This is a genomic window from Dyadobacter sp. HNCC25DJ187, assembly GCF_056895255.1.
Window position 1 is genome coordinate 403,701 of record NZ_JBXHAT010000003.1, and the last position, 57,295, is coordinate 460,995.

General features: G+C 42.5%; 60 protein-coding genes (2 of these 60 only partly in view). 37 read left to right on the top strand and 23 right to left on the bottom strand.

What is annotated here, in order from left to right; genetic code table 11:
• The 3 genes from AC1XUE_RS22890 to AC1XUE_RS22900 all read right to left on the bottom strand — a co-directional run.
• Window positions 1-1,389, bottom strand: partial view of a TonB-dependent siderophore receptor gene (locus AC1XUE_RS22890; protein WP_483358335.1) — the 5' portion only. It extends 1,086 nt beyond the left edge of the window; only the first 1,389 of its 2,475 coding nucleotides appear in the window; its start codon is at window positions 1,387-1,389; its stop codon lies off the left edge, out of view.
• A 251-nt stretch (window positions 1,390-1,640) separates the two neighbouring features.
• The gene (locus AC1XUE_RS22895; RefSeq protein ID WP_483358336.1) at window positions 1,641-2,453 is read right to left on the bottom strand and encodes a sugar phosphate isomerase/epimerase family protein; all 813 of its coding nucleotides are present in this window, start codon (window positions 2,451-2,453) and stop codon (window positions 1,641-1,643) included.
• A gap of 270 nt (window positions 2,454-2,723) precedes the next feature.
• Complete coding sequence (locus AC1XUE_RS22900) at window positions 2,724-3,158, bottom strand: META domain-containing protein (RefSeq protein WP_483358337.1); 435 nt, start codon at window positions 3,156-3,158, stop codon at window positions 2,724-2,726.
• Window positions 3,159-3,481: 323 nt separating this feature from the next.
• On the opposite strand from AC1XUE_RS22900, the gene AC1XUE_RS22905 reads away from it, so the two are divergent.
• Window positions 3,482-4,342: a helix-turn-helix transcriptional regulator gene (locus AC1XUE_RS22905; protein ID WP_483358338.1), complete on the top strand. Its 861-nt coding sequence runs from the start codon at window positions 3,482-3,484 to the stop codon at window positions 4,340-4,342.
• A 159-nt stretch (window positions 4,343-4,501) separates the two neighbouring features.
• Here the strand turns inward: AC1XUE_RS22905 and AC1XUE_RS22910 are convergent, their stop codons facing one another.
• The 4 genes from AC1XUE_RS22910 to uxuA are packed head-to-tail and all read right to left on the bottom strand — an operon-like array spanning window position 4,502 to window position 8,911.
• Complete coding sequence (locus AC1XUE_RS22910) at window positions 4,502-5,938, bottom strand: Gfo/Idh/MocA family oxidoreductase (RefSeq protein WP_483358339.1); 1,437 nt, start codon at window positions 5,936-5,938, stop codon at window positions 4,502-4,504.
• Window positions 5,939-5,987: 49 nt separating this feature from the next.
• Window positions 5,988-6,848, bottom strand: a complete 861-nt coding sequence (locus tag AC1XUE_RS22915) for a ThuA domain-containing protein (protein WP_483358340.1) — start codon at window positions 6,846-6,848, stop codon at window positions 5,988-5,990.
• 46 nt (window positions 6,849-6,894) lie between these two features.
• Window positions 6,895-7,692 (bottom strand): SDR family NAD(P)-dependent oxidoreductase, encoded by a 798-nt coding sequence (locus AC1XUE_RS22920; RefSeq protein ID WP_483358341.1) that lies wholly within the window; start codon window positions 7,690-7,692, stop codon window positions 6,895-6,897.
• Between the two features lie 19 nt (window positions 7,693-7,711).
• Window positions 7,712-8,911 carry a mannonate dehydratase gene (gene uxuA, locus AC1XUE_RS22925; protein WP_483358342.1) on the bottom strand — a complete coding sequence of 400 codons (1,200 nt, stop codon included), beginning with the start codon at window positions 8,909-8,911 and terminating at the stop codon, window positions 7,712-7,714.
• A gap of 212 nt (window positions 8,912-9,123) precedes the next feature.
• Here uxuA and AC1XUE_RS22930 point away from each other — a divergent pair, with 212 nt between their 5' ends.
• Window positions 9,124-10,161, top strand: a complete 1,038-nt coding sequence (locus tag AC1XUE_RS22930; RefSeq protein WP_483358343.1) for a LacI family DNA-binding transcriptional regulator — start codon at window positions 9,124-9,126, stop codon at window positions 10,159-10,161.
• A gap of 16 nt (window positions 10,162-10,177) precedes the next feature.
• Here the strand turns inward: AC1XUE_RS22930 and AC1XUE_RS22935 are convergent, their stop codons facing one another.
• The 4 genes from AC1XUE_RS22935 to AC1XUE_RS22950 form a co-directional block, all read right to left on the bottom strand.
• Window positions 10,178-11,650, bottom strand: a complete 1,473-nt coding sequence (locus AC1XUE_RS22935) for a DUF3748 domain-containing protein (RefSeq protein WP_483358344.1) — start codon at window positions 11,648-11,650, stop codon at window positions 10,178-10,180.
• Entirely contained in the window at window positions 11,587-13,815 is a 2,229-nt protein-coding gene (locus AC1XUE_RS22940; protein ID WP_483358345.1) for a hypothetical protein, read from the bottom strand. The genes AC1XUE_RS22935 and AC1XUE_RS22940 overlap by 64 nt, the downstream gene beginning before the upstream one ends.
• Window positions 13,816-13,862: 47 nt before the next feature.
• Window positions 13,863-15,026 carry a sialidase family protein gene (locus AC1XUE_RS22945; RefSeq protein WP_483358346.1) on the bottom strand — a complete coding sequence of 388 codons (1,164 nt, stop codon included), beginning with the start codon at window positions 15,024-15,026 and terminating at the stop codon, window positions 13,863-13,865.
• A 65-nt stretch (window positions 15,027-15,091) separates the two neighbouring features.
• Window positions 15,092-16,996, bottom strand: coding sequence for a PfkB family carbohydrate kinase (locus AC1XUE_RS22950; protein ID WP_483358347.1), 1,905 nt, complete (start codon window positions 16,994-16,996; stop codon window positions 15,092-15,094).
• 547 nt (window positions 16,997-17,543) lie between these two features.
• Here AC1XUE_RS22950 and AC1XUE_RS22955 point away from each other — a divergent pair.
• A complete protein-coding gene (locus tag AC1XUE_RS22955) occupies window positions 17,544-18,083 on the top strand; it encodes an RNA polymerase sigma factor (protein ID WP_483358348.1) in 540 nt (179 codons plus the stop codon).
• 93 nt (window positions 18,084-18,176) lie between these two features.
• Here the strand turns inward: AC1XUE_RS22955 and lgt are convergent, their stop codons facing one another.
• Window positions 18,177-19,001 (bottom strand): prolipoprotein diacylglyceryl transferase, encoded by an 825-nt coding sequence (lgt, locus tag AC1XUE_RS22960; protein WP_483358349.1) that lies wholly within the window; start codon window positions 18,999-19,001, stop codon window positions 18,177-18,179.
• 198 nt (window positions 19,002-19,199) lie between these two features.
• On the opposite strand from lgt, the gene yidD reads away from it, so the two are divergent.
• Entirely contained in the window at window positions 19,200-19,409 is a 210-nt protein-coding gene (gene yidD, locus AC1XUE_RS22965; RefSeq protein ID WP_483358350.1) for a membrane protein insertion efficiency factor YidD, read from the top strand.
• Window positions 19,410-19,412: 3 nt separating this feature from the next.
• Here yidD and AC1XUE_RS22970 read toward each other — a convergent pair whose 3' ends face one another.
• Complete coding sequence (locus AC1XUE_RS22970; protein WP_483358351.1) at window positions 19,413-20,366, bottom strand: AAA family ATPase; 954 nt, start codon at window positions 20,364-20,366, stop codon at window positions 19,413-19,415.
• A 49-nt stretch (window positions 20,367-20,415) separates the two neighbouring features.
• A complete protein-coding gene (prmC, locus tag AC1XUE_RS22975) occupies window positions 20,416-21,279 on the bottom strand; it encodes a peptide chain release factor N(5)-glutamine methyltransferase (RefSeq protein WP_483358352.1) in 864 nt (287 codons plus the stop codon).
• Between the two features lie 93 nt (window positions 21,280-21,372).
• Here prmC and ribD point away from each other — a divergent pair, with 93 nt between their 5' ends.
• Entirely contained in the window at window positions 21,373-22,440 is a 1,068-nt protein-coding gene (gene ribD / locus AC1XUE_RS22980; protein ID WP_483358353.1) for a bifunctional diaminohydroxyphosphoribosylaminopyrimidine deaminase/5-amino-6-(5-phosphoribosylamino)uracil reductase RibD, read from the top strand.
• On the opposite strand, the gene AC1XUE_RS22985 is transcribed toward ribD, so the two are convergent.
• Window positions 22,437-23,207: a shikimate dehydrogenase family protein gene (locus AC1XUE_RS22985; protein WP_483358354.1), complete on the bottom strand. Its 771-nt coding sequence runs from the start codon at window positions 23,205-23,207 to the stop codon at window positions 22,437-22,439. The genes ribD and AC1XUE_RS22985 overlap by 4 nt on opposite strands.
• Window positions 23,208-23,478: 271 nt before the next feature.
• Here AC1XUE_RS22985 and AC1XUE_RS22990 point away from each other — a divergent pair, with 271 nt between their 5' ends.
• The 7 genes from AC1XUE_RS22990 (at window position 23,479) to AC1XUE_RS23020 (ending at window position 31,566) form a co-directional block, all read left to right on the top strand.
• A complete protein-coding gene (locus AC1XUE_RS22990) occupies window positions 23,479-23,826 on the top strand; it encodes a DUF1016 N-terminal domain-containing protein (protein WP_483358355.1) in 348 nt (115 codons plus the stop codon).
• Between the two features lie 10 nt (window positions 23,827-23,836).
• Complete coding sequence (locus AC1XUE_RS22995) at window positions 23,837-23,980, top strand: hypothetical protein (protein WP_483358356.1); 144 nt, start codon at window positions 23,837-23,839, stop codon at window positions 23,978-23,980.
• 118 nt (window positions 23,981-24,098) lie between these two features.
• Window positions 24,099-25,082, top strand: a complete 984-nt coding sequence (locus AC1XUE_RS23000; RefSeq protein WP_483358357.1) for a nucleoside hydrolase — start codon at window positions 24,099-24,101, stop codon at window positions 25,080-25,082.
• 246 nt (window positions 25,083-25,328) lie between these two features.
• Window positions 25,329-27,926, top strand: a complete 2,598-nt coding sequence (locus tag AC1XUE_RS23005; protein ID WP_483358358.1) for a family 20 glycosylhydrolase — start codon at window positions 25,329-25,331, stop codon at window positions 27,924-27,926.
• Window positions 27,927-28,018: 92 nt separating this feature from the next.
• Window positions 28,019-28,852, top strand: coding sequence for an ROK family protein (locus AC1XUE_RS23010; RefSeq protein WP_483358359.1), 834 nt, complete (start codon window positions 28,019-28,021; stop codon window positions 28,850-28,852).
• Window positions 28,853-28,966: 114 nt separating this feature from the next.
• Window positions 28,967-30,226: an MFS transporter gene (locus tag AC1XUE_RS23015; protein WP_483358360.1), complete on the top strand. Its 1,260-nt coding sequence runs from the start codon at window positions 28,967-28,969 to the stop codon at window positions 30,224-30,226.
• A gap of 176 nt (window positions 30,227-30,402) precedes the next feature.
• Entirely contained in the window at window positions 30,403-31,566 is a 1,164-nt protein-coding gene (locus tag AC1XUE_RS23020) for a XylR family transcriptional regulator (RefSeq protein WP_483358361.1), read from the top strand.
• Window positions 31,567-31,687: 121 nt separating this feature from the next.
• On the opposite strand, the gene AC1XUE_RS23025 is transcribed toward AC1XUE_RS23020, so the two are convergent.
• Window positions 31,688-33,730 carry a M13 family metallopeptidase gene (locus AC1XUE_RS23025; RefSeq protein ID WP_483358362.1) on the bottom strand — a complete coding sequence of 681 codons (2,043 nt, stop codon included), beginning with the start codon at window positions 33,728-33,730 and terminating at the stop codon, window positions 31,688-31,690.
• An 88-nt stretch (window positions 33,731-33,818) separates the two neighbouring features.
• On the opposite strand from AC1XUE_RS23025, the gene AC1XUE_RS23030 reads away from it, so the two are divergent.
• Window positions 33,819-35,459, top strand: coding sequence for a M28 family metallopeptidase (locus tag AC1XUE_RS23030; RefSeq protein ID WP_483358363.1), 1,641 nt, complete (start codon window positions 33,819-33,821; stop codon window positions 35,457-35,459).
• Window positions 35,460-35,538: 79 nt separating this feature from the next.
• Here AC1XUE_RS23030 and AC1XUE_RS23035 read toward each other — a convergent pair whose 3' ends face one another.
• From AC1XUE_RS23035 to AC1XUE_RS23065, 7 genes are all read right to left on the bottom strand, one after another.
• Window positions 35,539-37,029, bottom strand: a complete 1,491-nt coding sequence (locus AC1XUE_RS23035; protein WP_483358364.1) for a peptide MFS transporter — start codon at window positions 37,027-37,029, stop codon at window positions 35,539-35,541.
• 181 nt (window positions 37,030-37,210) lie between these two features.
• Window positions 37,211-38,119, bottom strand: coding sequence for a hypothetical protein (locus tag AC1XUE_RS23040; RefSeq protein WP_483358365.1), 909 nt, complete (start codon window positions 38,117-38,119; stop codon window positions 37,211-37,213).
• A 143-nt stretch (window positions 38,120-38,262) separates the two neighbouring features.
• Window positions 38,263-39,045: a TPM domain-containing protein gene (locus AC1XUE_RS23045; protein WP_483358366.1), complete on the bottom strand. Its 783-nt coding sequence runs from the start codon at window positions 39,043-39,045 to the stop codon at window positions 38,263-38,265.
• Window positions 39,046-39,054: 9 nt separating this feature from the next.
• On the bottom strand, window positions 39,055-39,492 hold the full coding sequence (locus AC1XUE_RS23050; protein WP_483358367.1) for a TPM domain-containing protein: 438 nt from the start codon (window positions 39,490-39,492) through the stop codon (window positions 39,055-39,057).
• Window positions 39,493-39,592: 100 nt separating this feature from the next.
• Window positions 39,593-40,174 carry a LemA family protein gene (locus tag AC1XUE_RS23055; protein WP_483358368.1) on the bottom strand — a complete coding sequence of 194 codons (582 nt, stop codon included), beginning with the start codon at window positions 40,172-40,174 and terminating at the stop codon, window positions 39,593-39,595.
• A gap of 127 nt (window positions 40,175-40,301) precedes the next feature.
• On the bottom strand, window positions 40,302-41,492 hold the full coding sequence (locus AC1XUE_RS23060) for a deoxyribodipyrimidine photo-lyase (protein ID WP_483358369.1): 1,191 nt from the start codon (window positions 41,490-41,492) through the stop codon (window positions 40,302-40,304).
• A gap of 174 nt (window positions 41,493-41,666) precedes the next feature.
• Window positions 41,667-43,694, bottom strand: coding sequence for a CHU_0125 family OmpA-like outer membrane integrity protein (locus tag AC1XUE_RS23065; RefSeq protein WP_483358370.1), 2,028 nt, complete (start codon window positions 43,692-43,694; stop codon window positions 41,667-41,669).
• A gap of 435 nt (window positions 43,695-44,129) precedes the next feature.
• Between AC1XUE_RS23065 and rpsL the strand changes: the two genes are divergently transcribed.
• The 24 genes from rpsL to rplO all read left to right on the top strand — a co-directional run.
• Window positions 44,130-44,543: a 30S ribosomal protein S12 gene (rpsL, locus tag AC1XUE_RS23070; protein ID WP_015813784.1), complete on the top strand. Its 414-nt coding sequence runs from the start codon at window positions 44,130-44,132 to the stop codon at window positions 44,541-44,543.
• 118 nt (window positions 44,544-44,661) lie between these two features.
• Entirely contained in the window at window positions 44,662-45,129 is a 468-nt protein-coding gene (rpsG, locus tag AC1XUE_RS23075) for a 30S ribosomal protein S7 (protein WP_115830799.1), read from the top strand.
• Between the two features lie 219 nt (window positions 45,130-45,348).
• Window positions 45,349-47,469 (top strand): elongation factor G, encoded by a 2,121-nt coding sequence (fusA, locus tag AC1XUE_RS23080; RefSeq protein ID WP_483358371.1) that lies wholly within the window; start codon window positions 45,349-45,351, stop codon window positions 47,467-47,469.
• A 140-nt stretch (window positions 47,470-47,609) separates the two neighbouring features.
• Window positions 47,610-47,915, top strand: coding sequence for a 30S ribosomal protein S10 (rpsJ, locus tag AC1XUE_RS23085; protein ID WP_015813787.1), 306 nt, complete (start codon window positions 47,610-47,612; stop codon window positions 47,913-47,915).
• Window positions 47,916-48,194: 279 nt separating this feature from the next.
• Window positions 48,195-48,815: a 50S ribosomal protein L3 gene (gene rplC, locus AC1XUE_RS23090; RefSeq protein ID WP_483358372.1), complete on the top strand. Its 621-nt coding sequence runs from the start codon at window positions 48,195-48,197 to the stop codon at window positions 48,813-48,815.
• A gap of 5 nt (window positions 48,816-48,820) precedes the next feature.
• Window positions 48,821-49,450 (top strand): 50S ribosomal protein L4, encoded by a 630-nt coding sequence (gene rplD / locus AC1XUE_RS23095; RefSeq protein WP_483358373.1) that lies wholly within the window; start codon window positions 48,821-48,823, stop codon window positions 49,448-49,450.
• Window positions 49,451-49,452: 2 nt separating this feature from the next.
• The gene (gene rplW, locus AC1XUE_RS23100) at window positions 49,453-49,740 is read left to right on the top strand and encodes a 50S ribosomal protein L23 (protein WP_025764313.1); all 288 of its coding nucleotides are present in this window, start codon (window positions 49,453-49,455) and stop codon (window positions 49,738-49,740) included.
• A 40-nt stretch (window positions 49,741-49,780) separates the two neighbouring features.
• Entirely contained in the window at window positions 49,781-50,605 is an 825-nt protein-coding gene (gene rplB, locus AC1XUE_RS23105; protein WP_483358374.1) for a 50S ribosomal protein L2, read from the top strand.
• Window positions 50,606-50,614: 9 nt separating this feature from the next.
• The gene (rpsS, locus tag AC1XUE_RS23110; protein ID WP_115830811.1) at window positions 50,615-50,893 is read left to right on the top strand and encodes a 30S ribosomal protein S19; all 279 of its coding nucleotides are present in this window, start codon (window positions 50,615-50,617) and stop codon (window positions 50,891-50,893) included.
• Between the two features lie 57 nt (window positions 50,894-50,950).
• The gene (gene rplV / locus AC1XUE_RS23115; protein ID WP_483358375.1) at window positions 50,951-51,340 is read left to right on the top strand and encodes a 50S ribosomal protein L22; all 390 of its coding nucleotides are present in this window, start codon (window positions 50,951-50,953) and stop codon (window positions 51,338-51,340) included.
• A gap of 19 nt (window positions 51,341-51,359) precedes the next feature.
• Complete coding sequence (gene rpsC, locus AC1XUE_RS23120) at window positions 51,360-52,184, top strand: 30S ribosomal protein S3 (RefSeq protein WP_483358376.1); 825 nt, start codon at window positions 51,360-51,362, stop codon at window positions 52,182-52,184.
• A gap of 46 nt (window positions 52,185-52,230) precedes the next feature.
• Complete coding sequence (gene rplP / locus AC1XUE_RS23125; RefSeq protein ID WP_115830817.1) at window positions 52,231-52,656, top strand: 50S ribosomal protein L16; 426 nt, start codon at window positions 52,231-52,233, stop codon at window positions 52,654-52,656.
• A gap of 43 nt (window positions 52,657-52,699) precedes the next feature.
• Window positions 52,700-52,894, top strand: a complete 195-nt coding sequence (gene rpmC / locus AC1XUE_RS23130; RefSeq protein WP_115830819.1) for a 50S ribosomal protein L29 — start codon at window positions 52,700-52,702, stop codon at window positions 52,892-52,894.
• Window positions 52,895-52,909: 15 nt separating this feature from the next.
• Entirely contained in the window at window positions 52,910-53,173 is a 264-nt protein-coding gene (gene rpsQ / locus AC1XUE_RS23135) for a 30S ribosomal protein S17 (protein WP_483358377.1), read from the top strand.
• Between the two features lie 3 nt (window positions 53,174-53,176).
• Window positions 53,177-53,545, top strand: coding sequence for a 50S ribosomal protein L14 (rplN, locus tag AC1XUE_RS23140; RefSeq protein WP_026631237.1), 369 nt, complete (start codon window positions 53,177-53,179; stop codon window positions 53,543-53,545).
• A gap of 48 nt (window positions 53,546-53,593) precedes the next feature.
• Window positions 53,594-53,935 carry a 50S ribosomal protein L24 gene (gene rplX / locus AC1XUE_RS23145; protein ID WP_115830823.1) on the top strand — a complete coding sequence of 114 codons (342 nt, stop codon included), beginning with the start codon at window positions 53,594-53,596 and terminating at the stop codon, window positions 53,933-53,935.
• Window positions 53,936-54,010: 75 nt separating this feature from the next.
• Entirely contained in the window at window positions 54,011-54,571 is a 561-nt protein-coding gene (gene rplE, locus AC1XUE_RS23150; protein ID WP_115830825.1) for a 50S ribosomal protein L5, read from the top strand.
• Between the two features lie 28 nt (window positions 54,572-54,599).
• Window positions 54,600-54,869 carry a 30S ribosomal protein S14 gene (gene rpsN / locus AC1XUE_RS23155; protein ID WP_115830826.1) on the top strand — a complete coding sequence of 90 codons (270 nt, stop codon included), beginning with the start codon at window positions 54,600-54,602 and terminating at the stop codon, window positions 54,867-54,869.
• Window positions 54,870-54,946: 77 nt separating this feature from the next.
• Window positions 54,947-55,345, top strand: a complete 399-nt coding sequence (gene rpsH, locus AC1XUE_RS23160) for a 30S ribosomal protein S8 (protein WP_138480894.1) — start codon at window positions 54,947-54,949, stop codon at window positions 55,343-55,345.
• 21 nt (window positions 55,346-55,366) lie between these two features.
• Window positions 55,367-55,924 carry a 50S ribosomal protein L6 gene (gene rplF, locus AC1XUE_RS23165; protein ID WP_483358378.1) on the top strand — a complete coding sequence of 186 codons (558 nt, stop codon included), beginning with the start codon at window positions 55,367-55,369 and terminating at the stop codon, window positions 55,922-55,924.
• Window positions 55,925-55,969: 45 nt separating this feature from the next.
• Window positions 55,970-56,323 carry a 50S ribosomal protein L18 gene (gene rplR / locus AC1XUE_RS23170; protein ID WP_483358379.1) on the top strand — a complete coding sequence of 118 codons (354 nt, stop codon included), beginning with the start codon at window positions 55,970-55,972 and terminating at the stop codon, window positions 56,321-56,323.
• Between the two features lie 14 nt (window positions 56,324-56,337).
• On the top strand, window positions 56,338-56,853 hold the full coding sequence (gene rpsE / locus AC1XUE_RS23175) for a 30S ribosomal protein S5 (RefSeq protein ID WP_483358380.1): 516 nt from the start codon (window positions 56,338-56,340) through the stop codon (window positions 56,851-56,853).
• 32 nt (window positions 56,854-56,885) lie between these two features.
• Window positions 56,886-57,065: a 50S ribosomal protein L30 gene (gene rpmD, locus AC1XUE_RS23180; RefSeq protein WP_115830835.1), complete on the top strand. Its 180-nt coding sequence runs from the start codon at window positions 56,886-56,888 to the stop codon at window positions 57,063-57,065.
• Between the two features lie 14 nt (window positions 57,066-57,079).
• Window positions 57,080-57,295, top strand: the 5' end (the start) of a protein-coding gene (rplO, locus tag AC1XUE_RS23185; RefSeq protein ID WP_483358381.1) for a 50S ribosomal protein L15. The gene runs 231 nt beyond the window's last position; the window shows 216 of its 447 coding nt (coding positions 1-216); the start codon lies at window positions 57,080-57,082; the stop codon falls past the right edge of the window.

Consider the following 57,295-nt stretch of genomic DNA (forward strand, 5'->3'; position numbering starts at 1 on the left):
ATAGCCACTTGCAGTTTGCTGTCCTGATCCTTTCGGAGTATAGGATTGTATATAGTCGTAACCTGCCACCAGTTGATGTTCAGCCTTTCCGGTATTGAAATTGTGGTTGGCAAAAAGCGTAATATTATCCATAAACGATTTTGTTTTACGGATAAATACCTGTCTTGCTACAAGATTGGGAATGGCAGTGCCGGCGGAGTCGATCCCATTTACATTGCTACTGCGGTGTTCGAGCAAATCTTCGTTGTAGCCGGTTCTGAGATAGGCAACATTTAAGGACGTGTTTTGAGTAAACTGGTGGTTCAGGGATGTTGTGATCAGGTATGTCTCTTCATTCAGATAATCGTTCGCAGCATTCAGAGAGGTTTTGATGGAGCTGGAATAAAGATCATTCCCAATTACGGACTGACCGCGATCCAGTCTGCTTTTGGAATTATTGTACACCAGGTCAAAGTTGATACGTGTCTTTTGGGTGGGAAGGAATGAGACAGAAGGAGCGATAATCACATTTTTATCAAACTGCATATTCCTGAAACCCTGTGCATTCACATACCCGAGATTGAGTCTGTAAAGAAGCGTTTTTTCTTCATTCATCGGACCCGTAAAATCGGCAAGGGCACGTACTGTATTAAAACTCCCTGTCGTAAACGTCAATGATTTGCGGGGCGTCATCAATGGTTTTTTAGTCACTCTGTTGATGGTTCCGCCTGGAGATGTATTACCATATAATGCGGATGCGGCCCCTTTAACGACCTCTACCCTCTCCAGGTAATTCACCGGTGGCTGTTTCCAGAATCCCGAAAACGTACGTAAACCATTAAATAACTGCGTTGTGCTACCACCGTTCATACGAAAGCCGCGAATGGTAAGGTCATCATAAAAAGTAAACTGATTCACACCACTCATGTTTTTGACAGCGTCGCCCATGAGGAATGTTCCCTGATCATGCATCACCTCTTTGGTAATGTAAGAAATGGCCTGAGGTACTTCGCGAATGGGTGTTGCAGTACGGCTACCGATAAACGACAGGTCGTTCTTATAACTCGATCCTGAATTTCCTATTACGTCTACGGTTTGCAGGAGCCGGGCATCTTCATGCACTTCAAGCTGTATGGTAACGGTTTCTCCGTCTTTTACCTGCACCTGCTTTTCTATTTTCCTGAAACCTATTCCTGTTCCTATGATATGATAGCTACCCGCTTCCAGGTCCGAAAATTCAAATTCTCCTGTCGACGAGGTAACAGTACCTTTTCCTGTCTCTTTTAGGATGAGGTTGATCAGCTCTACCGGTTCGTTGGATGGTGATGTTATTTTTCCTTTCACAATTGCTGTTTGTGCGAATGCACCAGATAGCATCACTGCCAAAAGGAGTGTAAAAAGTAATCTCATATAAATATTTGTATTGGAGAAGTTGGTGTTAATGGCGCAAAAGTAGGCTTATTTAGACCAATACCAAATTAATTATTGATTAACTTTTTACGTTTGTGAGTCTCTTTTGGTTACAAAATTTATTTGTAAAGGATTGTATATGAGATTATTGTGAAATAGTTGAAAAAATCAATGAGTAAGGCAGGTACAGCCAAAAGCCACTGCCATTCATATAGAACAGCAGTGGCTTATCAGTTGCGGCTACTTTAAATTCAGATATTTGCCTTGATAAAAGAAAGACCATCTCGCATCAACTGCTCTTCTGAGTCGAACATTTTGCGCCAGATATTGGCAACCGGAAGTTTAGGGCTGAATGCCTCTATGCTGATCCAGCCGTCATAATTGATGTCCTTGATCGCCTTAAAAATGCCTTCCCAGTCTACATTACCTTTTCCGGGAGTTGAGCGATCGTTCTCAGATAATTGGATAAACGATATACGGTCTCCTGCTTTACGGATGGTATCACCGATATTTTTTTCTTCAATATTGGCATGGAATGTATCGAACATCATTTTGCAGTTAGGATGATTTACTTCATCCACAAACCTGATCAGTTCGTCTCCGCAGCTGGTCAGGTATAACTCAAATCGATTGAGATATTCCAACCCCAATGTAATGTCCAGGGATTCAGCGTAATCGGCTACTTCACGTATGCCTTCAATACCCCATTGCCATTCCTGCTGGGTAGCCGGCTGGCCCGTGAAAACGCCTAAAGCGGAATGATAAGGTCCCATTAGCTTGGTAGCGCCCAATACAAGAGAGCAATCAAGTGCACGCTTCAGGTGCTCAACTGTGTGACGCCTCATGGCAGGATCTGCACTGATAAGGTGTTCTTCAGGTCCGCAGATAGTGTCTGTTTCGCAGGCAAGGCCTAACTCATCCAGCTTTTTGCGGAATCCGAACCAGTGTTCGGGATTTGTATTAAAGATGGGTACTTCTACTCCATCAAAACCAATTTCCTTGATAAGTTCCAGTGTAGGAAACAGGCTTTCGTCAATTTGATTCCCCCAAAGGAGAAGATTCATGCTATATTTCATCAAAACTAATTTTGAACGGTAATGCTTGGCTTGCCGCTGTAGACAATAGGATTTAGTGATTTGTCAGCGTGTAGAAACGGACAATTTAACTTTGTACAATTTTACAGAGATATAATACCAATCAGTTTACCGCATTTGATTAGTATTGATTAAATTTTGATTGATCTCTATAAGGCCGGGCTTGTTAAGGGTATATCAACCCATAAAAAAACCGGGTCAGTACACTGAACCGGTTTTTCTTATTCTATTTTGGACGTACTATCTCGCTCTGCTGAATATCAACTGACTATCGTTGTTATAAAAAAGTACCAATCGGTTATTTGATTTCAAATCATACAAGTTTACCTGAGGTAAAGCGTTAACGAATAAATTCCCCCACGATGTCTCTTTCCTTTCGGTACCATCACCTCCCAAATGAATGGCATTCAACTGCGCTGTTTCGTAGAAGCCGGTAAGGTAATTTGTAGAAGAAGTAGCTTCAAGTTCACCCTTGTCTTTAAATGTTACGCTTACATCATACATACCGTTTTTAACTGCTGGGCGGTATATCGTGTCATTATTTTCTACAACACTTTCGAGTTGCCATTTACCTGTGAGTTCTTTTTCGCTGACGATAGTAGTTGCAGTTTTTCCACAACTCATAAGTGTTACAGCAGGGATCAATAATGTCAACAGTTTGAAGATTTTCGTCATGATGATAATGGTTCTTATAACTGATATAAAGGATTGTGCTTCTAACCTGATTATATAGGTTTAGCCCTGATTTTTCTGAGCATACTTATTGTAAAAATTATGCCAGTTTTACTCGAAAATCGCTGGTAGAGTAGAATATTAACGATAATAATTCGATTTTCTTCTACCTAACTTGCAATTCAGAATTAATATAAACCTCGTGGGACTGCTATACGTTCCCGCTTTATCTGGCATTTTACTCGTTTAAATCAATCGATTATACTGTTTTTTGATCTATATTTGTAATAAATAGCTGTAAATGATCAAAATAAAGGTGTTGTGATATGAAAGCTCCCATTCATAAAAATATAGAAAGCCAGGTAAGGACAGTTACTGTTCAGGAATTGAAAGAATCTCATTTTGATCCCAACTGGCATTTTCATCCACACTATCAGCTTTTCACTGTGATGGAGGGAACAGGTAAACGATTGATCGGTGATTCCATTCATACTTTTGAGCCCGGTGATACTGTATTCCTGGGACCTGATATTCCTCATCTTTGGAGAAGTGACTCCGATTATTTCAATGCAGACTCAGGTCTGAACACCCATGGTATAGTACTGTATTTTCAGGATGATTTTTTAGGAAAGGATTTTCTGGACCGACCAGAAATGCTTGCGCTTAAACAGCTGATGATTGATTCGAAAAGAGGAATTTCATATAAGGGAGCTTTGCGTGATCATGTACGGTCTGAGTTAGTCGGGATGCTACATGAAGAGGGTTTTCAGAGTGTGCTGCGTTTAATGACCTTGCTGAATAAATTGTCGCATGAAGAAGGTGGAACACCTATTGCGAGTTATGGATACGTTAATACTTACAAGATATCTGAAACGGAGCGTATGCAAAAGGTGCATAGTTACGTTCTTCAGCATTTTGCGCAGGAAATCAGGTTGGGCGATGTGGCGTCACTTGCAGGAATGAGCGAAGCCGCTTTTTGCAGGTATTTTAAAGCGCGTTCCAATAAAACCTTTATTGACTTCGTGAATGAGATCAGAATAGGACATGCTTGTAAGTTATTGCTGGAAGATCAATGGACTATCGCTCAAATCGCCTATGACAGTGGTTTTGACTCCTTATCCAATTTCAACAGGAATTTCAAAAGATATATAGGGCATACGCCGCGGGAATATAAGGGCAACTACTGATTATCCAGGAGAAAGCTTTTTATTTTAATTCATCTCAATTGGGTGGATGAAAACAGTATTAGCCAGAACTACTGCAATAATAGAGAGAGCATCATCTCAAAAAATAAACAACCTTCATGGAGGCCCACAAAGGTTGTTTCAATCCAGTTGATATCAGGGTCAACCTTTTACTTTATTCGTTCCGTATTTTCCTCTTTGAGGTCTTGATAAGGTCGCACTGGCTTCTTTATCACCGATAAAATCTTCTTTCTTTGGATCCCATTTTAGTTTTCTGCCCAATTTCATGGCTGTGTGAGCCAGAAGACATGCTGTGCAGGAGCGTTGTGCAATTTCTGCATGACTGATCGTTTGCTTGCCACTTTGAATGCTTTCGATCCAGTTTTGGTGTTGCTCCGGACTTTCATACAGGTGAATCTCTTTTTCGCCTATCACCGAACCCAAGATTTTTGGGTCACTGGCATAAAAAGCCTTGTTTTCTTTGGCAGTTGCGGCTGCTCCCGGGTCGGATGCCGTCACGCCTACATTACCGCGTGAAACAAATATCCATCCGTCAGTTCCTTCAAATTTTACTCCGTTCGGGTTAGTTCCGCCAATTTCCATCTCCACGCCGTTGGCATACTTGGCATTCACAAGGAAATCACCATGTACATCCCACAGTCCTGAACCTTTAGCCGGGAATGTAGCAGATCCTTCTATTTCGATCGGACCTGTTAGTTCTGTATCCATTCCCCAATGCGCAATATCAATATGGTGTGAGCCCCAGCCGGTGATCATACCAGCACCAAACTGTTCCAGCCGAAGCCATCCCGGACGTTCGTTAAACATATCAGTCTGTGAATGCACGCGATCCAGTGTGTAATACACTTCAGGAGTAGATCCCAGCCACATGTCATAGTTGAGGTTAGCAGGAACTGGCATTTGTGCCGGATTTCCACCGGCAGGGTCGCCAGGCAGGCCAACATATACTTTTTTCAGTTTACCGATACGTCCGTTTCTTACCAGTTCACAAGTCCGTTTGAATTGTGGCCATGGATTCATGGAACGTTGCTGGCTACCTAATTGGAATATCACTTTTTTCTTAATCACCATATCAGCCATCTGCCGACCCTCACGTATGGTGAGAGAAGTGGGCTTTTGCATATAAATATGTTTGCCGGCCGCCGCTGCTTCCATTGCCGGCTGGGCATGCCAGTGGTCAGGTGTACTGATGATGACTGCATCTATATCTTTCCTTCCCAGAATTTCATGGTAGTCTTCATAGGTTTTTACCTCCAGGTATTTGTCTTTTCCTGTACGCTCAGCATATTTCTTTTCGATCCATGCTTTGCCCTTTTCAAGCCGGACTTTGTCAAGATCTGCTACAGCAATCACATGGGCTGCTTCGTTCTTAATCACTTCCGGCAAGTCGTGTGAGGCTCCGATCCTTCCGAATCCGATCTGTCCGATCTGAATTTTATTGCTCGGTGCATTCTTCCCGAATACGCTTGCCGGCACAATAGTGGGGAACATACTTGCAGCAATGATACCCGCGGTACCCGTAGCTGCTTTTTTCAGGAAGTCTCTTCTGTTCTGATTGTTTTGTTCTGAGTTGTTCATGAGATCCGGGTTAAGTGCCAGCAATGCCGACTGTAGTCATCGACATTACTTATTTGTCCAATATCTGATTATGAGTAGATTTAGGCTCGTCAGTCGGGGATTTTGCATAAGCCTTACTGTAATTTCGGGGTTTCTGAGGCCCGATCGCCCATTCAATTCCTCCCAGAATATGTTTTCTGAGATCATCCTTTTCATAGTCCGTTTTTTCATGACCCAGAGAAGTATAGAACGCGCGACCTCCGTCGTATTCATGCCACCATACCGATGGGAATACACTTCCAAAAGTATCGAGTGCTTTCCCGGCCGGTTTTTCAATCGTAGTGTGATCATTTACAGCCAGCACATTCAGATTTACACTCATTTCTTTCAGAAAGTAGAATTCATCTTTTTCTCTTTTCCATTGTAACGGCAAATGCGCTAATGAAGGGTTTCTCTTATCAAGCACATTAACGGCAAATGCTTGTCCGGGTTCGTGCCAGAAGAACGTTCCTCCCAGTAATCCTTTAAACCATTTCCAGCTACGCTCAGTACCACATGCAGAATGTAATCCCACAAAGTTTCCGCCCGCCTGAATGTACCGCATCAGTGCCACGCGTTGAGCGTCGGTATCAAATACATTGTTATTGGTATTCGAAAAAATCAGCGCGTCATATTGTTTAAGATTATCATCTGTAAATAGTGCAGGATTATCACTTACATCCACCTTGAAACCATGTGTTTGACCCAACGCCTGGATTGCTGTAACAGAGTTTGCAATATTGTCATGTACATATCCCTGCCCATTTTTGGTATAGACCAAGACTTTGACCTTATTCCACCTGATCTTCTGGGCGGTTGCACTGCCGGCAGTAAAAAGTGTACAGATGAAGGTCAGGAATATAAATTGGCCAATCAGAACGGATTTTTTCATGAATTAACATTTCAAGGTTAGGAATATACTTTAGCTAAACCGGTAACTAAAAACCGATAGAATTGCCTCCGTCTACTGGCAAAGAAACTCCGGTAATAAACTTAGAAGCCGGAGAAGCAAGAAAAACGGCAGCCCAGCCAATATCATCCGGCTTTCCCCAGGTCGCCATCGGAGTACGATCCATGGCTTTGTCTCGGCGAGCTGGATCTCCGTTCATAGCGGTCAACATCATGGGTGTTTCTATGAAGCCCGGAGCAATTGCATTAACACGAACATTGTACGGAGAGAACTCCGTTGTGAGCGCTTTCACCATGCCTCCGATCGCAGATTTCGAGGCAGTGTAGGCCACCACTCTGTCGATTCCGTACAGTGCAGCCATGGACGTAATCATGATGACAGATCCACGTTTCCTTTCCACCATACGTTTCCCTACTTCACGTGTCATAGAGAACACAGCATGAAGGTTGGTCTGAATCACGCGGTCGAAATCCTCGTCTGTGACTTCAACAGCGTATTTTTTCATGTTGATACCGGCATTATTTACCAATATGTCAATGGGTCCATGCGCTTCTTCAATAGCTGCTACCAGGTTTGGAATGGTAGACAACTTTGTGATATCATTAACGAAATAGCTTACCTGGTCTCCAAGAATTCCAGCCGTTTCTTTCAATACATCTTCTCTTCTGCCAGTGATCACTACCTTTGCGCCGGCAGCTACCATGCATTGCGCAATATAAAAACCGATTCCACTTCCTCCCCCTGTAACTACTGCAAGTTGCCCTTCCAGAGAAAATGTTTGATGAAGAAGGTTTGGGTTTGCAGTCAGTTCGTTTTTAATCGTCATAGAAATATCTTTTAAATGCTTATAAATTAAAGGAGCGCCTTATCCCCAGCTCAAGACCCCGTAATTCAGCAAGCGCTTTGAGCCGGCCAATACCGGAATAACCGGGGTAGGTTCGTTTGTGAAGATCGTCCAGCATCTGAAAGCCATGATCGGGACGCATGGGTAATTGTGCCGCTTTTTTGCCTGACTTCCTCCGTTTTTCTTCTTCTTCTAAAAGTGCTTTTACGACTTCGTACATATCCACATCGCCGTTCAAATGCGGTGCTTCGTGAAAGTTTCTTGTACCCATTTCCCTTTTGGTAGTTCTGAGGTGTACAAAATGAATGCGGTCTCCGAACCGACGGATCATTCCGGCCAGGTCATTGTCCGGAAGTACACCGAGTGATCCGGTGCAAAAGGTGATGCCATTGGCTGTCACATCACTTGCCTGCATCAGTTCGGCCAGATCCGCTTCCGTACTTACAACACGGGGTAAGCCTAATAGTGATCGGGGAGGATCATCAGGATGAATACAAAGATTGACACCCAGTTCCTGAGCGTATGGAGCCACTTGCTGTATGAAGTAATAGAGATTCTGGCGAAGTATCTGGTCGTCTATATCGCGATAGGCATTCAGTAAATCTTGAAAGACAGCCAGGTCGAAAGCCTCTTCTGAGCCAGGCAATCCCAGCAAAACAGTATTGGTAAGCATACTTATTTCGTCAGCCATCATAGCTTCAAACTTCAACTGTGCTGATGCCCTGATCTCAGGTTCATAATCCTGTTCAGCATTTGGCCTTTTCAGAATGAACAGATCGAAAATGGCGAAATCTTCCCATACGAAACGTAATGTTTTATGTCCTTCGGAAAGGGTATAATCCAGCTGAGTTCTGGACCAGTCCAACACCGGCATGAAATTGTAGCATACTGTTGTGATACCTGCTTCTGCCAGGTTTTTCAAAGAAGCTTTGTAGTTTTCTATATAGCGATCCCGGGACGAAAGTCCTTTCTTTATGTCCTCATGCACTGGTAAGCTTTCCACAACCAACCAATGCAGGGGAGTCACTTTATTATTGTCATTCTCAATGATGCTGATTCTTTCCTGAATTGCCTCGGTTCCCCATACCTCACCAACGGGTATCTGATGTAATGCGCTTACAATACCGCTACATCCAGCCTGACGTATATCAGCAAGGGAAACCGGATCATTCGGGCCAAACCAACGCATGGTATGAATCATGTCAGACGATACTATTTAGTTTAATAATATAAAAATATTTGTTTTATTTTGCATTGTAACCGATTGCATAAACCTACATTTCTTATCTTCTTTGGATAAACAAGACATTGCAGTAAGAAATCGGGATATATACATGGACGCAATCGGTTGCAATATCCCTTACATTTGCCTTTGAATTTTTTATAAAAACCAAATACCTACCCGAATTACCCATGGAAAAGGAAGTAACTATTTATGATATCGCCAAAATCCTTAATTTATCTCCGGCAACCGTGAGCAGGGCCTTGAATGATCATCCGGCGATTAATAGTAAAACCAAGCTTTCCATTGCTAATAAAGCTGCCGAACTAGGTTATCGCTCCAATACATTCGCAAGTAATTTGCGACGGAAAAGTACGAGTACACTGGGTGTGATCGTGCCCCGGTTGGATAGTAGTTTTATGTCTGCTGTGCTTGCAGGCATGGAGGAGGTGGCGAATAAGGCAGGTTATAATTTGCTGATTAGTCAATCGCTGGAATCCTATAAGAAAGAAAAATCCAATGCGAAAACGATGTATAACAGTCGGGTTGACGGATTGTTGGTTTCTCTTGCTTATGATACAGAGGATTTTGAGCACTTTGAAAACTTCGTTAAAAAGCGCGTACCTGTATTATTTTTCGACCGCATCTTCAGCCATTCGGAATGTGCAACCATTGCGATCGACAATGAGCATGCGGGATATGAGGTGACGTCTCATCTGATTATGCAAGGTTGCAATCATATCATGCACATTACCGGCAACCTGAAAAGAAATGTGTATGTCGACAGGTTGAGTGGATACCGGAAGGCATTGCAATCACATGGAATAGCATTTGACGAGATTTTGGTGACAGAAACAGACCTTTCAAGAGAGGCAGGTAAGGCGGCTATTGATTATATGGAAAAGCTGCCTGTACGTCCTGATGCTATTTTTGTAGCCAACGATATTTGTGCGATCAGTTGTATACAGGAATTGAAACGGCGCGGTTACCGTATCCCGGAAGATATAGCCATTGCAGGATTTAACAATGATCCTGTTGCTCAGGTAGTGGAGCCAAGCCTTACCACGGTTTACTATCCCGGAAAGGAGATGGGTGAAATTGCTGTGAGAACGATGATCAACCACCTGACAGGAACTTCGGATATAGACCCTGCCAACAGCGTCGTATTACAGTCTGAATTGTTGATCAGAGATTCTTCCCGGAAATTGCAAAGAGAAGCACAGAATTAAGCCATGCTTCTTCTGTTTATCTGATCGTTTTAATAAAAATCTGTTGCGTGGCAGGCTTTCCGTCGGCTTGCTTTACGAGTCTGTTGAAAGCAATGGTTTTGCCGTCCGGTGACCATACGGTGTTGGTTGGAGCAATGAGGGTTGGGTTGGTAAGTTCAACAAAACGCTTTTCAAATTCTTCTGTGCCTGTTTTGCAAAGCATTATACTGCCATTCCAGATGTAGCTTACACTTTTGCCGTCCGGATGCCATCTTATGTTTCCGTTTACGTTGGAGTCATGATAAGTCAGTTGTGTCATTGCTCCGCCAATTGCCGGAATCAGAAAAACCTGTTGTATACCTGAAGTGTCATAAGCAAGAAAGGCCAGCATACTGCCGTCAGGTGACGAGCGGATTATTCCTGAACAGCCAGGTTTTACACTGCCGGTTGTGTGCGTAAGCCTTCGCTGTACGGTTCCTTTAGGTGGCGTTGGGAAACTGGTTGAAGTGCCTTCCAGAGGGCCGTTATCACCGGGTATGGTTATATCATCAGGAATATCTACGATGAAAACTTCTGAAACTTCGGTGCCGCTTTCTGTTTTTACAGTTCCCAAAAATGCTCTTGCAATTTGCCTTTTCCCATTTTTTAAATAACCGTTTTTTCCAACCCAGCTGTCACTTGCTGCATGGCTGATTTCATCGCTTCCGGGTTTCGGCACAGGTGTCACGCGTACCACCAATGCGCTGAACCACGTTCCTGATACATTTTCATCGGAACTGCTGACCTGAACTGGATTCCCCTTTTTTGATACGCCTATGGTTCTCAGATTATGGCTTTCTCCTGTGCTGTCTTCCAGGGCTTTTAGAATTGCATCGTTATATGTATATCCAATCCATTTTCCATCACCGCTCCATTCGTGCCTGTGTGTTCCTCCTCGTAGCGCGCCGGGCGTGAAAGGATATGTCACATCACGGGCATCCATGTATATGGGCTGATTCGGTTTTGCATCCTCTATGATTACACCTGTTCGTCTCCATTGCTGGTATGGGTTGTTTTTTGTACTGGTGGCAAGTCCATGAATGAATACGACAGCATGATTAACCGGACTGTAACTTACAGCTCCTGCACCCGGTCCCCAGGGCTGATTGTCTTCGATCTGAAACAGGATTCTCTTCTCGCCGGTAATAACATGTACTTTTTCAATTTTGGCTGATGCTGCAATTCCGCCTTCGTCCGTGCGGGTGTCGTAAACCAGCCAGGAACCGTCCGGAGAAAAATTATCATTGTTATCAAGATCGTGATGATAGGAAAGATCATGGGTGATCTGCTTCTCATCCGGCGGATAGGAACTCATAGCTGCTACAGTTAATAAAATGATCAGAAATGTTTTCAAAGTTACGGCAGACTTACTGATCGGAAAAGTGAAAAATAACTTTGTGACAAAGTCTATTTGTGTACCGGAGCACTGATAACGCCCAAGTATCTTCCCAGCCAGTAGGGGAGCAGCCATATATCCCCGGCGCTTTGCATTGATGTACCATTGCTGCTGTTACGGTCCAGGTTGAAAGTATTTCCGTTGTGTCTTTGAATAGGTCGCTCACTTGCGGGCAGTACTTCTTTGATTGTTTGTTTGCGGAAGTTGGGTTCAATCTTTTCGATATCCTTTCTGTGGCTGTTGCGGATTCGCCAGTCGATCATATCCATCGGATGTTCCTGCAGGTACCATATTGCTTCTTTGAGGTCAAACGTATCTGTTCCGGTGAGTGCCGTAAATATATTCCATGCACCTTCCTTTTCGGGTCTTTCTGCCTGCCAGTGATCTATAATTGTTTCTTTGTATCGGGCTTTGAGTGTATCATTCAGCGCATAACGGTACAATCCCCAATAGCCAAGGAAATACATCTCATCATCCGAATGGTTCCAGCCGTCCGACATGTGTTTGGCATGCGCTGTGGCATCTTCCGGCGCTTTGCCAATCAGCTCCATGGGACGCATCAGGTTTTCAAAATACCCGTGTTTGGTCATGAGTTCAAACGCTTTTTCCTTATACTTTTCCTTTTTAGTGAAATGATAGGCAGTCTGAAGCATTGCGATGATGTTGGAAGAATTCAGTTTCCGGTCACCCACATTTTCTGGGAAAGAGTTGACATAGTCAGGATTCCATTTTCCCCATAAGGTTGGTTTTCCATTGTAATCGATCATATACATATCATTTTTGACAATATGCGACATCAGCGTATCAATCATCGTGACCGCACGGTTTTTCAGGTCAGGATCCTGAACCAGTTCTGCCATAGCTCCGAATGCAAAAATATGTCCGATGGCTTCATCGCTGCTGGTTGTTGATTTCCAAACCCATTCTTTTTCTGGCGACTGTTGCCAAAATTCAGGATCTCCGAGCTCATTCACATGCCCTGCTCTTTCAAACGAACGGGCAGGAAAACCGGGAACCGGATTTACACTATACAATCTTTCCATTGCTTCCATGGATTCGCGGCAGTTTTGCAAGGCGGAGGAATCCTTGGTGACTGCATATTTGAATATTTCGGCACCGAGATACATTGAAGTCCATAACCCGTCATTGTCGGAATCTTCCATAAAACCTGTTGAAAGGTTGCCATGATCCATGCCACGGACGGTTGCATTAAATCCGTTTCTGATATGCAATTTGCGAACCTGACCTTCATAGAAAAGTGCTTTTTCTTCCAGCGTCATGTCTTTAAAATGAAGCTGTCCCAATCCGGCATTGGTAAGAAACAATACAGAGTTGCCCGGCCCCTTGGTGATTTGCTTTACATGGTTGCCTGGTAGCCAGCGTTCTCCGTTATAGTAATCATATTTCCCATCTGCACGAAGCGAGAAAGCGCCATCTGTAGAACCGAACCACAGCTTCTCGTCTATGACTCTTACTGATGAAATATTGGTAACAGGTAATTTCCTACGTATTTCACCTGCTTGCTTTTGCGAAACGATGTCATAGTCCAGGTATCCGTCAGTTGTCCCGATTACAGCAATAGTATTTTTTTTATAAAGGTCGAAGGAGGTGAAATCAGTGCCATCAAAAACCTTTTTCAGATTTTTCACAACCGGATCGAAAACGGAAAGTGTTCTACTTCCCAGAATCCAGAACTGACCATCGTTTGGATTGAATCGTATTTCGATCACCTTATCTCCGGACAAAGAGCCAGTCCAGGGAGCCTGATCCTGTTGCACCAGTTGCAGAGACTTGCCATCTGATACTAAAAAGCTGAAATTTTGTCCGCCTTCAAAAACGTTTGCATGGGGCAAGGTATGCCTGATAAATAATTTTCCTGCCCAGGCATTGGCAAAAACGACGGAGTCGCTCAGGTATACAAACTGATCCTGATAGCTGGTAACTCCTACAATTTTTTTGTCTTTTAAGAACCGATAGGACTGATCGGGTGCTATAGTGCCATGGTGTTGAAAATGACCATTGTAGGTATGCAGAAGGCCCTCTGCTGAGATGATCTTTATCAAACCATTTTTATCAGAAGCAGATTGGATAAGGTGCTGCCGGGTAGTATCTGAGTAATATTTAACACTATAATCCTGAATGAATGGCTTGTCTTCATGAATTGGCTGCATCACTGATTTAGAACAGGAAATGATACCTGCCATTGCCATAAGCAGAAGAGGGCTAATAAACTTTTGCATTGCTATATATTTATAAATTTTAGTGCAGGTGCATACCACCTTGCTATCTATTTGATCTTTGCCGGATCAACGACTACGTATTTGATCGATTTCTTACCTTTTTCAGGATGATGCGAATAGGAAAGATGAATGAAGCCATCATTACTTTGAACAAGGGATGGATAAGAGAAACCTCCTTTTTTAGTAGTATCGTCTTCCAATACCACTTTTGATTTCCAGGTTTTACCTTCATTATCTGACAAGAGCAGATTGAGTTTATACCGTCCATCATCAATGTCGTTACCCAGAAATGCCCAGCGGCCATCCTTTAAAACAAGAAGTTCTACACTGGCTGTATTTGGGATGTCTGTTTTCTTACTGGGCTCCCAGCTTTGCCCTCCGTCTGTTGACTCACTGATATGTACACGAGTCGGTGGATCACCACTGTCTCTCATATAGGCTACCAGGTTTCCATTTTTCCGGGCTACCACTGCAGGCTGAATGGGTCCTCGTCCTACCAGCGGCAGACCAGGTAGCCATGTATTTCCATCGTCTTTCGATATAGCCATCATAGATAAATTGTATCCGTCGGAATACAGCGGAAGAACAATTTTCCTGTCTTCCATAACCAAAGGTTTGATTCGTGTCATCCAGCCAATACTACGTTTGGAAGGATCTTTGGCTGCGTCCACAATCATTTCATCATATTTGGGAGCGTATCCTGCCCAGCCAGTTTTAGCTTCCGGGAGCTTTCTAAACTTCGCTGCCATCTCTTCTGCAAACTTCGCGTCTGGTTTGAGTAGGATGTTGTCCTGCCAGTTCCAAACCGGTGCTCCTTCTTTGAAATAGTCTGTGGATGTTCTCACTTTCAGAATCGATTGTTCCCAAAGATTGGCTTGTACGGCAATCCATACCAGAAACAGTTTTCCGGATTTGTTCAGAAAGAGTACCGGGTTACAATCAGGCAAGTGAGGTGTGTCGGCCATGAGGAATGGTGCAGACCATGTTTTTTGCCCTTTTTTTAGGCGTGCTCCCATAATGCGAACATCATCTTCCTTGCGTTCTCCGCTACCCTGAAACCAGGTGATGAGCATATCGCCGTTAGGAAGGTTCAACAGGCTGCTCGCATGCACATGCTGACCTTGATGCGGGAAAACGAGTGTTTGCTGTACAATTTGTGCATTTGCATTTGCAATGATGCTAATCAATATAATAACCAGGTATTTCTTCATTCTGTAATAATGACCGGAGATATGATGTGGTTTAGATTTTTGAACGCCAGGCAACAGGTTTTTAATCAATAGTTTACATTGAAAAGTAATGTGGTAAGTTTCTGATGCTGTGAAAAATCCGGAATCAGGATTTGAGCTCCGGCTTTTATAAGTCTCGGTCTTTTATCAGGATTATGACCAAAGCGTTGCTCTTCATTACTGGTAATGCCGATGGAAATCCCACCTGCGCGGTTACCTTCCCTGACTTCATCCGGACCATCACCAAAGACACCCAGCTCTTTGCCGTGGAGGTTATTATCGCGGATGATGTTTTCTATCACCATCTTTTTTGAAAACTTGGTATACTCTTTCAAAGCACCGTATATACCCCCATCGAACAGATCGGCATAACCCAGGACAGTTGCTTCGTTTTTGACATCATCCACATCGGTACCACTTGCCAGGTACATTCTTACACCTCTTTCTTTTAGTGATCGTAAAAATTGAACAGCACCTTTCAAAGTGAAATCTTCCTGTGACAGCTCACCGGATGTCAGCCTTTGCATCCGTTTTCCAACCATCTCCATCAAGGCGTCATTGTATATATCTTTATACCGGAACTTATCAAGAATCTGATCTTCCGGAACAAATCCGAATTCTCTTACCAGAGCCACCAGTCCCTCCATCTGATAAATGGTTTGTATGCCGGTGGTGTTATGGATGAACTCCTTTACGGTATGCTGTACGCCGAGATATATCTTTTGCTCAACAGTTTCATAATGCGCTCCGAGGATAGACTTCATCATGACGGGCTCCATAATAGTTTCCCAACCTTGCCGTAGCGTACTGATCGTTCCGTCGTGGTCGAATACTGCATGCCTGATATGTCCCATTTTCAACAAAACAGTCGGGTCGCACAGCTCAAATTCGGTATTAGCGATGAAGGAAGCGCTTCTTTCGTTGGTTGCCAGGTCAGGATTATAAATGAAATCAGGGTAACTGGCTATAGCCAGAATTTCATCCGCATTTGCAGTTCCGGTCGTAAAACGTTTTTGAACCGTTACAGCAGCGGCGAAATTTGCAAATTTGGTCGCTTCCTCAACACGAATTCCGGTAGCAAGACAAAGAGCCGTAGCGCTAACCACCGTATCTCCGGCTCCAACTGTATCTAATTTTCCTTTGAGCTGCAGTCCGGGTATATGATAATCGCCATGCGCATCAAAAGAAAGAATTCCTTTTTCACCACAGGTAACGATGACCGGTTTTTGCCTTATTCTAAAAATTTCACGGCCCCAATTTCTGAGGTCTGACAGGGAGGTCAGTTCGTTAAATTCCTTACCTGCCAGCGTTGCTATTTCCCTGTCGTTTGCTTTCAGGTAGGTTCCTTCAATGCGGCTGTTAAAATGACGGGAATCGAGAATGACAGTCTTTTCAGGATACTTTTTAAAAACAGCATTTACTTTATCAATAAACAAATCATTTGAAATACTTCCTGTAACCTGCTGATTAAAGATGAGCGCGTCACATTCCTGAAGTGCTTTTTCAATGGAAGCCAGAAGTAATTCATCGGTCTCTTCACTACGCTTGTTGTATCCGCCGAAGTCAATACGTGGTTGCTCTGATCCTTCCAGATGTCGCTTCAGATAACTGTAGGTATCAAAGTTGTCCTTTTGAATAAAAAGTGACTCAGTATCGGCGCCGGTATGCTGAAGTTGGGCAGTAAGTTCTCGTCCATGTATATCATCACCAATCGTACCAATCACTTGTATAGATGCAGGCTTTAAGGCTGCAATATTTGCCACTACATTGGCTGCTCCTCCTGGCGAGTAGTATTGCTTTCTTACTGTTTCAGTCATTAAGCCAGTTTCAACAGATATTTCGGATGCTGCCGGATCCATGATCCAGTAACAATCCAGACAAAAATCTCCGTATACGGCAATTTTAACAGAAGCTATTCCTTTAAGTATTTCTTCAATCTGACTTTGATCCATGGAGGTATCTTAAGTTGAGCTCTGAGTCTAAGAAAGAAACTCATTTGTACCTATATACTTGTAATGTAAAAAGGCAGGCTATTGAAGATGCTATAGAATGGGAGATTTGGAAAAAATAAAACGGTAACATGTACGGTGATTTTTAACAAGTCACCTATGTGAAATACCTTGATAATGAGCTTATATGATCCTGATACTAAATAATTGTTACTGATTTGTTAAATAAATGATCTTTGCGCAAAATGAAGATATTTTTACGCAAGTTGCGATTTGAAATCAAAAATCATCAGGTACATTTATCATCAGAAATTCATGACGCCGCACGAAAGAAAACATTGAAACTTTTTTCAATAGTAAAATTTAAGATTACGAATTGAGTGTTTTTTAATATTTTATATACAATCTGATGCATTTTTCATAATAGTGTTTTGTATAGAAATAAAACAGTTTCAGCTTATAAAATATAATTATTGTAAGATTAAAATAAACTATCTGATTGATTTTTAAGATTTGAAATATATCATTTTTAGATTAAATCCTTACTATCGTGGCCCATCCTGACGAGAATATCCTGACAAAAGTGACCCAAGGTGATGAAAATGCCTTTGCGGAATTGTATAACTATTATAAGTCGCCTGCACTCCGATTTACAACTTCCCTTCTGAAGGATGAAGAAGAAGCGGAAAACATGGTTCAGGATGTATTTCTGAAGATATGGATCAAGCGTGAGCAAATTAAACCGGAATACAATTTTAGCTCTTACTTATTTACCTGTCTGAGAAATATGGCTTTTGACTACTTCAAAAAAATGGAGAAAAGTGAGCAGCTCAGAAAACAGTTTATGGAAGGAATGATGCTGATCGCAGATGATGAAAGAGAAGAAAAGGAGAGAAGAATGAGTCTTTTGAATAATGCGGTAGAATCACTTTCTGTAAAGCGTAAAATGGTTCTAAAACTGAATATAGAAGAAGGTAAGTCTTATCAGGAAATTGCTGAATTCTTAAGAATCTCAAAAAACACAGTAAAAAATCAGTTAGTAAAAGCCAAGCAAATACTCCGTGATAAGATGGATGTTGCTACTGCCTGAAAAAGGTTAATAGTTATGAAATTGATGGTGATGCAATAGCTTCATTAAAAAAACCGGAAGCTGGCCAACTCCCGGTTTTTTTTGATTTTGTGTTTATGCCGGCAGTTGATTTTGCCTGCTTTTCCAAATAAAGAATAATCCCAATGCTACTGCCGGAATGCTTAATATCTGGCCCATATTCAACGCATAATCAGCTTCAAATGCTTCCTGATTTTCTTTAAGGAATTCATAGAGGAACCTGAGTGTAAATACCCACACGAAAAATATACCTACCAAAAGGCCACGTGGAGTCTTTGCCTTGTACTTATTCCATAATGCAAACAAAATAAAGAAAAGAACCAGACAGGTTATGGATTCATAAAGTTGTGCAGGATGCCTTGGATTTTGCGAAAATTCTGTGTTTTGAAGGAATATAAAACCCCAGGGCATATCTGTCAGTTTACCTACGATTTCATGGTTCATCAGATTGCCGAAGCGTATAAAACAACCTGTAAGCGCCACCAAAATAACGATTCTGTCAGCTACCCAAAGGAAAGTTTGCCCGGATGAAGTTCGTGATCTTGAATAAAGTAACAAACCGGTAATGATACCGATAATAGCTCCATGGCTGGCCAGACCGGCATACGGAGGCATAATCACTTCAAGAGGATTTTTAAACAAAACTTCGGGCTGGTAAAAAAGGAAATGACCTATACGGGCACCTAATACAGTTGAGATCACCATATACAATGTCAATGCATCAATATCTTCCTCAGGTTTACCTTCCTTTTTGAAAATATGGATCATGATCTGCTGGCCAATCAGGAAGCCGGCTGCAAACAGAAGTCCATACCAGCGAACCGGGAAAGGACCAAAGCCTGCTATTTCTGGTATTGTAAAAATTTCGGGATTGACATCCCAGATGATGTATGAAAGCATTTTATACGATGTTAATAAGCGATGTAGCTAAGGATGGCTGGATACTTTTACAAATATGAGTGAAAAATACGTATTGATTATACCTGTCGCATGATATTAAGAATGAGAACTCAAAACTTTTGCAGAACGTATGCCGGTGTATTTGCGTTGTGTAGCAGAAGTTTTAGCAACGTGGTCTATCTTGTTACAAGTCATAAGATGAAATTCATACTCATAGGATTGGTTCGTATATACCAAGGAGTGTTGTCTCCTTATTTACCTAATTCGTGCCGTTATACGCCTACCTGTTCGCAGTATATGATCCAGGCTGTTCAAAAATACGGCGTGGTCAAAGGAGGGTGGATGGGCTTGAAACGAATTGGCAGTTGTCATCCCTGGGGAGGTCACGGTCACGATCCTGTTCCGTAATTATTATCCGATTGCCACTTTTCTCAATATAGAATCGATAATGGATATCGTTCTGACATTATCTGCCTCTGCTTCATAGTTAAGCAAAATCCTGTGGTTCATAATGTCAGGAGCAAGTTCCTTGATGTCTTCGGGTAATACGTAATCTCTTCCTTCCAGATAAGCCATGGCTTTGGCTGCCCGGTTTAGATAGATGGTTGCACGGGGTGATACTCCAAACTGTATGTAACGTGCTTCGTCTCTCAGGCCATAATCCAGTGGACGACGTGTTGCGAAAACCAGTTCGATGATGTAGCGCTCCAACGTATCCGAAATGTTAACATTATTGACAGCGTTGCGAACTGCAAAAATATCTTCTTTATTGAGAATAGGCTTTATCTTGTAATCGTAGTTGATATCCGACATCCTCCGCATCACTTCCAATTCTTCCGCCTTCTCTAGATAATCAACATATACTTTCATCATAAACCTGTCAATCTGTGCTTCCGGAAGGGGATAGGTTCCTTCCTGTTCTACCGGATTTTGAGTAGCAAGAACGATAAACGGGCGATCCAGATGATACGTTTCATCACCTATGGTTACCTGTTTTTCCTGCATGGCCTCCAGCAGGGCAGATTGTACTTTGGCCGGGGAACGGTTTACTTCATCCGCCAGAATAATATTGGAGAATATGGGTCCCTTTTTTACTTCGTAATCACCAATCTTTGGTTTATAGATCATAGTACCGATCAAATCGGCAGGAAGCAAATCTGGTGTAAACTGGATTCTTTTAAATTCCAGATCCAGAACTCTGGCCATCGAATTAATCGTCAGGGTTTTGGCAAGTCCCGGAACTCCTTCCAGTAAAATATGTCCGCCGGTAAAAAGGCCAATCAAGAGTCGGTTAAGCAGTCGATCCTGCCCCACCACTACTTTTCCCAGTTCGTCGAGGACATCCTTTATTTTTTCTAAATACATGTTATTCTGTTTTAAGCATAACGACGATAGTTAATCCGCGTTTGCTTTTTTAATGCTCCCAAATAGCTCTTACGAACCTGTCTTTTCCATGTATATCCCTTAGAATCTCTACTTTTCGATAAGACCGTTCTTCAAAAACTTTCTTTGTTTCAAGTCCAAAATGCTCATTGATTTCTACATAGCATTTTCCTCCCTCTTTCAAATGGTGTTTACCGAAATCAGCTATAGCCTTATAAAACAATAACGGATCGTTATCTTCTACAAACAAAGCTTCATGTGGCTCGAATCGTAGTACGTTCGGGCGCATATGTTCCGCTTCAGAATAGGTAACGTATGGCGGATTGCTCACCAGACAGTCAAATTTGATCACGTTTCCCGGTAATGGGAAAGTTACATTCAGCATATCCTGCTTGGCAAATTGCACATCTGCAATAAGCTGACGGGCATTTTCACGTGCCACCTCAAGCGCTTCGTCAGATACGTCCCATGCATGCACGCTTACATGTGGAAGGAAGCGCGCCAGCACAATAGCAATACATCCACTACCGGTACCAATGTCGAGAATAGAAATATCCTTATCCGGTTCGGCATAATCCCGGGTTACCATGCGTACAAGTTCTTCTGTTTCCGGACGCGGAATAAGTACAGATGAAGATACTCTGAACTCCAGACCGCAGAATTCGGTAGAGCCAATAATATGCTGAACAGGTTCGCTGTTGTTAAGGCGGGATATAATGGAAAGCCAGTCGGGTTGCGCAGTCGTTTCAGGAATCGGTCTGTCCACAAGAACATCGATATTTCTCAAACGCATATAATGCTCCAATAGCATGAATGTGATCGCTTGCGCTTCTTTGTCGGGATATGCTGTAATGCCGCTTACAATATTTTTATATAGCTGACGTGCCGAAGTCATTTTTTATGAGTTTTTATTCCTAGGTCGGAAAGTTAACAAATTTAAAGAACTCCCGAAACTTGAGTTTGATGCCAACTTTGTATTTTTACCACTATGAACTCAGATATTCAATGGATGCAGCGCGCTTTGCAGTTGGCAGAATACGGCAGGGGAAGCGTTAGCCCGAACCCGATGGTAGGCTGTGTAATCGTACATGAAGGGAAAATTATAGGTGAAGGTTGGCACAGGCATTATGGTGGCCCGCATGCCGAAGTGAGGGCAGTAGAAGATGCCGAAGAAAAGGGAAACTCGACTTTATTATCTGAATCTGTCGTGTATGTTACACTCGAACCATGCTCTCATACCGGGAAGACGCCTCCATGTGCTGATCTTCTTGTGAGAAAGAATGTTAAAAAAGTGGTGATCTGTAATCATGACCCGAATCCACTTGTTGCAGGGCAGGGTATTGAGAAGCTTAGATGTGCTGGAATTAACGTGGAGCAAGGGATAATGGAAGAGTCTGGGCTGGAGCTGAACAAACGTTTTTTTCTGGCATTGAAAGAAAACCGGCCGTACATAATTCTGAAATGGGCTGAAACTGCTGACGGGTATCTGGGGCATAGTAATGGAGCTCCTGTTGCGATCAGTAATTCGTATTCCAATATGCGTGTTCATAAATGGCGTAGTGAAGAAGATGCGATTTTAGTGGGTTTCAATACGGCGTTGGTAGATAATCCCCGTTTGAACGTCAGACAATGGGTGGGAAAAAACCCGGTCAGGATTGTGTTGGATAGAAACAGGATCTTACCGGAAACGCTACATGTCTTCGATGGATCGCAACCTACAATTGTAGCGGGTTATCAAAGTGAAACTAAGGATATGTCTTATCCTCAGCGCTATAATGATATTCCGGAATCGGACAGCATCCAGATCAACCCCGGAAAGGATGAAATAGAACAGTTACTAAAGAAGCTGGTCGAAAAGAAAATCCATTCTGTATTTGTAGAAGGTGGCCCTGCAGTTATAAATTCCTTCCTGAAAAGTGGATTTTGGGACGAAATACGCCGATGCCAGAGCAATATGATTTTGAGAGAGGGGATTGTTGCCCCTGCACCCCACGGAATCCTGACAGGTTCCGAGAAGGTGCAGGATGATTTATGGACCTATTACCGAAAAGTTTAAATACTCCACATTTCGTCATCATTGGTCCAAATGTCCCAGGCTTTTTCTGCCTGTAGTTCTAACATTTTCAAACCATTTTGCAAAACGGCTCCTTTTTCTCCTCCTTTTTTGAGAAAGGTGGTTTCGGCTGGATTATACACAAGGTCATAAAGATAATGCTGATTGCCAACCCATTCAAATGGAAGTGCCGGACATCCTTCGACATGAGGATAGGTGCCGAGGGGAGTTGTATTAATAATAAGACGGTGGGAACTGACAATTTCTTCATTCAGATCTTCATATACTATACAACCGTTCTGAGGGCTGCGGGAGACTTGCTCATATACGATTTCCAGATCTTGCAGTGCTACCTGCACAGCTTTGGCTGCACCGCCATTTCCTAAAATAAGTGCCTGAAAGCTACTGCAGGATTCTCCACGGCGATCAAGCCACTCTACCAATGATTGTTTGAATCCGTAATAGTCGGTATTATATCCTTTGGTGCTGCCATCAGCAAAGATCTTGATGGTGTTAACTGCTCCGATTCGCTCAGCAGAGGAATCATCTAAGTCATCCAGATGACTGATAACAGCTTTTTTGTATGGAATAGTGACATTTAACCCTCGTAAATCAGTTTTTTTTAGCAGCTCGGCAAGCCCGTCCAACGTTTCCATTTCGTAAAGATCGTAGCTGCTTTCCTTTATTCCTTCTCTGATAAATTTATCACTGAAATAACGCTTTGAAAACGAGTGAGTAAGTGGAAATCCTATTAAACCGTATAAATTCATGTTGATTCTGATGAGAAAGTTGATTGCATTAAATGTCTGACGTTAAATGGCCAGAGCCACCCCGATGATGTGGATTCAACGCGGAGGCGAAGTTAAACGACTTACAACGGAATCACAAAGGTTTAAGGTGAACGTCTGAATATCGCTACATCTGCAGATCGCCTGTTTCCTCATGTATGAGCGTCCCTTTTCTACGGATGTTCCTGATTTTATTCAGTTATATTTGTCAATATCGCTAGAGATAACTTTACACGAATCTTCACACACATCTATGGAGCTGAATAAAAATATCATCACGCAGATACATGCTATTATTTCCGATGCGCAGCAGAGAGCTGTCCGAAGTGTAGACTTTGAAAGAGTGTTAATGTACTGGCAGGTCGGCAGGGTCATTTTTGAAGAAGAACAACATGGTGAAGACCGTGCTGCTTACGGCACTTTTCTGATTAAGTCGATATCCAATGAGTTTCAGCCAGTAATGGGCTCAGGATTTTCTATTAGGCAGTTGGAGCGTAACAGGCAGTTTTACAGATTATTTCCAATTGCGGCCGCACTGCGGACGCAATTCAGTTGGACGCATTACAAGATACTTATACCAATCGCCAATCAGGACCGATAAAAATGATACAATGGTAAAGATTTCCTTGCCTGAAAATAGCAGGAATATTATTGCAAGTAAGTATCAGCTGTACCTACCTACTGAACAGCAATTACTGGATGAAGTAAGGAAAGAAATCGATAAAATGAATAATGATGATAAGACAGGCTTTTAATTTTTTCCTCACTTTGCTGCAGCAGGAGAGACCACTTTAACGTAAATTTTAAATAAGAATAACAGGTACTTTGAGAAAAATCAAAATGCCATTTAGCAGCAAATCAGCTTTTAGAATCATGTATAGAATAGTTTTACTCCTCAGTTTTTTCATCACCACATCAGCTTATGCACAAATAGGCAATCGCCAAACTCCAGCCGTTATTCTGGATACAGATATAGGGCCGGATTATGACGACGTAGGAGCGATGGCCATGTTTCATGCCATGGCGGACAGAGGCGAAATGAGACCATTGGCTGTGATCGCATCGAACAAAAATGAGTTAGTGATTCCATGCATTGATGTGATTAATACATGGTTTGGAAGACCAGAGCTGCCGGTTGGTGCACCAAAAGGCAGTGCTCCTGACCATGGTGCTTCTCAAAAATGGCCTGAGATGCTGGTTGCGAAATACCCGCATAAGATCAAAAATACAACTGACGCTCCCGATGCTGTAGAAACTTATAGGAAAATATTGGCGGCACAACCGGATAACAGTGTTACCATTGTCACGATCGGTTTCCTAACCAATTTGAAAAACTTGCTGGAGTCGCAACCCGATAAGAACTCCTTATTGTCGGGTCAAGATCTGGTGAGACGTAAAGTGAAAGAACTCGTTGCTATGGCTGGAGCCTTTCCGACAGGACGGGAATATAATGTATTTACGGATTCTCTCGCAGCAGAGAAAGTATTCAGCCAATGGCCAACCCAGGTTATTTTAAGTGGCTTTGAAATAGGAAATAAGATCAAAACAGGCTTAAAACTGGTAGCTAACGAGAGGCTTAACAGCCCTGTGAAAGATGTATATGCACATGCTATGCCAAAAAGTGAAGATGATGCACAAGGACGTATGAGCTGGGACCAGACTGCGGTATTGGTTGCAATACGTGGCGTGCATCCCTACTTCAGTGTGAAGCGTGGGAGGATGATTGTTGAAGGAGGCAGCAATTCCTGGAGAGATGATGCCATGGGACAACATGCCTATTTGACAGAAGCTATGCCTCTTGACCAGATTGGTGCACTGATAGAAGGGTTAATGATGTGGGAAGGGAAAAACAGATAAAATCTTCCGGTTGCATGCGCCAGCGTGCTGCACGGTTTTGGAGGTGGTGTGTGATGAAATCTGCGTTTAGACCAACTGCGTTGTTCAGGCCGGAATAGTATGTTTTCAGAATTTTTTAGTATTAAGACTGCGGAACAACATGATGGCGATAAAAGAGATTACTAATTCTTAAAAATATTTAAGAAGCAACTGGTGAAATCGATAAATTGCCAAACAATCATTTTGGATCCAATTAACCAGTCAATTATGAAGAAACTACTTCTGTTATCTATTGTCTCATTCTGGCTATTCAGCTGCGGAAGCTCCGGCAAGCTTTCCAAGGAAGAAGGTCAGAAAATCAAAGTATCCTGGAAACTTATCAGCAATTTTGTTGAGCCTAATGGTAGTTTTTCTGCAAAATTCACACTAAAAAATGAGAGTGGTGTCAAACTGGACGGCACCAACTGGGCGCTGTTCTTTAACATGTCACCTCGTCCAATACAAACCAACAAAACACCTGAGCCGGCGACGGTCGAGCATATTAATGGCGATTGGTATAAGATGATTCCGGCCAAAGACTTCTCTCTTCTACCCGGAGATTCGGCGGTCATCCATTATACCGGTACAGAGGGAGTAATTAAAGAAACAGATGCCCCTCTCGGACTTTATTTCGTATTCTACGATGAGGAAGGTAAAGAGCGAGATATTGCTGAAGTTACAGATTACACTATCGAACCTTTCACTACAGAGGAGCAGATACTGAGGGGAAAAAGAGATTTATATAAAATACCTACTGCTGAGTCGCGCTATGCGCATAATCTGGAATTTACCAAACTCGGAGCTGATCAGCTTCTCAAAATCATACCTACTCCGGTAAAAATAGTTACGCCAAAAGGAGCATTAACGCTCTCAAACAGAAATCATGTTTTTTATGATGAAGGATTGGAAAACGAAGCGACTTACCTGATCCAAAAACTGAAGGAAATTACCGGGACTGAATTTCCTGTTCAAAAAGGATTGCCAGCTGCAAGTTCGCTTTCGGAACCGGTTATCGTGTTGAAAAATGGGAAAGTGAATATCGGAGGCAAAACAAAGGAGGCCTATACACTTGATGTGGATGGGAAAGGTATTTTTATCACCGGATCAGACAAATCGGGTGTGTTTTATGGAATTCAAAGTCTTTTGCAATTGGCTCCGGTTGAAAATTATGCTAAACCGGTTAACGAACTTACTCTTCCCTTTGTGAATGTGCAGGATGCGCCTCGTTTTGTTTTTAGAAGTATGCACCTGGATGTCGCCCGTAATTTTCAGACCAAAGAATCTGTAAAACGGGTTATTGATCTGCTGGCATCTTATAAGATCAATCATCTGCTTTTTTACACAGCGGAAGATGAAGGCTGGCGTGTTGAAATAGATGGACTACCTGAATTGACTGAGGTAGGAGCACACAGATCACATACATCCGGGAAAGAAGCATCTGCACTGCATCCTTCTTATGGTTCAGGTCCTTTTGCCAAAGATAAAAGCAAGTATGGAAGTGGCTATTATACCAAAGCAGATTTTGTGGAAATTCTGAAATATGCCAACGAAAGACATATCAAGGTTATTCCGGAACTGAACTTTCCCGGCCATGCACTGGCGGCTATCAAGTCTATGGAAGCGCGATATGAGCGTTTGATGAAAGAAGGCAAGGAGAAAGAGGCAAACGAATACAGGCTGATCGACCCTGATGATAAATCAGAATATATCTCTGCCCAGGCTTACAAAAATAATGTTGTGAGTGTTGCCCGTGAATCAACTTACCATTTTTTTGAAAAGGTAGTGGACGAAATGGCCAAATTGTACAAAGAAGCAGGTCTTACGATGGATACCTTCCATACCGGTGGTGATGAGGTAGCGGAAGGAGCCTGGACAAAATCTCCGATGGCCGCTAAGCTTTTAAAAGAGGATCCTTCCATTGGTAGTGCAAAAAACCTGCAGAGTTATTTTTTAAGAAAGCTATTGCCAAGGCTGGAAAAGAGAAATCTGAAAGTGCATGGCTGGGAAGAAGTAGCCCTAACTAAGACGCCGGCAGGTATTTATAATGCAAATCCTGAATTTGTTGGCCGCCCGGTAGTCCCTTATATCTGGAACAACGTATTTGATGTAGACTTGGGTAACAGGCTGGCCAATGCGGGTTATCAGGTGGTGTTCTGTAATGTCACAAATTTTTACTTCGACATGGCCTATGATAATGATCCGAAAGAGCCGGGTCTGTATTGGGGGGGATTTGTTGATGCGAGAGACAACTGGGCTTTTGCTCCTTTTAACATGTTCAGAACAACAGAGGAAACTGCGATGGGCAAGCCTATGAAAGAGGAATTTGCTGGTAAGCAGTTGTTGAAACCCGAGGCACGAAAAAATGTACTGGGAATTGAAGCGCAACTATGGGCCGAGACGATCAAAGGAAGAGATATGATGGAATACTCTATTCTGCCCAAACTGATGGGTTTCTCCGAAAGTGCATGGGCTCCGGAAAGAGGTTGGGAGAATGTGGCTGATGACAAAGTAAGAAAAAAGATGATGCAGGAAGGATGGAATGTATTTGCAAATACAATGGCTCAAAGGAGCATTCCTAAACTGAAATATATGAATGGAGGATATAACTACAGATTACCAATGCCAGGTGCGATTATAGAAAACGGTACGTTGAAGGCCAACACAGAATTGCCTGGTCTTGTGATCCGTTATACTACAGATGGTTCGGAACCAACTGTCAAATCGACTTTGTATGAAGGACCGGCGCAGGTAAAAGGAATTATAAAACTGAAAGCGTTCGATAGTGCAGGTCGTTCGGGCAGAACGAGCTTGGTATCCGCAAAATGATATAAGTAAATCCTTCTCTTGAACCTGCCCTGTCTGTAAAAAATATTTTGCACACAGGGCAGGAAATAACAAATACTCAACCTTTTTAATGAATGAATATCGGGGTAGACATCGGCGGTACTAATATCAGGGCCGGAATTGAGCTGGGTGGTGCAATAACGCGTCAATCTAAAATATCGCTGGAAAACAAGGAATCGCTTTCTTCCACACTTTCTCAGCTCATGGAGTTAATCCGCCCGTTGACCAAATATCCTGTGCAGGGTATCGGTATTGGTGTTCCGTCGGTGGTGAACGTAGATACAGGAATGGTATACAATGTGATGAATATTCCTTCCTGGGAAGAAGTAGCATTGAGGGATATTGTGCAGCGTGAGTTTAATCTGCCTGTGTCAATAAACAATGATGTTAACTGTTTCATCCTGGGTGAACATCGGTTTGGGCTGGCCCGTCAGTTTAAGTCTGTTGTTGGAATGGCAGTTGGTACCGGGTTGGGTTCAGGAATCATTATAGATAACAATCTATATTCAGGAAATAATTGTGGAGCAGGTGAAATAGGTATGCTTCCTTATCGTGATTCTATTCTTGAAGATTATGTGTGCAACAGGTTTTTTAAGAATGTTTTGCAAATGGATGCATGGCAGGCGCATCATGCTGCATTACATGGTGAAGCAAAGGCAATCGCCGCCTGGGAAGAATTTGGGGTTCATCTGGGTGCTGTAGTCAAAACAGTTATGTATACCTATGATCCTGAAGCTATTGTATTTGGGGGCTCCATTGCAAAAGCGAGTCGTTTTTTCAAAAGTAGTATGCTGAAAAGTCTGGAAGATTTTGCCTATCCGCGTTCTGTTAAAAACCTTACCTTGCTTCTTTCAGAAAATGAAAATATTGCGTTACTCGGGGCTGCAGCGCTGATGCATAAAAACTAAGTTTTGTTCTTTTGCAGTTGGTGAAATCGGATAGAGACACATGCGTGAATTATACTTTTAACAAATCATAGATCTTCCGGTAGCTAGTGCGTGGAAGTTCATAAATAGGCTGTTATGCGGAAAAATACTTTTATTGTTTTACTCATCTTCCTTATTTTTTTCGTCATTTCATTTCTCACCAATATTCTAGGCCCTATTGTTCCTGAACTTGTGCGGGATTTTGATCTGAGTTTGGGACTGGCAGGTTTTCTCCCGTTCGCTTTTTTTGTTGCTTATGGCGTCATGTCTATTCCGGCAGGTTTAGTAGTAGAGCGGGTAGGCGAGAAAAAAGTGCTGCTTTGGGCCTTTCTGATCTCATTTGCAGGAGCATTTCTTTTTGCCGTGATGCCGGGTTTCGGCATTGCACTACTGTCGTTGTTTCTTATCGGTGTAGGTATGTCTATGCTTCAGGTGGTCATCAATCCTTTGCTGCGGGTTGCCGGGGGCGAATCTAAGTTCGCATTTAATTCCGTAATGGCACAGCTATTCTTTGGGGGAGCATCGTTTTTAAGTCCGCTTCTGTATAGCTATCTTGTTAATAACGTACATAGCTCAAAGTCAGATTTTTTTCTGGATTCACTCAATAGTGTTGTTCCTCAAAATCTGAAGTGGATTTCGCTTTATTGGGTTTTTGCTGTGATCTCCATTCTGATGGTGCTGGTAATTGGCGTTGTCCGTTTCCCGAAAGTAGAGTTGCGGGATGATGAAAAAGTCGATGTTGGAAATTCCTTTTCGGAACTGGCTGTGAACCGTCAGGTTTGGCTTTTCTTTTTCGGTATCTTTTGTTATGTAGGAACGGAGCAGGGAATTGCCAACTGGATATCCCAATTTTTACAGACTTATCATGGGGCTGACCCTGGTACAACGGGTGCTACAGTCATCTCTAACTTCTGGGGATTATTATCTATTGGTTGCTTGTTAGGCTTATTATTGCTTAAAATTTTTGATAGCCGGCATGTGCTTATTTTGTTCACTTCCGGAGCGGTATTATCCTTGTTGGCTGCTTTGTTCGGCTCATTGCAGACTGCACTTATTGCTTTTCCTGCTGCTGGTTTTTTTGCCTCGGTCATGTATTCGGTTATTTTCTCTTTGGCTTTAAATTCGGTGCCTCAACATCATGGTACATTTTCGGGGATTTTGTGCGCCGGTATTTGCGGAGGTGCTGTGGTTCCTCTCATTGTCGGAGCACTTGGAGAGGCATTTGGTCTGAAACTAGCCATGGTATTTCTGCTCGTACCACTCGGATACATTCTGAGTATAGGAGCTTGGGCTCGTCCATTGGTAACAAATGCAAGGATAGGTAAGAGAAGGGAGTTAATTGGCAATAAAGCGTAATCGTATCATCAGGGTTTGGGCCAGGTATGCAATTGCAAGAACAATGTATCCTGATAGAATTGTGTTCATGGTCCGGTTCGAATCGTTTTCTGATTAATGTAACATTTTTTGCATTAAATCGGAGTTAGTGTATGGTTTTAACATGATTACTCAGAATAAACCACGGTTAGCTATCCATGTATAAAATTATTGTACTTATTGATTTCGCTGAAGAATACAGCAAGAGTCTGATGAAGGGGATCAATAGCTACTCACGGGAATTTGGTCCGTGGATATTTTGTCGTATGCCTCTGTTTCACCGGGAGACTGTAGGGTTGGATGGTATTCTTAAATGGGCTTTGGAATGGAAGGCTGACGGAATTATAGGACAGCTATACAATGATAATGAAATAGGCAAATTTGTACAGGCAGGTATACCAGTCATTGCACAGGATTTTAAGGAAAGGTTTACAGAAATTCCCAATATCACCGGAGCGTACCATGAAACCGGACAGCTTGGAGCAGATTATTTCCTGAAAAAGGGATTTACCAACTTTGCTTTTTATGGTTTTGGTGATATTGTCTGGTCGCGAGAACGCGCGGAGGGATTTGAGGAGCGCCTCACAAGTATGGGACACAAAGTTCACTACTTCGAACATAAAAAGGCTCGTTCCACTGAACTGTGGTATTATAAGCCCAGCTCGTTAAGTCGTTGGTTAAAATCACTTCCCAAACCCATCGGACTGATGGCGTGTGATGATAATCAGGGGCAACATATTACCGAGGCCTGTCGCTACCTGGGTATCAGAATTCCGGAAGAAGTAGCTGTTTTAGGTGTGGATAATGACGAGATGATCTGTGATCTTTCAGATCCGCCGCTTTCAAGTATTGCTTTGGATGTGGAAAAAGGGGGCTATGATACTGCCCGCTTGCTGGATCATATGATCAAAAATGGCATAGCCGAATTTCATGATATTATCGTGAAGCCGATGCAGGTCATTACCAGGCATTCTACGGATATATATGCTACGAATGATGACCACATAGCAACATCTTTAAAATTCATCCATCAGAATATTGATAAAAATCTGCATGTGGATGAGGTAGTGAAACAGGTGCCCTTGTCCCGAAGAGCTCTGGAAAAACGCTTTCTGGAAATTACCGGATATCCGGTATACAAGTACATCTTCAATTTACGTATTGAAAAGTTTACCCAGAAATTGCTGGATACGGATATGTCAGTGTTTGAAATTGCTCTGGACATGGGATTGACTGATAGCAAAAACATCGCCCGGCAATTCAGGCAGGTAAAAGGCTGCAGCCCCAGTGTGTACAGGAACAGGTATATGGCGGGGAAGTAGATTTCTTATAAAGGAGTTAAGAAGTTAGAAGGAGTTATAGTAATTAGCCATCCGGAAAACAGCTCTCCCGAATGGCCTAACTACTTATAACTTCTTAACCCCCTGTAACTTTTTCTTAAACCTACCAAATCACCACTCTCGAAGCTTCCGGTAATACCATTTTCCCTCCTTCAACACAATTCCAGGCATTCTGGAATTCTTTCAGATGGGGCAGCGGGCCGTTGATACGGGTACGGGCAGGGGAGTGCGGATCGGTTTGCACCTGGTTGCGCAACGCTTCGTCTGTGGTATTCATGTGCCAAACCTGCGCCCAGCCCAGGAAGAATCTTTGCTTCCAGTTGAAACCATCTATTAGTTTTGGTTCCGGTTTGCCTTTCAGTGATTTCTCCAATGCATAGTAAGCAAGTGTTAATCCACCTAAATCTGCTACGTTTTCCCCGATTGTCAATGCGCCGTTAATTTTGAAGCCAGGCAAGGCTTCTATACCGCTGAAGTAGTCTATATAACGTTTTGTCAGTTTATCAAAGTTGGCGCGGTCGCTCGGAGTCCACCAATTGACCAGATTACCTTCTTCGTCAAACTGCGATCCCTGATCGTCAAAACCATGCGTAAATTCATGTCCGATTACAGCAATAATACCTCCATAATTGATTGCGTCATCTGCATTACGGTTGTAGAACGGCGGTTGTAAAATGCCAGCCGGGAACACTACTTCGTTGCCTGAAGGATTGTAATAGGCATTCACCGTTTGTGGGGTCATATACCACTCACTTTTATCAACAGGCTTGCCAATTTTTTTTACAGTCTCTTCATGGCTGAAAATAGAAGCTGCTACTACGTTTTCAAAAAGTTTATCTTTTTCAATTTTAATAGAAGAGTAGTCTTTCCATTTGTCAGGATAACCAATCTTGTAGGTGAAAGATTTTAGTTTTTTGTGAGCTCTTTTTTTGGTTGAGTCGCTCATCCAAGTAAGCTTATCAATACGTTCGCCATATACAGTACGAACGTTTTCAATCATCTCAGAAACCTTCTTTTTGTCATCTTCAGGGAAATACTTTTTAGCAAATAGTTTACCCAGGGGCATACCAAGGAGGCCGTCGGTAGAACGGATCGCTCTCTCGGTTCTTGCACGTTGTTGCTTTGTTCCACGTATTACGGTTGCGAAGAATCGGAAGTTTTCATTGTCAAAACCCTTTGGAAGATATCCTGCCGCCGTCGACAATAACTGCCATTTGGTGTACAACTTAAGTGTTGCGATCGGAGTCGCTTTCAGTAACTTGTTAGTATTGGTCAGGTAAGCAATATTCTGCAGGATCACCGTGTCGCTTTTAATATCCTGATTCTTGGTAAAAGCATCGAGATCATAGTCCGGCAAAAGAGCCTTGAAATCTTTGTAAGATGTTTTGTTATAGGTTTTTACAGGATCCCGAAGCTCAACATTGCTTAGTTGGAGCTTGGCTAATTTGGTTTCGAAGTCAAGAATGGTTTTGCCGGAATTAGCATCTTTAAAACCAGCAAGTCCGAACATGGTGTCCACGTGCTTCACAAATTCGCCGCGAACCTTTACAGTACTCGAATCCGCTCTTTCATAGTAGCTTTTTTCTCCCAGGCTCAGTCCGTCCTGTCCCTGGTAAAGCGCATTTACTTTACTATTTTTAAGATCGCCGTCCACATAGAAACCAATTACAGTTGAAACATTAATCTTCTGCAATTCCCCGGTTACTGAAGCAAGGTCTTTTAGAGAAGTAATAGACTCAATTTTATCCAGATAGGGTTTCAAAGGTTCTATTCCCCTTTTTTCGATTGTTGCAGTATCCAGGAAAGACTGATAGTAATCAGCGATCTGCTGCTCTTCAGTTCCTTTCTTACGATCTTTTAAATTTGTGATTTCTTCGATAATTCCCTTCAGGCGAACTTCTTTATTTTCTTTATCCAGAATACCGAATGCCCCCCATCGGCTTTCTGTTCCGGGAATGGGATTGTTCTTCTTCCAACCTCCGTTGGCATAGTTGTCAAAGTCGTCGCAGGCCTTATAGGTGGAGTCCAGCGAGGTAATGTCGTAACCAGGTACTTCTTGAACATCTGACTCCTCTTTTTCCTTCTTACAGCCAGAGGCCAGAAGTGAAATGGCCAGAAGCGAACAGCTCAATTTGGCTAAATTCATATATTACTTGTTTTTTAAGTTTGTAAACAAAAGTAGCTAATTTCACCAACTTCATTTAATATCCATTTCTGACCTTATATAAGACTTTATGAAATTTAAACTACATCTGCTGGCATGGCTGGGTGCTGCATCTTTGCTGAATGGTTGTGCTGACAAAACATCCGGCGAAAATGATGCGTTGATCAATGGGGAAGCATTTACAAAGCATATTGCAGTTTTGGCATCCGATTCTCTTGAGGGGCGCAAACCTTTTTCGATCGGTGAAGAAAAGACCATTAACTATCTCAAAACAGAATTTGAAAAGTTAGGTCTTCAACCAGGTAACGGTGACAGCTATTTTCAGAAAGTACCAATGGTAGACATCATGTCCAAGCCGGAAGGTAAATTGGTTTTTAAGGGAGCGGGTCCGGCTATTGAGCTGAATTATCTGGATGATTTTGTTGCTGCTTCCAGAAGAGTCAAAGAGCAGGTGAAGCTTGAAAATTCGGAGATGATCTTTGTGGGATATGGTATTGTAGCACCTGAGTATGGCTGGAACGACTATGACGGATTAGATGTCAAAGGGAAAACGGTTGTGGTTGTGGTTAACGATCCGGGATTCTGGGATCCGAAACTGTTCAAAGGAAAAACCATGACTTACTACGGACGCTGGACTTATAAGTTCGAAGAGGCAGCACGCCAGGGCGCAGCAGGAGTTATTCTGATTCATGATACCAAACCGGCAAGTTACGGCTGGGCGGTAGTGCGCAGCGGTTGGTCTAAGTCTAAGTTATATCTGCAGGCAGAAGACGATAATATGTCGAGAGCGGCAGTGGAAGGATGGATTACTATGGAGTCGGCGAAGAAGTTGTTCCAGTTGGCTGGTGTATCGGATACGCTTTTGCAGGCCGCCGGTAAAAAAGGCTTCAAAGCTATTCCTCTGAACGCAAAAGCATCTATCAGTTTAAAAAATGAAATTACGAAGTCGGAGTCGAATAACGTATTGGCAGTGTTACCCGGTACATCCAGAAAGGATGAGTACATTATTTATTCTGCACACTGGGATCATTTCGGAAAAGGCGAGCCTATTGACGGCGATTCCATTTATAACGGAGCTGCTGACAATGCATCCGGTACTGCGGCATTGCTTGAACTTGCTCATGCTTTCACCAAACTCAAAACCAAACCTGCCCGGTCAATCTTGTTTCTGGCTGTTACGGCAGAAGAGCAGGGATTGCTGGGATCAGACTATTATGCGTCGCATCCGGTATATCCGATCAATAAAACAGTAGCAGATATCAATATGGATGTGTTGCAACCATTTGGCCGTATGAAGGATCTTATTCTGGTAGGAAAAGGTCAGTCGGAATTGGATGAGTATGCAGATGAAGCAGCGGCCAAACAGGGTAGGGTGACAAGAGGGGAACCGGATCCGTCTGGTGGCTGGTACTTCCGTTCGGATCATTTCAATTTTGCAAAGGTGGGTATTCCTTCTATGTATATTGAGAATGGTTCAGTATCTGTTGAACATGGAGAGGAGTGGGGCGAAGCCCAGAAAAAGGAATATAATGATAAAAGATACCATGCACCCACAGATGAGTATTCATCTGACTGGGATTTGTCGGGAATTATTGAAGATATGCAAATCCTGTTCAATGTTGGGGTTAAGCTGGGCAGTGAATCTACTTTCCCTGGTTGGAAAGTAGGATCCGAGTTTAAAGCCATCCGTGATAAGTCAATGGGTAAATAATCTTATAATCCGGTTAAATAAAAACGAGCTCCTGTTCCCGGGAGCTCGTTTTCTGTATAAGACGTAACATTTATATGTATCAGCTAATGCCTCCCATCCACTTTTTCACCGGTTTCCAGAATATCAGCAGCAGTACTCCAAACCCGATAGAGAATAATGTAACCTGATTAAATAAAGCAGGCATTTGTTCCAGGTTTTCTTCATCAAACCCACCGGCAAACAGACCTGCAATAAGGTTCCCCAGGGACGCGGCTACGAACCAGATTCCCATCAATTGGCTTACGTATCTTTTAGGAGCCAGTTTGGTATAAGAGCTGAGACCCACCGGACTCAGGCAAAGTTCACCGATGGTATGTATCATGTACGTGAAAGTCAGGAAAAGCGGTGAAGCAAGTTGACCCGTTACGGCTACTTTTGCTCCCATTTCCATGATGAAGAAACCGGCTCCAACAAGAATAAGAGCCAAGGCAAATTTCACCGGGGTGGAAGGATTGATACCTTTTGAAGAAAGGAAAATCCAAAGACTCGCCATCACAGGCGCAAAAATCAGGATGAATGTTCCGTTGAAGTTTTGAAACCAGCTCGATGGCATTTCCCAACCACCGAATGTGCGTTCGGTATATCGTTCAGCAAAAATCTGCAGAGATGTACCGGCTTGTTCAAAACCTGACCAGAAAATGGCTGCTGCCAGGAAGAATACAATAAGCACACCAACACGTTTTTTCTCTACCGTAGTAAGTCCACCAGCGATCAGGATGAACAGGAAGTAAAAAAGAGATACAGTTACGATGATTACACCTGCACCTTGTGCCAGACCTTGTGCTGTGGTCATGTCAATGGTGTTTGTTAGCTGGAGTATAGCAAGGAATACTACCAGTAAGGCGACAAGTCCATAGCCAAGTTTTCTGTCAGAACCTGCTTTAACGGCTTCTTCCGGAGTTACAACTTTTGCCGGGGGAACTTCTCCATATCCCCGCAGATACTTATTACTTCCATAACGGAATACAATAAGACCCAGAAACATTCCCACAGCTGCTGCACCAAAACCCATGTGCCAGTTAATTTTCTGACCCAGGTAGCCGACTATGGTAATCCCCAGAACCGAACCAAGGTTAATTCCCATATAGAAAATGGAGAAAGCTGCATCTCTGCGGGCACCGCCTTCAGGATATAGTTCTCCAACTATGGAGCTGATATTTGGCTTGAGCAGCCCGGTTCCCATGGCTACAACGGCAAGTCCTAGAAAAAAGATCGCGGTGCCTCCGGGAATTGCTAAGATAATATGCCCCAACATGATGATAATTCCACCATACCAGATCGCCTTCTTTTGTCCGAAAACATTATCAGCCAGCCAGCCCCCCGGTAATGTCAGTAAATATACAGAGGCTGTATAAAGGCCATAAATGGCAGTTCCCTCAGAAGCTTGTAGGCCCATTCCTCCCCGCATCTTATCCAAAAGGAACAATAGAAGAATAGCACGCATCCCGTAGTAGCTGAACCGCTCCCACATCTCTGCAAAGAAAAGTACATATAACCCTCTCGGGTGTTTATTTGATATTTGTTCCGTCATAGGTTATAGAGGTATTTTATTTATTTCGTTAATTGTTGATTTGCCCATTTTTTTGAGGGCGCAAGATAGGCATTATGACCTAATAATAAATACATGTTTGTCTAAACAATCATTTTGTCAATACATAAAAAAAGGCAGGATGCTGTTGCGTCCTGCCTTTTTTATTATGCTTGATCAGATGCTATTTGATTGAAAAAGAACCTTCTCCGATCATAAAGCCTTCCGAATACAACTGCACTACATACTTACCTTTTGTAAATGAAGCTGCACGGTCATACATGATACTGACGTCCTGATTGTTATTGCTATATACAATATCCTGACTTATGGTATAACCTTGTTTCTGTCCATTATAGTCAAACTCTCCGGAGCCTGTTGCAGCGTCTGAAATGGTTGCACCTGATGGATCAATGATACGCATGTATACGGTTTTGTTGTCAGTTAGTGTAAGCGGATTTTTTTCTAGTATGAAATCGACTCTAACTTTATCAACTCTTTTCGCTTTTACCTCTTCGCCTTCACGGACTTTGCCTTTAGACGATATAGCATATACTTTTACGCTTCTTGCACGAAGTGCTGCAGCCATTGTAACTTTAGATTCAAGTTCAGCGTTTTTGTTTACTACACCGGCAAGTGAGTCACTAACAGCCTGTTTGCTCGTCTGAAGTTCTGTATTGGTTTGTACCAAAGTTTCATTCTGACTGATCAATTGCTGGTTTTCTTCTCTCAGCTGAGCGATTTCTTCATCCTTTTTCGTCAAGAATGTTTCGTATTCTTTGATTTTATTCCCAAGCGTCGCATTGCCTTTCCGAAGCGCTATACGGTCTTTTTCCAAAGACTCCTTCATTTTCTGAAGTTCCTCAATATCTCCACCCAGTCCTTGTACTTCCAGAATCCGTGCGTCCAATTGTTTTGATATAGAGTCCAGTTTAATTTCAGAAGCGGCTAATTCAGATACCCTAGCTTCGAGGTCAGTTTCCTGTTTATTAGTTACTGCTCTTTCCTGATAATACAGGTAACCAAAGACGGCAGCCAGAACGGTCATTAATATAAGCCCAATCAGCATGCCTGTGTTATTTCTGTTTTCCATAAAATTTAGTTTAGATTAAGTTTTGTGGTTTTGAAATACCAAAACCATGCCAACACTATACGTAAAAACGGCAAGCAAAATAACTAAAAACCCCATCCGGTTAAAATCACCAGATGGGGCTCTCTTATAAAATTGCATTGGGATCAATAATCACCTCCGGCACCTCCGCCACTAAATCCGCCTCCGCCGCCAAACCCTCCAAATCCGCCGCCGCCTCCAAATCCACCGCCTCCCCAGTTGCCCGAAGATCCGCCTCTCCCGGAATAGGTAGTGTAAGGCCAGAAAATAGGGCCTCCCATGTTTCTCATTCCTCCTCCGCCTCCACGACCACCATTGTTTTTGTTTTTGAAAACCAAAAACAAAATAACAGCGAATACGATCAGGACTATTAGGATTGGAGATGGGCCATCATTGCTATCATTACTTTTAGGTTCAGCCTTGTATTCGCCAGTGGCGTACTTGAAGATATCATCTATGCCCCTATCCAGTCCTCGGTAAAACATTCCGTTTTTGAAGTCAGGAGTTATTGTCTGAGAAATGATACGTTTTGCTACTGCGTCAGGGATCACACCTTCCATGCCATCACCTACGCTGATAAATATTTTACGGTCAGTAGATGCCCACAATAAAACGATACCGTTATTCTTGCCTTTTTGTCCAAGTTTCCATTCACGGCCTATTTTTAATGCATAATCAGCTAACGGATAATCTCCTGTGCTTGGCACAACCACAATGACGATATCAGTAGAAGTGGAGTCATTATAAGCAACCAGCTTGCGTTCGAGTTGAGCAATTTCGGTAGGATTGAGTTGTTTCGCAAAATCGTTTACCAATCGGGGAGGGTTTGGTCGGGGAGGAATATCCTGCGCCATAGCCCCCAGAAACAGCAAAGAGAAAAGGAAGGAAAAAACAAGGTATTTTTTCATAATGGGTTGTTAGCCAAACGATATATCGTCAGGCAATTCGTTTACGTCATCGGAGCTGTATGGGAAATGTTCCTTCAGCTTCAGACCAGCTTCAAGTATACCCTGACACAGGCCTTCCGTAAAACGTTGATTTGAAAAATTGCTGCGCAGCAAATCTTTTGTACTGTTCCAGAAACTGTCATGGACTTTTTCATGAATACCTCTATCTCCGAAAACGGCAAACTTACGGTCTTCATAGGCAAGGTAGAAAAGTACAGCGTTATGATCCTTGGTCTGATGCATGTTAAGAGAGCCAAAAACTTCCTTGGTCCGGTCCATTACATCACCAGCACATTTTTTTTCTATATGTACCTTTATCTCACCCGAAGTCTGCTTTTCAGCCTCAAGAATTGCTGCAATGATTTGTTCCTGGTCTTTTTCCGAGAAAAAAAGTGAATTGGCTGCCATGATTATGACTTGAATCGGCGGTATGACCGCGGTGAAACAGGTGATTACGGGTTTGTAAAACGGTTAGCCAGTTTGTATGATCCCGGCTAACCGTTAACAATTAGAACTGTACGGATGGTGCTTTTTCTGAGCCCGCCGTCGCAGTGAAATATCCTTTTTGAGCAAATCCGAATACACCTGCAAAAAGGTTCGTCGGGAATGTACGTACTTCCTGGTTGTAGTCTTTCACAACATCGTTGAAGTCGTTACGTGCCACTGTGATACGGTTTTCGGTTCCTTCCAGCTGAGCCTGCAATTCAAGAAAGTTCTGATTTGCCTTCAGTTCAGGATATCTTTCTACCGATACCAATAACCGGGATAGAGATCCGCTTAGTTGATCCTGGGCACCCTGAAATTTTGCAATGTTCTCAGGAGTAAGCTGATCAGCGCTAATGGTTGTTTGCGTTGCTTTTGAACGTGCTTCAATAACAGCTGTTAAAGTACTTTTTTCAAAATCAGCTGCACCTTTTACAGTGCTTACCAGGTTGGGAATAAGATCTGCGCGACGTTGATACTGGCTTTCCACTTTTGACCAGGTTTGTTTCACAGCCTCGTCTTTTTGTACCATTCCATTATATTTTCCGCATCCTACAAATCCAAGAATTAGAAAAACAGCAATAATTGCGATAAGTCCTTTTGACATTTTTTGTAATCGTTTAGAGTTAATGAACTTAGTTCAAAGTTGTTCAAAGCTAGCAAAATCTTAAGGAAAAACTACATGATCGGTTTGCTTCCCCCACATCATGCCGCTGGAAATGATGGCAGGTTAGTTAATTTGCTCCCACACCCGCCAGATTGTTCCATTTGCCCCAATTTACAGATACGCTGTAGTCTGTAAGGAAGCTTTCAAAGTACATGGCTCCCCAGGTCCAGTTGATATTCTCCTTTTGTACAAGATAGCCTGCGGCTTTCATCCACTCTTCTGAGGAGATACACCCGGTTGTTTTTACTTTGGACATAATTCTGTTTACTTCCTCATCAGTTGTGTTTCCTTCCACCCACTGCTGGAAGACGGTTTTATCATTTAACCACCGCTGCTCAAAATGGTGTATTACTCCGCTGGGCTTAAATAGCCTTGGACCATAACGCAGAAGTGTCCAATGGTAGTAATCTCGTTCAAATAAGCTTTTGAGCAGTATGTTTTTCAGAGATTCAGATCCTGATGTGTCCTGTAAAATATTATAGATACTTCGGGCGGATACGCTTCCTAAAGCCAGGTAGTGAGATAGCTTACAATCTGTAAGAGCGTCAGTTGATTTTTCAGATAACCCTTGATCAGTGATGCAATTCTTAAGATGTTGGCGTGTTGTCTCTTCATCAGAAGCTGTCGAAACGTCAATAGGGGTATCCAAACTGCTTGTTTCCTGTGGATCCACACCAAGTGCAGGCAAAGAAGGTATTACACCTGCCTCGTATTCTACAGGAAGCGTGATAGCCGAGGGCTCGCTTGCGGGCATTCCTGTTTTAAGCTGATCCTTAATCTGTTGATAATAATGATTAAATCCTAATGGAAGCTTTGCAATCGGGAAAGGCAGATCTTTGGCATGACTTAAGGTTTGCATCCAGAAGAGCTTGATATCTACGTTACTTACTTTAAGTCTCTTACTAAGCGACGACTCAATGCGCGTTTCTTCAGGACCTATTTCCTTGCTGGTATAAACGTATTCTGCGCGGTAGTCATCAGCTAACTGAGCAATGATACTTTCAGGTTCACCGATGCGAATAAGTAAGTCACCTCCTCTTTTCCGCAACTTTGATCTCAGGTTTGCAACTGTTTCAATTAGCAATTGCGCGCGTAGCACACTGGTACGGCGAAAACCAAGTTTGGTATGCTCAAACTGACGTGGGTCAAATACAAATACAGGGATAATTTCTTTTGCGGCAGTAGTAGCTGCAAGAAATGCTTCGTTGTCTGTTAGTCTTAGGTCGTTCCGGAACCAGTAAACGATTCGTTGAGCCATCAGTTAAAAAATAATACTTGATAAAAATTATTTAATTCGCCCTTTGCAAAATACTTTACATGGCTGTTTGAATAAACTCGAACTAAAGATGTTGAGTTCAGTTAATAAAGAGCAATAATCAGAACAGGGCCTGACCCGATGAGTCACGCCCTGTCAAATGTATGAATAAAGAAGCTAGTAGCTGAGAATAGTAAACTCGGTTCTACGGTTACGTTGGTGCTCTTCTTCGGTTTTAGCATTAGGAACTATCAGTTCTCTTTCGCCGTAACCTCGTGCTGTCAGGCGATCAGGATCAATACCTTTTGACGACAGATACTCTACCGCAGATTCAGCTCTGTTTTGAGAAAGTGTCATGTTGTATGCATCTGTTGCGCGTGCATCAGTATGAGAACTGAGCTCAATCGTTACAGTTGGATTATCTTTCAGGATCTGCACCAGTTTGTCAAGTTCAACAGCGGCATCAGACCGGATATTGTACTTGTTTAAATCGTAGTAGATATTTTCCAGCACAAACGTTTTGTTGAGTTCAAGTTTATCCAGTCTGATATTAACTTGATAGGTTGTATCCGTAAGTACTTTATTTAGAAAAATAGGAGGGATGCTTTTCCCATCCATTGTAAAAGGCTCCCGTTTACTGATGTATCCTTTTCTTGTAACCAGCAAAATGTACGACTTGCCTTCTTCTACCGGTTGTTTTCCAAAATAGCCATCTTTGCCGGATGTGAACTCACTGATTTGAACATCAGATGTATCCGGAAGAATGTGTACCAGGGCGGAATCAAGAGGTATACTGGCTTCAGGGTTATTTTCTAACACATTTCCGGCAAGGAAGTAGCGAACGGTTTTAGGCTTTCCATCTATATAATTTGGATTTTGTGGATTGAGAGGGTCGTTTGGATCCAACCTTTTAGTGATAGTAGTCGTATCTTCCTCTTCCGGCCCATAAAAATAGTAAATATCGTCATCGCCTTTTCCTCCCTCCCTGTTGGATGAAAAGAATCCCTTGTTCATATCATTATAAAAAACCAGCCCGAAGTCATCCTGAGGACTATTAAACGGTAATCCCATATTCTCAATAGTAATTACACCTTGTGTACGGGTAGCTGAGAATAAGTCAAGTTTTCCTAACCCCGGATGGCCATCCGATGCAAAGTACAGCTTTCCGCCTTCGGCCACGTACGGAAACATATCGTCTCCGGCAGTATTAATTTCCTTACCCATATTGACAGGTCTGCTAAAACGACCCGAAGCATCCATGTTTGTCCGGTACAAGTCAATTCCTCCTACGCCACCCGCACGGTTGGATGCAAAGTAAAGCGTTTTGCCATCTCTTGAAAATGCCGGAGAACCATCCCATGCAAGAGAGTCATTAATGGGCAGAATTGCCGGAGCAGTCCACTGACCGTTTATATTACGGCTCATGTATAAATCCACATCAGCTGTCCCTTTTTTCTTCCCGGTATTACCACGTGCAAATACAAGCGTTTTGCCATCAGGAGAAAATGCTGGTGATCCCTCGTTCGCATCCGGAGCAAAAATCTCAGAACTGAATAGCACGGGATTACCTTGTGTATTCCCTGCATCTTGTGATATAGCTACCTTATAAAGCCCAAGCATTGGCTGGCCATTATTTTTATAAACTACATCCTTACGGGAAGAAGAAAATATCAGTTCGTTACCAAGAATTGCAGGAGAAAACTCAGCTTTGTCCGTATTCAAAGGAATCTCTTTGAGCTGAACATCCATTTTAGTGGTACGTAATCTATCCGTAATTTTAAGGATTTCAATTTCTCTCAATGCACGCTCCTGGAGGTTTTTAGGACTATTAGGCGCTTTGGCAAATGTTGCAAACTCATTCGATGCTTCCTCATATTTCCCTGCCGTTTTCAGTGCATAAGCATACTGAAATCTTGCTTCCGGATTTTCGATACCCTCATCCAGGGCTTTTTTGTAATAAGGAATGGCTTCTCTAAAACGATTGGATAATCTGTAGGATTCCGCAATCAGAAAGCTGGTTTGAAGCGGCTCATAATTTTCTGCCGCTGCTTTCTCGAATCCTTTAATGGCGAGATCATACTCTCCGTTGCTGAATTTTTTATAACCATCCTTGTAAGCTTGCATAGCGGAGTTACAGCTATAAAGCAAGGTGCTGATTACAATGAAGCTAACAATGAGGGTAAAATTGTACCGCAAAATTCTCATAATTTGAAGGTGTAAAATCAAACGATCCGACTCGCACTTTTGGGTTTTTGAAAAACAATACTAATAAACAACGTTTGGAAATAAAATTACGGGTGTAACCCACATATATTTTTCTGCCATGCTTGTTTTGTTCATTCAGCGCACACAATTCTCACTTGAATTTTGCCTGTTTGAACCTACTGTACAGGTTGGCATAACGGATGTATGGTCCTTCTTATTCCATCAATAATATTGAATAGATATACATGGGAGAGGTAACTATTTTGAGATTATTTACCTTGGAAGTATAAGTAAAAGAGATAAATGGGGTAAAAAAAACGGACAACCTTTTGTAAATCAATACGAATATTATACTTTTGCAGTCCGATTTTTTCGGGAAAACTGTTTTCAAAACAATAGACTGGTGCATTAACCAGATCAAAATCAATTTGTTAAATGCCAACTATTTCACAATTAGTCCGTAAAGGTAGAGAGACCATTACATGGAAATCAAAGTCACCGGCTTTGGATTCCTGCCCTCAGCGTAGGGGTGTGTGTACTCGTGTGTACACCACAACGCCAAAAAAACCGAACTCAGCACTTCGTAAAGTTGCTCGTGTTCGTCTTTCAAATAACAAGGAAGTAAATGCTTACATCCCTGGAGAAGGACACAACTTGCAGGAGCACTCGATCGTATTGATTCGTGGTGGTCGTGTAAAAGATTTACCGGGTGTTCGTTACCACATTATTCGTGGTGCATTGGATACTGCAGGAGTTAACGGACGTAAACAACGTCGTTCGAAATATGGTGCAAAACGCCCTAAGCCAGGACAAGCACCAGCAGCACCAACAAAAGGTAAGAAAAAATAAAAAGTAACTCTCTCTGCTTTTATTAAAGAATATTCTGATAAAAGGGAAGTAATCCGGAGCGCTGTTATCCGGGTGAATAAGTTGCAAAACGAAACCTCGTTAAACATTAAGTACTACAATGAGAAAGTCCAAACCAAAGAAAAGATACATCCTGCCTGATCCGAAGTTCAGAGATGTTCAGGTTACTAAATTTGTTAACAACCTGATGCTTCAAGGCAAAAAAAGCATTGCATTTACTATTTTTTATGACGCTCTGGAGTTGGTTGAGAAAAAAACCAGCGAAAATGGTCTTGAAACATGGAAAAAAGCATTGAACAATGTTACTCCAGCTGTTGAGGTAAAAAGCCGTCGTGTTGGTGGTGCTACTTTTCAGGTTCCAACAGAAGTTCGTCCTGAGCGTAAGCAGTCATTAGGCATGAAATGGTTGATTAACTATTCACGTAAGCGTGGAGAAAAAACAATGGTAGACCGTCTTGCTGGTGAAATTATCGCTGCTGCAAAAGGTGAAGGTGCTGCTGTTAAAAAGAAAGATGATACCCACCGTATGGCGGATGCGAACAAAGCATTCTCTCACTTCAGGTTCTAGTTCTGAGATGCACACATATTTTGGAAAGCCAGGCATTGTCTGGCTTTCTTTTTGTTGTATAATAAAAATAAATCTTTTCTTTATTGTTTTTATAATCAACAATTTATACTTTTGCGCTCTGAATTTTTAAAATGGTGCAAATGTAGCCCTGTTCTAAAGTTTAGAAACGCTTCTCATTAGCATTGCACATCGAATAATAAAAACACATCACCATTTATCATGGCACGTGATCTAAGATTAACAAGAAACATTGGTATTGCTGCTCACATTGACGCAGGAAAAACGACTACAACTGAGCGTATTCTTTACTACGCAGGGGTTAGCCACAAAATTGGGGAAGTACATGATGGTGCTGCTACAATGGACTGGATGGAGCAGGAGCAGGAGCGTGGTATCACGATTACCTCGGCTGCTACAACAGTAGGTTGGAAGTATCGTGATGAGAACTATCACATTAACATCATTGATACGCCGGGACACGTGGACTTTACCGTTGAGGTGAACCGTTCTCTTCGCGTGTTAGATGGTCTTGTATTCCTTTTCAGTGCTGTTGATGGTGTTGAGCCTCAGTCGGAAACAAACTGGCGTCTGGCTAACAACTATAATGTAGCACGTATCGGTTTTGTAAATAAAATGGACCGTTCAGGTGCAGACTTTCTGAAAGTTTGTGCTCAGGTTAAAGAAATGCTTGGAAGCTACGCAGTTCCTCTTCAGTTGCCAATCGGTGCGGAAGATACTTTCCGTGGTGTAGTTGACCTTGTTAACTTCCGTGGTATCGAATGGAATGAGTCAGATAAGGGTATGACCTTTACCGAGGTACCTATTCCTGACGATATGCTTGAAGAAGCAACTGAGTGGAGAGAAAAATTGCTCGAAGCTGTTGCTGAATTCGACGATACTTTGATGGAAAAATATTTTGAAGATCCTAACTCAATCTCTGAGGATGAAATTCTTGCGGCTTTGCGTGCAGCAACGATCAGCATGAAAATTGTTCCTATGGTTTGCGGTTCTTCATTCAAGAATAAGGGTGTTCAAACCATGCTTGATTATGTGATGGCTATCTTGCCTTCACCGCTTGATCGCGAAAGCATTACAGGAACAGATCCTCGTACAGGTGCTGAAATTACTCGTCAGCCGTCTGATTCAGATCCATTCTGTGCACTTGCATTTAAAATTGCAACAGATCCTTACGTGGGTCGTCTTTGCTTTATCAGATCTTATTCTGGCTCTCTTGATTCCGGTTCATATGTATTGAATAACCGTTCAGGAAATAAGGAACGTATCTCACGTATTTTCCAGATGCACGCTAACAAGCAAAATCAAATTGATAAGCTGGAAGCGGGCGATATCGGAGCTGTGGTTGGATTCAAGGATATCAAAACAGGAGATACGCTATCTGATGAAAAGAACCCGATCGTTCTGGAATCAATGGTATTCCCTGAGCCTGTAATTGGCTATGCAATTGAGCCTAAGAAAGCTGCTGACAGTGATAACTTCTCGAAAGCAATTACTAAACTGATCGAAGAAGATCCTACTTTGCAAGTTGAAAGTAACGAAGAAACTGGTCAGACGATTATCAAAGGAATGGGTGAACTTCACCTTGAAATCATCATCGACCGTATGCGTCGTGAGTTCAAAGTCGAAGTGAATCAAGGTGCTCCTCAGGTTGCTTATAAAGAGATTCTTACCAAAAATTTCGAGCACCGTGAGGTTTACAAGAAACAAACGGGTGGTCGCGGTAAATTTGCCGATATCGTATTCGAAATCGGGCCACGTGATGACAACGAGGAAGGAAAAGAGCCAAAAGTGGGTCTTCAATTCGTAAACGAAGTAGTGGGTGGTGCTATTCCTCGTGAATTCATTGCTCCTGTACAGAAAGGTTTTGAAGCAGCCATGGTAAATGGCGCGCTTGCAGGCTATCAGTTGGATTCGATGAAAGTGCGTTTGTTCCACGGATCATTCCACGATGTCGATTCAGATGCGCTATCATTTGAATTAGCTGCTAAACTGGGTTTCAAAGAAGCAGCTCGCCATGCGGGTTCTAAATTGATGGAGCCTATCATGCATGTTGAAGTTCTTACCCCTGATGAATACACCGGACCAATTACAGGTGACTTGAACCGTCGTCGTGGTATCATGAGAGGTATGGATTCACGCAACGGAGCGCAGGTGATCAAGGCTGATGTGCCTTTATCTGAATTATTCGGTTATGTAACGGATCTTCGTACCATGTCTTCCGGACGTGCGACAGCATCTCTGACATTTGCTTACTACGAAATCGTACCGAATAACATTGCTGAATCAGTCATTGAAAAGGCAAAGGGCCTTGTTAAAGCATAAAAAAAATCAGGTGAGTGTGCTGTTAATCACACTCACTTTTTTCATAATATCAAACCTGCGAAGTAAATGGTTCTTTCGTTGGTGGATTGTCAGAATTAATATCTGTACAAGTTTATCAGAACCGGATTTAATATAAGATCATGAATCAAAAAATTCGTATCAAACTACGGTCATTTGACCACAATTTGGTTGATAAGTCAGCTGAGAAGATTGTAAAAGCGGTAAAAGCAACAGGAGCAGTAGTAAGTGGTCCGATTCCTTTGCCTACTAAAACTGAAAAGTTCACTGTTTTGCGTTCACCACACGTTAACAAAAAATCTCGTGAGCAATTCCAGCTTTGTACTTACAAACGTTTGGTAGATATATTCTCTACAAGCGCGAAGACTGTAGACGCGCTGATGAAGCTTGAATTGCCAAGTGGAGTTGACGTAGAGATTAAAGTATAGTTATCATTTCCTGTTAATCAGGTATATGAATTATTGGATGAAGGTCCGGTTTACGGAAACCACATCTGAGCTCAGAAAAAAACAGTTAATTTCATGTTCCTGAAACATAGAAAAAGCACTGTAAAAAACAGAGGTCAGATGTCTTGAACATCTGACCTTTTTTGCTGATTATCAGCTAGAAATAAATAATAACTGTTTGGATCGAAAAAATTAAATTTCTATCTTTGCAGTCCGTTTTAGGGAATAGGGGTTTTTACCTGCTAATTTAAATTAATTTACATGTCTGGTTTAATTGGTAAAAAAATCGGAATGACTAGTTTGTACAACGCTGACGGGCAGGCTCTGGCGTGTACGGTTATCCAAGCTGGTCCTTGTGTTGTCACACAAGTTAGGTCCGAAGAAAAAGATGGCTATAAAGCTATTCAGTTAGGTTACGGCGAGAAAAAAGAGAAAAACTCGTCAAGACCGTTGGTTGGTCACTTCAAAAAGGCCGGAACAACTCCCAAACAAAAAGTGGTTGAGTTTAAGGAATTTGAAGTTGAGCATGAACTTGGAACTTCACTATCAGTACAGGACGTATTTGAAGAAGGTGAATTCGTAGACGTTGTTGGAAATGCGAAGGGTCGCGGTTTTCAGGGTGTTGTAAAACGCCATGGTTTTGGTGGTGTAGGCGGTCAGACTCACGGTCAGCATAACCGTGCACGTCACCCAGGTTCGATTGGTGCTTGTTCATTTCCATCTCGTGTATTCAAAGGGATTCGTATGGGTGGACGCATGGGTAACAATCGTGTAAAAATTCAGAACCTTCGTATTCTGAAAGTGATACCTGAGCAGAACCTTTTGGTTGTCAGTGGCTCAGTACCGGGGTCGAAGAATTCATTTCTAATCATAGAGAAATAGTACCAATGGAATTGTCCGTATTAAATATAAAAGGAGAGGATACCGGCAAAAAGGTAAACGTGTCAGAAGAAATTTTTGGCATCGAACCTAATACGCACGCGATCTATCTCGACGTAAAGCTTTACCTGGCCAATCAGCGCCAAGGAACGCATAAGTCAAAAGAACGTGCAGAGATTAATCACTCTACACGTAAGATCAAGAAACAAAAAGGAACTGGTGGTGCTCGTGCAGGTAGCATTAAATCACCGGTATTCGTAGGTGGGGGTCGTATTTTCGGTCCAAGACCTCGCGATTACGGTTTTAAGATCAATAAAAAAGTTAAAGCATTGGCTCGTAAGTCAGCTTTATCTGTGAAAGCGAAAGCAGATTCTATTTCAGTTGTTGAAGCATTCACTTTTGATGCGCCAAAAACGAAGTCGTATTTGAATGTTTTGAACTCACTTGAATTAGTGAATACAAAAACGTTGCTAATTCTTCCATCAATCGACAATAATGTATACTTGTCGAGCCGTAACATTCCGAAAGCGAAAGTTACAACGGTGGATGCGGTCAATACTTATGACCTGATGAATGCAGACCGTCTTTTGATAAGTGAATCTGCTCTGTCTATTTTGGAAACCCAATTGAACAAATAATCATGAGTGTACTGAAACGTCCGATTATAACCGAAAAGGTAACGGCTCAGGGTGGTCAAGGAAAATATGCCTTTGAAGTATCCCTTACTTCAAATAAAGTTGAGATCAAGAAGGCTATTGAAAAACTGTTTGGGGTTACCGTAGAAAGCGTTCACACAATGCGTAGCATTGGTAAAAGCAAGTCCCGCACATCGGGAGGTAAATTTGTAAGTGGAAAAACTTCAACTATCAAGAAGGCTATCGTAACAGTAGCTGAAGGTGAGATCATCGATATCTACGGTGAAGCATAAGAATAGTTGAACGACTTAAATCTTTGACGAGTTAATAGCAATGGCAGTTAAAAAATTAAAACCAACAAGTGCTGGTCAACGTTTTCGCTCAGCTCCTACATTTGAGGAGATCACTGCAGCGAAACCGGAAAAGAGTCTCTTAGAGCCCGTCAAAAGAACCGGCGGTCGTAATAGCTCTGGACGTCGTACCATGCGTCATATAGGTGGTGGTCACAAGCGCAAGTACCGCGTAATCGATTTCAAAAGAAATCGCTTTGATGCACCAGCCACAGTTCTTACAATTGAGTACGATCCAAACCGCTCTGCACGTATCGCTCTGGTACAATATGCAGATGATGAGAAAAGATACGTAATCGCACCAAACGGACTGAAAGTGGGACAAGTAATTGTTTCAGGAAGTTCAGTAGCACCGGAAGTAGGTAACGCACTTCCATTAGGGTCTATGCCAATTGGTACAATTGTTCATAATGTTGAACTTACACCCGGTAAAGGTGGACAGTTTGCACGCAGTGCAGGAGCTTATGCTCAGTTAGTAGCGCGTGAAGGTAAGTACGCAGTTTTGAAAATGCCATCCGGCGAAATGCGTATGATTCTTTCTACATGTATCGCAACGGTTGGAACAGTTTCTAATTCAAGTCACATGAATGTGAGTCTTGGAAAAGCAGGTCGCAGACGTTGGTTAGGTCGTCGTCCACGCGTTCGTGGGGTTGCGATGAACCCAGTCGATCACCCAATGGGTGGTGGTGAAGGCCGCTCGTCCGGTGGACAGCCTCGGTCAAGAAACGGACAGTTCTCTAAAGGACTTAAGACTCGTGATCGCAACAAGCATTCTGAGAAATTGATTATCAGCCGTCGTAAAAAATAATAGAATAACATGGCACGCTCATTAAAAAAAGGACCATACATAGACTTTCGTCTTGAAAACAAGGTTACGGTGATGAACAGCGCAGCTCGTAAGTCTGTAATCAAAACCTGGTCTCGCCGCTCAATGATTTCGCCTGATTTTATCGGGCATACATTCGCGGTTCACAACGGAAACAAATTTATTCCGGTTTATGTGACAGAGAACATGGTAGGGCACAAGCTGGGAGAGTTTTCGCCAACGCGTAACTTCCGTGGTCACACTGCAAAAAAAGATAAAGGTAGAAAATAAAATAGTCGACGATAGCTGGTTTTGCCACAAGTAAAACGAGCCTATTTCTGAAAGAACATGGAAGCAAGAGCTATATTAAGAAATGTGCCAACTTCTCCTCGTAAGATGAGATTGGTGGCCGACATGATTCGCGGACAGAAGGTCAGCAAAGCGTTGGCGCTTTTAAAGTTTCAACCACAAGCTGCTTCTCCTGTTTTGCACAAAGTATTACTATCTGCAGTAGCTAACTGGCAACAGCAGAACGAAGATGCAAAGCTGGAAGACGCTGATCTTATTGTTAAAACCGTATTTATTGACGGTGGACGTATGTTGAAGCGTTTGCGTCCTGCACCGCAAGGAAGAGCACACAGAATCCGTAAGCGTTCGAACCACATCACTATCGTGATCGACGACGCAGCGGTTTCTAACGCAAGCGCGGAAAAACAAACAGTAATCACCGAATCATAAGTAAAACGATCTATATCGAATGGGACAAAAGGTTAATCCTATAGGTCTGAGACTAGGAATTGTTAGAGGATGGGAGTCAAGTTGGTATGGTGGAAAGGACTTTTCTGACAAACTTGTTGAAGACGAAAAAATTCGTAACTACATTAAAGCACGTATCCCAAAAGGATCTATCTCGAAAGTAGTTATTGAGCGCACATTGAAGCGTATCACACTTACAATCCACACTGCCCGTCCGGGTATTGTAATTGGTAAAGGTGGTAGTGAGGTTGATAAAATCAAAGAAGAGCTTAAGAAGATTACAGGTAAAGATGTTCAGATTAACATCTACGAAATCAAAAGACCTGAAATCGACGCTAAATTGGTAGGCGAGGCAATCGCTCAACAGTTGCAGGCTCGTATCTCTTACCGTCGTGCTATGAAGCAATCTATCGCTTCAGCTATGCGTGTAGGAACGCAAGGTATCAAGATTCGTCTGGCTGGCCGTTTGGGTGGTGCTGAGATGGCTCGTACAGAAGAATATAAAGAAGGACGTATTCCTTTGCATACACTTCGTGCTGACATCGACTATGCTATCTCTGAAGCACAGACAATCTACGGAAAGATCGGTATTAAAGTATGGATCTTCAAAGGTGAGCTTTATGGCAAGCGTGATTTGACTCCAAGTGCAGCAACTGCGGCATCTGACAGAGCAGACAGAAGCGCTGGTGGTAACGACCGTGGTGGAAATGACCGTGGCGGACGCGACAGAAGAGGTCCTCGTGACGGCGCTCCTCGTGGAGAAGGCGGCGGTAGCGATGCAGATCGTCGTAAGAGAAACAATAGCAACAACAAAAAGAAGAAGTAATCCGACATTTTCCGGTTTTTTAAATCGGTTCAAATAGATTAGAATCATGTTACAGCCGAAAAGAACAAAATTTCGCAAGCAACAAAAAAACAAAGGTTCGGAAAAAGGACTTGCCACGCGTGGCGCTGAAATCGCTTTCGGATCTTTCGCTATCAAGTCGCTTGAACCAGGCTGGCTAACTGCACGTCAGATTGAAGCAGCGCGTATCTCGGTTACACGTGCAATGAAGCGTGAAGGCCAGGTTTGGATCCGTGTGTTTCCTGACAAGCCTATAACCAAGAAGCCTGCTGAGGTTCGTATGGGTAAAGGAAAAGGAGCTCCTGAGTATTGGGTAGCACCTGTTAAGCCAGGAACAATTATATTCGAAGCAACTGGTGTTGCACTGGATACAGCAAACGAAGCATTGCGTTTGGCTGCACAAAAGTTGCCAATCAAAACTAAGTTCGTGGTACGTAGGGATTATCAGGAATAGGACCAACCCCGAACGTATCTAAGAACGTTAATTAACAAAAGCAATGACTAGTAAAGAAGTAAAAGATCTGTCGAAAGATCAGCTTAACGAGCAGATAGCTCAGGAGAGAGAGCGCTTACTACGATTGAAATTTGCTCATGCAATTTCTCCTATCGAGAATCCTTTGCGTATTCGCGCCTCACGTAAAGAAGTAGCCAGACTATTAACCGAGCTGTCGGTTAAGAAAAACCAACAGTAAATCAGTTAAGAAATTATGGAGGCAACAGAAAGAAACTTACGTAAAGAGAGAGTAGGTAAGGTGGTAAGCGACAAGATGGAGAAATCTTGCGTGATCACAGTAGAGCGTAAAGTTAAGCATGAGAAATATGGTAAGTTTATGACTAAAACTACCAAATTGATGGTGCATGACGAAACAAATCAGGCTGGTATCGGTGATACTATCCGTGTAATGGAAACTCGCCCGCTTAGCAAAAATAAGCGTTGGAGAGTAGTAGAAATCCTTGAAAAAGCTAAGTAACAAATGGTACAGCAAGAATCAAGACTGTCGGTAGCAGACAACAGTGGAGCGAAGGAAGTACTCGTTATTCGTGTACTTGGTGGAACTGGCAAACGCTATGCTTCAGTAGGCGATAAGATCGTCGTAACAGTAAAATCTGCTCTTTCTTCGAGCAATATGAAAAAAGGAACGGTTTCCAAAGCCGTTGTGGTACGCACCAAAAAGGAAGTACGACGCAAAGATGGTACATACATTCGTTTTGAAGATAATGCAGCTGTATTATTAAACAACAACGATGAGCCACGCGGTACCCGTATCTTCGGACCGGTAGCACGGGAATTGCGCGAAAAGCAATTCATGAAGATCGTATCACTGGCACCTGAAGTGTTGTAAGAAATCAGATTATAAGTATTTCTTTAAAACGATAAGAGAATACCTCAAATGGAAAGTAAAACTAAACAAGCACCTGCAAAATTACACATTCGCAAAGGGGATACTGTAAAAGTTATCGCTGGTAACGCAAAAGGTGAGACAGGAGTGATAAAAAATGTACTCGTTGAGAAACAACGTGCTACTGTTGAAGGTGTAAACATGATCACAAAGCATGTGAAGCCAAATGCTCAAAACCCACAAGGGAGTATTGAGAAACGGGAAGGAGCTATTCACATCAGTAATCTGATGGTTGTAGATCCTAAAACGGGAGAGCCAACCCGTACCGGGCGTAAAGCAAATGACAAAGGAAAATTACAACGTTTCTCAAAAAAGAGCGGTAACCTTCTATAAGGTCACCGCCCTTTAAGAGGGCATTATAATAATAAATAAGGTGGGTCGGCAATCCACAGTAACTATTTACAAACAATGGCACAGCCTAGATTAAAAGAAAAGTACGCAAAAGAAATCGTTTCGCAATTGAACGCGAAATACGAGTACAAGTCGGTAATGCAGGTTCCACGTCTGCTTAAAATTGTAATCAACAAAGGTATCGGAGCAGCAGTAGCTGATAAGAAACTGGTTGACGTAGGTGTTGAGGAGCTTGGACTAATTACAGGACAGAAAGCAGTAGCAACCATTTCTAAGAAAGCGGTTTCTAACTTTAAATTACGTGAGAACATGCCGATCGGCGCAAAGGTTACGCTTCGCGGTGATCGTATGTACGAATTTTTGGATCGTCTTACCGCAATTGCAATGCCACGTGTTCGTGACTTCCGCGGGATCAGTGACAAAGGTTTTGATGGACGTGGAAATTACACTTTCGGTGTGAAAGAACAAATCATCTTCCCTGAGATCAGCATTGAAAAGGTGAGCAAAATCACAGGTATGGATATTACGTTTGTTACTTCAACCAACTCTGACGAAGAAAGTTATGAGTTGTTGAAAGCACTCGGAATGCCTTTCACAAATGCGAACAAACAAGGATAATTCTTAAGAGAATAAGATATTTACCGAAATGGCAAAAGAATCAGTAAAAGCACGGGAAAGAAAGAAACAAGCACTGGTAGCGCGTTATGCTGAAAAGCGTAAGGCACTTAAAGCAGCTGAGGATTGGGTAGGTCTTGATAAATTACCACGCAACTCATCACCTGTACGTCTGCACAATCGTTGCAAAATTACAGGAAGACCAAGAGGTTACATGCGGAAATTTGGTATTTCAAGAGTATTGTTCAGGGATATGGCCTCTGATGGTAAAATTCCAGGCGTTACAAAATCAAGTTGGTAAGAATACTTTCAATTCTGATTTCAATTACTTAACTTTGCACTCCCGTTTGAAAGGGGTGTACAAAACCAGGCATAAAAATGTTAACGGATCCAATAGCAGATTATCTAACCAGACTCAGAAACGCGATTAAAGCGAAACACAGAGTCGTAGAGATACCTGCATCCAACATAAAAAAAGAAATAACTAAAGTACTTTTTGATAAAGGGTACATTCAGAGTTATAAATTTGACGAAATCGGGCCTCAGGGAACAATCAAGATAGCCTTGAAATACAATCCTGTGACAAAACAATCTGCAATTGTGAAATTGGAGAGAGTAAGTAAGCCTGGACTGCGTAAATATTCAGGTTCATCAACACTGCCACGTGTATTGGGTGGATTGGGTACTGTAATTATCTCAACTTCTAAAGGAGTGATGACAGATAAGGAAGCCAAAACATTGAATGTGGGTGGAGAGGTGTTATGTTTCGTGTATTAATATTTTAAAGTTATTCAGGAAATGTCACGTATAGGAAATAAAATTATTGTTTTACCAGCTGGTGTGTCTGTCTCTGTTGCAGATGATAACCTGGTTTCGGTAAAAGGCCCGAAAGGAACACTTCTTCAGGCTGTCGACAGCGACATCACGGTTGAAGTGGAAGGAAACGAATTGAAAGTTACACGCCCAACTGAGCAGAAGCGTCACAAAGCATTACATGGTTTGTATCGCTCGCTGATCAACAATATGGTTATAGGTGTGGATGCCGGATATAAGAAGGAATTAGAAATTATCGGGGTAGGTTACAAAGCGACTGCAGCAAATAACGTGTTGGAATTGCAATTGGGCTACTCACATAATATCTTCATGGCGATCCCGACGGAGATCAAAGTGACAACGACTTCTGAAAAAGGACAGAATCCTAAAGTGATTCTGGAAGGAATTGATAAAGAACTGATCGGTTCTGTAGCTGCAAAGATTAAGTCGTTGCGTAAGGTTGAGCCTTACAAAGGCAAGGGTATCCGCTTTGTTGGTGAGATCGTTCGTCGTAAAGCTGGTAAGTCTGCTTCTAAAAAGTAGTGCGTAGCCACATAATAATGTTAAACTGTTAGAATAAGATTGAAAATGGCTAACGCAAAAGTAGATAGAAGACAACGACTTAAATATCACATTCGTAAGAAAGTGAAAGGTAGTGCAGAACGGCCTAGATTATCAGTGTTTCGTTCGAACACCAGCATTTATGCTCAGATTATAGATGACTTGAGAGGTGTAACACTTGTTAGTGCATCGTCCGTAGACTTGGGAGGCAGAAAAGAAAACTCTAATATAGAGATCGCTTCACAAGTTGGTAAAAAAATCGCTGAGAAGGCACAAGAAGCAGGTATTCAGGCGGTTGTGTTTGACCGTAACGGGTATTTGTACCACGGTAAAGTTAAAGCATTGGCCGAAGGAGCTCGTGAGGGTGGCCTGAAATTCTAAGAATAACAAAGACTATGTCTACAAATACAAGACCTTCAAAGGTTAACGAATCGGACCTGAAAGAACGCGTAGTTGCAATCAACAGGGTAGCAAAAGTAGTAAAAGGTGGTCGTCGCTTTAGCTTTTCGGCCATTGTTGTAGTAGGAGATGGTAATGGTACAGTAGGTCACGGACTTGGTAAAGCCAACGAGGTAACCGATGCTATTGCTAAGGGTATTGATGATGCTAAAAAGAACCTGATCCAGGTTCCTATGCTGAAGCATACTGTTCCTCACGAAATGGAAGGTAAGTTTAGCGGTGGATTCGTATTGATCAAGCCGGCAGCTCCTGGAACAGGTGTACTCGCAGGTGGTCCAATGCGCGCAGTTTTAGAAAGTGCTGGTATCAAAGACGTTTTGGCTAAGTCTAAAGGTTCTTCGAACCCACACAACGTAATCAAAGCGACAATTGATGCGCTTCTGAAAATGAGAGCTCCTCACCAGGTTGCTTTCCAGCGTGGAGTTAAACTGGATAAAGTATTTAACGGATAATCCTTCGGGATTATCCCTATCTGAAAGTAATCATGTCAAAAGTACGTATTACACAAGTTAAGAGTGCAATCGACCGCCCTGAGAAACAAAAGCTAACGATTAAAGCGTTAGGTTTGGGTAAATTGAACAGAACGGTTGAAAAGGAGAACAGCGACGCTATTGCAGGTATGATCCGCAAAGTGAGCCATTTGGTTAAAGTTGAGGAAATTTAATATATACTACTAGTATGAATCTTAGTTCATTAAAACCGGCTGCTGGTTCCATTAAAGTTGGAAAGCGAGTTGGACGTGGTCAGGGATCCGGTAAAGGTGGAACTGCCGCACGTGGACACAAAGGAGCTCAGTCTCGCTCAGGGTATAGCCGTAAATTAGGTTTTGAAGGTGGGCAGATGCCACTTCAAAGACGTTTGCCTAAGTTCGGTTTCAATAACATCAATCGTGTT

Bases quoted from the DNA above. Each gene is read 5' to 3' on its own strand.
- AC1XUE_RS22895 (WP_483358336.1), bottom strand. From the start codon at position 2,453: ATGAATCTTCTCCTTTGGGGGAATCAAATTGACGAAAGCCTGTTTCCT.
- AC1XUE_RS22900 (WP_483358337.1), bottom strand. From the start codon at position 3,158: ATGACGAAAATCTTCAAACTGTTGACATTATTGATCCCTGCTGTAACA.
- AC1XUE_RS22905 (WP_483358338.1), top strand. From the start codon at position 3,482: ATGAAAGCTCCCATTCATAAAAATATAGAAAGCCAGGTAAGGACAGTT.
- AC1XUE_RS22910 (WP_483358339.1), bottom strand. From the start codon at position 5,938: ATGAACAACTCAGAACAAAACAATCAGAACAGAAGAGACTTCCTGAAA.
- AC1XUE_RS22915 (WP_483358340.1), bottom strand. From the start codon at position 6,848: ATGAAAAAATCCGTTCTGATTGGCCAATTTATATTCCTGACCTTCATC.
- AC1XUE_RS22920 (WP_483358341.1), bottom strand. From the start codon at position 7,692: ATGACGATTAAAAACGAACTGACTGCAAACCCAAACCTTCTTCATCAA.
- uxuA (WP_483358342.1), bottom strand. From the start codon at position 8,911: ATGATTCATACCATGCGTTGGTTTGGCCCGAATGATCCGGTTTCCCTT.
- AC1XUE_RS22930 (WP_483358343.1), top strand. From the start codon at position 9,124: ATGGAAAAGGAAGTAACTATTTATGATATCGCCAAAATCCTTAATTTA.
- AC1XUE_RS22935 (WP_483358344.1), bottom strand. From the start codon at position 11,650: ATGGCTGCTCCCCTACTGGCTGGGAAGATACTTGGGCGTTATCAGTGC.
- AC1XUE_RS22940 (WP_483358345.1), bottom strand. From the start codon at position 13,815: ATGCAAAAGTTTATTAGCCCTCTTCTGCTTATGGCAATGGCAGGTATC.
- AC1XUE_RS22945 (WP_483358346.1), bottom strand. From the start codon at position 15,026: ATGAAGAAATACCTGGTTATTATATTGATTAGCATCATTGCAAATGCA.
- AC1XUE_RS22950 (WP_483358347.1), bottom strand. From the start codon at position 16,996: ATGGATCAAAGTCAGATTGAAGAAATACTTAAAGGAATAGCTTCTGTT.
- lgt (WP_483358349.1), bottom strand. From the start codon at position 19,001: ATGCTTTCATACATCATCTGGGATGTCAATCCCGAAATTTTTACAATA.
- yidD (WP_483358350.1), top strand. From the start codon at position 19,200: ATGAAATTCATACTCATAGGATTGGTTCGTATATACCAAGGAGTGTTG.
- AC1XUE_RS22970 (WP_483358351.1), bottom strand. From the start codon at position 20,366: ATGTATTTAGAAAAAATAAAGGATGTCCTCGACGAACTGGGAAAAGTA.
- prmC (WP_483358352.1), bottom strand. From the start codon at position 21,279: ATGACTTCGGCACGTCAGCTATATAAAAATATTGTAAGCGGCATTACA.
- ribD (WP_483358353.1), top strand. From the start codon at position 21,373: ATGAACTCAGATATTCAATGGATGCAGCGCGCTTTGCAGTTGGCAGAA.
- AC1XUE_RS22985 (WP_483358354.1), bottom strand. From the start codon at position 23,207: ATGAATTTATACGGTTTAATAGGATTTCCACTTACTCACTCGTTTTCA.
- AC1XUE_RS22990 (WP_483358355.1), top strand. From the start codon at position 23,479: ATGGAGCTGAATAAAAATATCATCACGCAGATACATGCTATTATTTCC.
- AC1XUE_RS22995 (WP_483358356.1), top strand. From the start codon at position 23,837: ATGGTAAAGATTTCCTTGCCTGAAAATAGCAGGAATATTATTGCAAGT.
- AC1XUE_RS23000 (WP_483358357.1), top strand. From the start codon at position 24,099: ATGTATAGAATAGTTTTACTCCTCAGTTTTTTCATCACCACATCAGCT.
- AC1XUE_RS23005 (WP_483358358.1), top strand. From the start codon at position 25,329: ATGAAGAAACTACTTCTGTTATCTATTGTCTCATTCTGGCTATTCAGC.
- AC1XUE_RS23010 (WP_483358359.1), top strand. From the start codon at position 28,019: ATGAATATCGGGGTAGACATCGGCGGTACTAATATCAGGGCCGGAATT.
- AC1XUE_RS23015 (WP_483358360.1), top strand. From the start codon at position 28,967: ATGCGGAAAAATACTTTTATTGTTTTACTCATCTTCCTTATTTTTTTC.
- AC1XUE_RS23020 (WP_483358361.1), top strand. From the start codon at position 30,403: ATGTATAAAATTATTGTACTTATTGATTTCGCTGAAGAATACAGCAAG.
- AC1XUE_RS23025 (WP_483358362.1), bottom strand. From the start codon at position 33,730: ATGAATTTAGCCAAATTGAGCTGTTCGCTTCTGGCCATTTCACTTCTG.
- AC1XUE_RS23030 (WP_483358363.1), top strand. From the start codon at position 33,819: ATGAAATTTAAACTACATCTGCTGGCATGGCTGGGTGCTGCATCTTTG.
- AC1XUE_RS23035 (WP_483358364.1), bottom strand. From the start codon at position 37,029: ATGACGGAACAAATATCAAATAAACACCCGAGAGGGTTATATGTACTT.
- AC1XUE_RS23040 (WP_483358365.1), bottom strand. From the start codon at position 38,119: ATGGAAAACAGAAATAACACAGGCATGCTGATTGGGCTTATATTAATG.
- AC1XUE_RS23045 (WP_483358366.1), bottom strand. From the start codon at position 39,045: ATGAAAAAATACCTTGTTTTTTCCTTCCTTTTCTCTTTGCTGTTTCTG.
- AC1XUE_RS23050 (WP_483358367.1), bottom strand. From the start codon at position 39,492: ATGGCAGCCAATTCACTTTTTTTCTCGGAAAAAGACCAGGAACAAATC.
- AC1XUE_RS23055 (WP_483358368.1), bottom strand. From the start codon at position 40,174: ATGTCAAAAGGACTTATCGCAATTATTGCTGTTTTTCTAATTCTTGGA.
- AC1XUE_RS23060 (WP_483358369.1), bottom strand. From the start codon at position 41,492: ATGGCTCAACGAATCGTTTACTGGTTCCGGAACGACCTAAGACTAACA.
- AC1XUE_RS23065 (WP_483358370.1), bottom strand. From the start codon at position 43,694: ATGAGAATTTTGCGGTACAATTTTACCCTCATTGTTAGCTTCATTGTA.
- rpsL (WP_015813784.1), top strand. From the start codon at position 44,130: ATGCCAACTATTTCACAATTAGTCCGTAAAGGTAGAGAGACCATTACA.
- rpsG (WP_115830799.1), top strand. From the start codon at position 44,662: ATGAGAAAGTCCAAACCAAAGAAAAGATACATCCTGCCTGATCCGAAG.
- fusA (WP_483358371.1), top strand. From the start codon at position 45,349: ATGGCACGTGATCTAAGATTAACAAGAAACATTGGTATTGCTGCTCAC.
- rpsJ (WP_015813787.1), top strand. From the start codon at position 47,610: ATGAATCAAAAAATTCGTATCAAACTACGGTCATTTGACCACAATTTG.
- rplC (WP_483358372.1), top strand. From the start codon at position 48,195: ATGTCTGGTTTAATTGGTAAAAAAATCGGAATGACTAGTTTGTACAAC.
- rplD (WP_483358373.1), top strand. From the start codon at position 48,821: ATGGAATTGTCCGTATTAAATATAAAAGGAGAGGATACCGGCAAAAAG.
- rplW (WP_025764313.1), top strand. From the start codon at position 49,453: ATGAGTGTACTGAAACGTCCGATTATAACCGAAAAGGTAACGGCTCAG.
- rplB (WP_483358374.1), top strand. From the start codon at position 49,781: ATGGCAGTTAAAAAATTAAAACCAACAAGTGCTGGTCAACGTTTTCGC.
- rpsS (WP_115830811.1), top strand. From the start codon at position 50,615: ATGGCACGCTCATTAAAAAAAGGACCATACATAGACTTTCGTCTTGAA.
- rplV (WP_483358375.1), top strand. From the start codon at position 50,951: ATGGAAGCAAGAGCTATATTAAGAAATGTGCCAACTTCTCCTCGTAAG.
- rpsC (WP_483358376.1), top strand. From the start codon at position 51,360: ATGGGACAAAAGGTTAATCCTATAGGTCTGAGACTAGGAATTGTTAGA.
- rplP (WP_115830817.1), top strand. From the start codon at position 52,231: ATGTTACAGCCGAAAAGAACAAAATTTCGCAAGCAACAAAAAAACAAA.
- rpmC (WP_115830819.1), top strand. From the start codon at position 52,700: ATGACTAGTAAAGAAGTAAAAGATCTGTCGAAAGATCAGCTTAACGAG.
- rpsQ (WP_483358377.1), top strand. From the start codon at position 52,910: ATGGAGGCAACAGAAAGAAACTTACGTAAAGAGAGAGTAGGTAAGGTG.
- rplN (WP_026631237.1), top strand. From the start codon at position 53,177: ATGGTACAGCAAGAATCAAGACTGTCGGTAGCAGACAACAGTGGAGCG.
- rplX (WP_115830823.1), top strand. From the start codon at position 53,594: ATGGAAAGTAAAACTAAACAAGCACCTGCAAAATTACACATTCGCAAA.
- rplE (WP_115830825.1), top strand. From the start codon at position 54,011: ATGGCACAGCCTAGATTAAAAGAAAAGTACGCAAAAGAAATCGTTTCG.
- rpsN (WP_115830826.1), top strand. From the start codon at position 54,600: ATGGCAAAAGAATCAGTAAAAGCACGGGAAAGAAAGAAACAAGCACTG.
- rpsH (WP_138480894.1), top strand. From the start codon at position 54,947: ATGTTAACGGATCCAATAGCAGATTATCTAACCAGACTCAGAAACGCG.
- rplF (WP_483358378.1), top strand. From the start codon at position 55,367: ATGTCACGTATAGGAAATAAAATTATTGTTTTACCAGCTGGTGTGTCT.
- rplR (WP_483358379.1), top strand. From the start codon at position 55,970: ATGGCTAACGCAAAAGTAGATAGAAGACAACGACTTAAATATCACATT.
- rpsE (WP_483358380.1), top strand. From the start codon at position 56,338: ATGTCTACAAATACAAGACCTTCAAAGGTTAACGAATCGGACCTGAAA.
- rpmD (WP_115830835.1), top strand. From the start codon at position 56,886: ATGTCAAAAGTACGTATTACACAAGTTAAGAGTGCAATCGACCGCCCT.